The 56,755-nt window shown below is 42.6% G+C and carries 63 protein-coding genes (1 of these 63 running past the window's edge); 37 read left to right on the top strand and 26 right to left on the bottom strand.

The features are described 5' to 3' along the window. Positions 1-196: 196 nt before the first annotated feature. The 13 genes from flhD to AC4IFT_RS12910 all read left to right on the top strand — a co-directional run bounded on the left by flhD (position 197) and on the right by AC4IFT_RS12910 (position 12,731). Complete coding sequence (flhD, locus tag AC4IFT_RS12970; protein WP_353242459.1) at positions 197-547, top strand: flagellar transcriptional regulator FlhD; 351 nt, start codon at positions 197-199, stop codon at positions 545-547. Continuing rightward, complete coding sequence (gene flhC / locus AC4IFT_RS12965; RefSeq protein WP_490734913.1) at positions 544-1,134, top strand: flagellar transcriptional regulator FlhC; 591 nt, start codon at positions 544-546, stop codon at positions 1,132-1,134. The genes flhD and flhC overlap by 4 nt, the downstream gene beginning before the upstream one ends. Positions 1,135-1,231: 97 nt before the next feature. Next, entirely contained in the window at positions 1,232-2,119 is an 888-nt protein-coding gene (gene motA, locus AC4IFT_RS12960) for a flagellar motor stator protein MotA (RefSeq protein ID WP_490734915.1), read from the top strand. 7 nt (positions 2,120-2,126) lie between these two features. Then, positions 2,127-3,050: a flagellar motor protein MotB gene (gene motB, locus AC4IFT_RS12955; protein WP_490751518.1), complete on the top strand. Its 924-nt coding sequence runs from the start codon at positions 2,127-2,129 to the stop codon at positions 3,048-3,050. 98 nt (positions 3,051-3,148) lie between these two features. Continuing rightward, entirely contained in the window at positions 3,149-5,203 is a 2,055-nt protein-coding gene (gene cheA / locus AC4IFT_RS12950) for a chemotaxis protein CheA (protein WP_490751517.1), read from the top strand. A 16-nt stretch (positions 5,204-5,219) separates the two neighbouring features. Beyond that, complete coding sequence (cheW, locus tag AC4IFT_RS12945; RefSeq protein ID WP_004909833.1) at positions 5,220-5,717, top strand: chemotaxis protein CheW; 498 nt, start codon at positions 5,220-5,222, stop codon at positions 5,715-5,717. A gap of 103 nt (positions 5,718-5,820) precedes the next feature. Beyond that, on the top strand, positions 5,821-7,506 hold the full coding sequence (locus AC4IFT_RS12940) for a methyl-accepting chemotaxis protein (RefSeq protein WP_490734921.1): 1,686 nt from the start codon (positions 5,821-5,823) through the stop codon (positions 7,504-7,506). Positions 7,507-7,622: 116 nt separating this feature from the next. Continuing rightward, complete coding sequence (locus tag AC4IFT_RS12935) at positions 7,623-9,191, top strand: methyl-accepting chemotaxis protein (RefSeq protein WP_490734923.1); 1,569 nt, start codon at positions 7,623-7,625, stop codon at positions 9,189-9,191. A 128-nt stretch (positions 9,192-9,319) separates the two neighbouring features. After that, positions 9,320-10,156: a CheR family methyltransferase gene (locus AC4IFT_RS12930; protein ID WP_490734925.1), complete on the top strand. Its 837-nt coding sequence runs from the start codon at positions 9,320-9,322 to the stop codon at positions 10,154-10,156. After that, entirely contained in the window at positions 10,156-11,223 is a 1,068-nt protein-coding gene (locus AC4IFT_RS12925) for a protein-glutamate methylesterase/protein-glutamine glutaminase (RefSeq protein WP_353242452.1), read from the top strand. Before AC4IFT_RS12930 ends, AC4IFT_RS12925 begins: the two co-directional genes overlap by 1 nt. 39 nt (positions 11,224-11,262) lie before the next feature. Further along, complete coding sequence (gene cheY / locus AC4IFT_RS12920) at positions 11,263-11,655, top strand: chemotaxis response regulator CheY (protein WP_490734927.1); 393 nt, start codon at positions 11,263-11,265, stop codon at positions 11,653-11,655. A 24-nt stretch (positions 11,656-11,679) separates the two neighbouring features. Next, entirely contained in the window at positions 11,680-12,318 is a 639-nt protein-coding gene (locus tag AC4IFT_RS12915) for a protein phosphatase CheZ (protein ID WP_490734929.1), read from the top strand. A 113-nt stretch (positions 12,319-12,431) separates the two neighbouring features. Next, complete coding sequence (locus AC4IFT_RS12910) at positions 12,432-12,731, top strand: helix-turn-helix transcriptional regulator (RefSeq protein WP_490734931.1); 300 nt, start codon at positions 12,432-12,434, stop codon at positions 12,729-12,731. A 7-nt stretch (positions 12,732-12,738) separates the two neighbouring features. Here the strand turns inward: AC4IFT_RS12910 and AC4IFT_RS12905 are convergent, their stop codons facing one another. From AC4IFT_RS12905 to AC4IFT_RS12890, 4 genes are all read right to left on the bottom strand, one after another. Continuing rightward, positions 12,739-12,963 carry a hypothetical protein gene (locus tag AC4IFT_RS12905; RefSeq protein WP_490751516.1) on the bottom strand — a complete coding sequence of 75 codons (225 nt, stop codon included), beginning with the start codon at positions 12,961-12,963 and terminating at the stop codon, positions 12,739-12,741. A 126-nt stretch (positions 12,964-13,089) separates the two neighbouring features. Continuing rightward, complete coding sequence (locus AC4IFT_RS12900; protein WP_490751515.1) at positions 13,090-13,296, bottom strand: hypothetical protein; 207 nt, start codon at positions 13,294-13,296, stop codon at positions 13,090-13,092. 14 nt (positions 13,297-13,310) lie between these two features. Next, a complete protein-coding gene (locus AC4IFT_RS12895; RefSeq protein WP_490751514.1) occupies positions 13,311-13,619 on the bottom strand; it encodes a CcdB family protein in 309 nt (102 codons plus the stop codon). Further along, positions 13,619-13,861: a type II toxin-antitoxin system CcdA family antitoxin gene (locus tag AC4IFT_RS12890; RefSeq protein WP_490734937.1), complete on the bottom strand. Its 243-nt coding sequence runs from the start codon at positions 13,859-13,861 to the stop codon at positions 13,619-13,621. Before AC4IFT_RS12890 ends, AC4IFT_RS12895 begins: the two co-directional genes overlap by 1 nt. 263 nt (positions 13,862-14,124) lie before the next feature. Here AC4IFT_RS12890 and flhB point away from each other — a divergent pair, with 263 nt between their 5' ends. The 4 genes from flhB to AC4IFT_RS12870 all read left to right on the top strand — a co-directional run bounded on the left by flhB (position 14,125) and on the right by AC4IFT_RS12870 (position 18,246). Beyond that, entirely contained in the window at positions 14,125-15,276 is a 1,152-nt protein-coding gene (gene flhB, locus AC4IFT_RS12885; protein WP_219249093.1) for a flagellar biosynthesis protein FlhB, read from the top strand. Beyond that, entirely contained in the window at positions 15,269-17,368 is a 2,100-nt protein-coding gene (gene flhA / locus AC4IFT_RS12880; RefSeq protein WP_490734940.1) for a flagellar biosynthesis protein FlhA, read from the top strand. Before flhB ends, flhA begins: the two co-directional genes overlap by 8 nt. A 178-nt stretch (positions 17,369-17,546) precedes the next feature. Then, complete coding sequence (locus AC4IFT_RS12875) at positions 17,547-17,933, top strand: type II toxin-antitoxin system RelE/ParE family toxin (RefSeq protein ID WP_490734942.1); 387 nt, start codon at positions 17,547-17,549, stop codon at positions 17,931-17,933. Further along, entirely contained in the window at positions 17,926-18,246 is a 321-nt protein-coding gene (locus tag AC4IFT_RS12870; protein WP_219249089.1) for a helix-turn-helix domain-containing protein, read from the top strand. Before AC4IFT_RS12875 ends, AC4IFT_RS12870 begins: the two co-directional genes overlap by 8 nt. A 31-nt stretch (positions 18,247-18,277) precedes the next feature. Here AC4IFT_RS12870 and AC4IFT_RS12865 read toward each other — a convergent pair whose 3' ends face one another. The 3 genes from AC4IFT_RS12865 to flgA form a co-directional block, all read right to left on the bottom strand. Continuing rightward, positions 18,278-18,718 (bottom strand): flagella synthesis protein FlgN, encoded by a 441-nt coding sequence (locus tag AC4IFT_RS12865; protein WP_490734944.1) that lies wholly within the window; start codon positions 18,716-18,718, stop codon positions 18,278-18,280. A 9-nt stretch (positions 18,719-18,727) separates the two neighbouring features. Beyond that, positions 18,728-19,030 carry a flagellar biosynthesis anti-sigma factor FlgM gene (flgM, locus tag AC4IFT_RS12860; protein ID WP_490751513.1) on the bottom strand — a complete coding sequence of 101 codons (303 nt, stop codon included), beginning with the start codon at positions 19,028-19,030 and terminating at the stop codon, positions 18,728-18,730. Positions 19,031-19,310: 280 nt separating this feature from the next. Further along, a complete protein-coding gene (flgA, locus tag AC4IFT_RS12855; protein ID WP_490735089.1) occupies positions 19,311-19,949 on the bottom strand; it encodes a flagellar basal body P-ring formation chaperone FlgA in 639 nt (212 codons plus the stop codon). Positions 19,950-20,225: 276 nt separating this feature from the next. Here flgA and flgB point away from each other — a divergent pair, with 276 nt between their 5' ends. From flgB to flgL, 11 genes are all read left to right on the top strand, one after another. Further along, complete coding sequence (flgB, locus tag AC4IFT_RS12850) at positions 20,226-20,639, top strand: flagellar basal body rod protein FlgB (protein WP_206083846.1); 414 nt, start codon at positions 20,226-20,228, stop codon at positions 20,637-20,639. Positions 20,640-20,644: 5 nt separating this feature from the next. Beyond that, the gene (flgC, locus tag AC4IFT_RS12845) at positions 20,645-21,049 is read left to right on the top strand and encodes a flagellar basal body rod protein FlgC (protein ID WP_047755990.1); all 405 of its coding nucleotides are present in this window, start codon (positions 20,645-20,647) and stop codon (positions 21,047-21,049) included. Positions 21,050-21,061: 12 nt separating this feature from the next. Then, complete coding sequence (locus AC4IFT_RS12840; protein WP_490751512.1) at positions 21,062-21,913, top strand: flagellar hook assembly protein FlgD; 852 nt, start codon at positions 21,062-21,064, stop codon at positions 21,911-21,913. 29 nt (positions 21,914-21,942) lie between these two features. Next, positions 21,943-23,202, top strand: a complete 1,260-nt coding sequence (gene flgE, locus AC4IFT_RS12835) for a flagellar hook protein FlgE (RefSeq protein WP_490751511.1) — start codon at positions 21,943-21,945, stop codon at positions 23,200-23,202. 15 nt (positions 23,203-23,217) lie between these two features. Further along, the gene (locus AC4IFT_RS12830) at positions 23,218-23,973 is read left to right on the top strand and encodes a flagellar basal body rod protein FlgF (protein ID WP_490734951.1); all 756 of its coding nucleotides are present in this window, start codon (positions 23,218-23,220) and stop codon (positions 23,971-23,973) included. Between the two features lie 18 nt (positions 23,974-23,991). Further along, complete coding sequence (gene flgG / locus AC4IFT_RS12825) at positions 23,992-24,774, top strand: flagellar basal-body rod protein FlgG (protein ID WP_206083850.1); 783 nt, start codon at positions 23,992-23,994, stop codon at positions 24,772-24,774. 147 nt (positions 24,775-24,921) lie between these two features. Then, positions 24,922-25,620, top strand: coding sequence for a flagellar basal body L-ring protein FlgH (locus AC4IFT_RS12820; protein WP_374445395.1), 699 nt, complete (start codon positions 24,922-24,924; stop codon positions 25,618-25,620). Between the two features lie 34 nt (positions 25,621-25,654). After that, positions 25,655-26,758, top strand: a complete 1,104-nt coding sequence (locus AC4IFT_RS12815; protein ID WP_219249072.1) for a flagellar basal body P-ring protein FlgI — start codon at positions 25,655-25,657, stop codon at positions 26,756-26,758. After that, a complete protein-coding gene (gene flgJ, locus AC4IFT_RS12810; protein WP_490751510.1) occupies positions 26,758-27,738 on the top strand; it encodes a flagellar assembly peptidoglycan hydrolase FlgJ in 981 nt (326 codons plus the stop codon). The genes AC4IFT_RS12815 and flgJ overlap by 1 nt, the downstream gene beginning before the upstream one ends. Positions 27,739-27,878: 140 nt before the next feature. Then, entirely contained in the window at positions 27,879-29,522 is a 1,644-nt protein-coding gene (gene flgK, locus AC4IFT_RS12805) for a flagellar hook-associated protein FlgK (RefSeq protein ID WP_219249068.1), read from the top strand. Positions 29,523-29,550: 28 nt separating this feature from the next. Next, positions 29,551-30,486 (top strand): flagellar hook-associated protein FlgL, encoded by a 936-nt coding sequence (flgL, locus tag AC4IFT_RS12800; RefSeq protein ID WP_490734958.1) that lies wholly within the window; start codon positions 29,551-29,553, stop codon positions 30,484-30,486. Between the two features lie 79 nt (positions 30,487-30,565). Here flgL and AC4IFT_RS12795 read toward each other — a convergent pair whose 3' ends face one another. From AC4IFT_RS12795 to fliF, 14 genes are all read right to left on the bottom strand, one after another. Further along, positions 30,566-31,228 (bottom strand): DUF6304 family protein, encoded by a 663-nt coding sequence (locus AC4IFT_RS12795; protein WP_490751509.1) that lies wholly within the window; start codon positions 31,226-31,228, stop codon positions 30,566-30,568. A gap of 84 nt (positions 31,229-31,312) precedes the next feature. Continuing rightward, positions 31,313-32,092 carry a flagellar biosynthetic protein FliR gene (gene fliR / locus AC4IFT_RS12790; RefSeq protein ID WP_219249054.1) on the bottom strand — a complete coding sequence of 260 codons (780 nt, stop codon included), beginning with the start codon at positions 32,090-32,092 and terminating at the stop codon, positions 31,313-31,315. A gap of 2 nt (positions 32,093-32,094) precedes the next feature. Next, positions 32,095-32,364 (bottom strand): flagellar biosynthesis protein FliQ, encoded by a 270-nt coding sequence (gene fliQ, locus AC4IFT_RS12785; RefSeq protein ID WP_219249052.1) that lies wholly within the window; start codon positions 32,362-32,364, stop codon positions 32,095-32,097. Between the two features lie 8 nt (positions 32,365-32,372). Continuing rightward, the gene (fliP, locus tag AC4IFT_RS12780) at positions 32,373-33,116 is read right to left on the bottom strand and encodes a flagellar type III secretion system pore protein FliP (protein WP_219249050.1); all 744 of its coding nucleotides are present in this window, start codon (positions 33,114-33,116) and stop codon (positions 32,373-32,375) included. 12 nt (positions 33,117-33,128) lie between these two features. Continuing rightward, on the bottom strand, positions 33,129-33,593 hold the full coding sequence (gene fliO / locus AC4IFT_RS12775; RefSeq protein ID WP_275076071.1) for a flagellar biosynthetic protein FliO: 465 nt from the start codon (positions 33,591-33,593) through the stop codon (positions 33,129-33,131). Positions 33,594-33,612: 19 nt separating this feature from the next. After that, a complete protein-coding gene (gene fliN / locus AC4IFT_RS12770) occupies positions 33,613-34,029 on the bottom strand; it encodes a flagellar motor switch protein FliN (protein ID WP_004255621.1) in 417 nt (138 codons plus the stop codon). Next, on the bottom strand, positions 34,022-35,029 hold the full coding sequence (fliM, locus tag AC4IFT_RS12765) for a flagellar motor switch protein FliM (protein WP_206083866.1): 1,008 nt from the start codon (positions 35,027-35,029) through the stop codon (positions 34,022-34,024). The genes fliN and fliM overlap by 8 nt, the downstream gene beginning before the upstream one ends. Before the next feature lie 5 nt (positions 35,030-35,034). After that, on the bottom strand, positions 35,035-35,511 hold the full coding sequence (fliL, locus tag AC4IFT_RS12760; protein WP_219249045.1) for a flagellar basal body-associated protein FliL: 477 nt from the start codon (positions 35,509-35,511) through the stop codon (positions 35,035-35,037). A gap of 164 nt (positions 35,512-35,675) precedes the next feature. Then, the gene (locus tag AC4IFT_RS12755) at positions 35,676-37,043 is read right to left on the bottom strand and encodes a flagellar hook-length control protein FliK (protein ID WP_490751508.1); all 1,368 of its coding nucleotides are present in this window, start codon (positions 37,041-37,043) and stop codon (positions 35,676-35,678) included. Then, positions 37,044-37,487, bottom strand: a complete 444-nt coding sequence (fliJ, locus tag AC4IFT_RS12750) for a flagellar export protein FliJ (RefSeq protein ID WP_490734966.1) — start codon at positions 37,485-37,487, stop codon at positions 37,044-37,046. It abuts the gene before it with no gap. A gap of 11 nt (positions 37,488-37,498) precedes the next feature. Further along, complete coding sequence (gene fliI / locus AC4IFT_RS12745) at positions 37,499-38,863, bottom strand: flagellar protein export ATPase FliI (protein WP_490751507.1); 1,365 nt, start codon at positions 38,861-38,863, stop codon at positions 37,499-37,501. Beyond that, a complete protein-coding gene (gene fliH, locus AC4IFT_RS12740) occupies positions 38,860-39,591 on the bottom strand; it encodes a flagellar assembly protein FliH (RefSeq protein ID WP_490734968.1) in 732 nt (243 codons plus the stop codon). The genes fliI and fliH overlap by 4 nt, the downstream gene beginning before the upstream one ends. Next, positions 39,584-40,576 carry a flagellar motor switch protein FliG gene (fliG, locus tag AC4IFT_RS12735; protein WP_219249482.1) on the bottom strand — a complete coding sequence of 331 codons (993 nt, stop codon included), beginning with the start codon at positions 40,574-40,576 and terminating at the stop codon, positions 39,584-39,586. The genes fliH and fliG overlap by 8 nt, the downstream gene beginning before the upstream one ends. Further along, positions 40,576-42,258 (bottom strand): flagellar basal-body MS-ring/collar protein FliF, encoded by a 1,683-nt coding sequence (fliF, locus tag AC4IFT_RS12730; protein ID WP_219249035.1) that lies wholly within the window; start codon positions 42,256-42,258, stop codon positions 40,576-40,578. Before fliF ends, fliG begins: the two co-directional genes overlap by 1 nt. A 243-nt stretch (positions 42,259-42,501) precedes the next feature. On the opposite strand from fliF, the gene fliE reads away from it, so the two are divergent. Both fliE and AC4IFT_RS12720 read left to right on the top strand, forming a co-directional pair. Continuing rightward, complete coding sequence (fliE, locus tag AC4IFT_RS12725) at positions 42,502-42,813, top strand: flagellar hook-basal body complex protein FliE (protein WP_004909916.1); 312 nt, start codon at positions 42,502-42,504, stop codon at positions 42,811-42,813. Positions 42,814-43,424: 611 nt separating this feature from the next. Continuing rightward, positions 43,425-43,910, top strand: coding sequence for a tyrosine-type recombinase/integrase (locus AC4IFT_RS12720; protein ID WP_490751526.1), 486 nt, complete (start codon positions 43,425-43,427; stop codon positions 43,908-43,910). A 123-nt stretch (positions 43,911-44,033) separates the two neighbouring features. Here the strand turns inward: AC4IFT_RS12720 and AC4IFT_RS12715 are convergent, their stop codons facing one another. Then, on the bottom strand, positions 44,034-46,061 hold the full coding sequence (locus AC4IFT_RS12715; protein WP_490751506.1) for a hypothetical protein: 2,028 nt from the start codon (positions 46,059-46,061) through the stop codon (positions 44,034-44,036). A 458-nt stretch (positions 46,062-46,519) separates the two neighbouring features. Between AC4IFT_RS12715 and AC4IFT_RS12710 the strand changes: the two genes are divergently transcribed. Beyond that, on the top strand, positions 46,520-47,446 hold the full coding sequence (locus tag AC4IFT_RS12710) for a hypothetical protein (protein WP_490751505.1): 927 nt from the start codon (positions 46,520-46,522) through the stop codon (positions 47,444-47,446). 177 nt (positions 47,447-47,623) lie between these two features. On the opposite strand, the gene AC4IFT_RS12705 is transcribed toward AC4IFT_RS12710, so the two are convergent. After that, complete coding sequence (locus AC4IFT_RS12705; protein ID WP_490751504.1) at positions 47,624-48,013, bottom strand: hypothetical protein; 390 nt, start codon at positions 48,011-48,013, stop codon at positions 47,624-47,626. Positions 48,014-48,159: 146 nt separating this feature from the next. Here AC4IFT_RS12705 and AC4IFT_RS12700 point away from each other — a divergent pair, with 146 nt between their 5' ends. The 3 genes from AC4IFT_RS12700 to cspE all read left to right on the top strand — a co-directional run bounded on the left by AC4IFT_RS12700 (position 48,160) and on the right by cspE (position 49,910). Then, entirely contained in the window at positions 48,160-48,507 is a 348-nt protein-coding gene (locus AC4IFT_RS12700; protein ID WP_490734987.1) for a hypothetical protein, read from the top strand. Positions 48,508-48,901: 394 nt separating this feature from the next. Next, a complete protein-coding gene (locus AC4IFT_RS12695) occupies positions 48,902-49,360 on the top strand; it encodes an Hsp20 family protein (protein ID WP_490734989.1) in 459 nt (152 codons plus the stop codon). A gap of 337 nt (positions 49,361-49,697) precedes the next feature. Then, positions 49,698-49,910 carry a transcription antiterminator/RNA stability regulator CspE gene (gene cspE / locus AC4IFT_RS12690; RefSeq protein ID WP_490734990.1) on the top strand — a complete coding sequence of 71 codons (213 nt, stop codon included), beginning with the start codon at positions 49,698-49,700 and terminating at the stop codon, positions 49,908-49,910. A 464-nt stretch (positions 49,911-50,374) separates the two neighbouring features. On the opposite strand, the gene AC4IFT_RS12685 is transcribed toward cspE, so the two are convergent. The 3 genes from AC4IFT_RS12685 to AC4IFT_RS12675 are packed head-to-tail and all read right to left on the bottom strand — an operon-like array spanning position 50,375 to position 53,538. Further along, positions 50,375-51,034 carry a MarC family NAAT transporter gene (locus AC4IFT_RS12685; protein ID WP_490751503.1) on the bottom strand — a complete coding sequence of 220 codons (660 nt, stop codon included), beginning with the start codon at positions 51,032-51,034 and terminating at the stop codon, positions 50,375-50,377. A gap of 17 nt (positions 51,035-51,051) precedes the next feature. Further along, the gene (locus AC4IFT_RS12680) at positions 51,052-52,686 is read right to left on the bottom strand and encodes an FUSC family protein (RefSeq protein WP_490751502.1); all 1,635 of its coding nucleotides are present in this window, start codon (positions 52,684-52,686) and stop codon (positions 51,052-51,054) included. A gap of 3 nt (positions 52,687-52,689) precedes the next feature. Then, positions 52,690-53,538 carry an efflux RND transporter periplasmic adaptor subunit gene (locus AC4IFT_RS12675; RefSeq protein ID WP_490751501.1) on the bottom strand — a complete coding sequence of 283 codons (849 nt, stop codon included), beginning with the start codon at positions 53,536-53,538 and terminating at the stop codon, positions 52,690-52,692. A gap of 1,087 nt (positions 53,539-54,625) precedes the next feature. Here AC4IFT_RS12675 and AC4IFT_RS12670 point away from each other — a divergent pair. The 3 genes from AC4IFT_RS12670 to AC4IFT_RS12660 form a co-directional block, all read left to right on the top strand. Then, positions 54,626-56,200, top strand: coding sequence for a phytoene desaturase family protein (locus AC4IFT_RS12670; RefSeq protein ID WP_490751500.1), 1,575 nt, complete (start codon positions 54,626-54,628; stop codon positions 56,198-56,200). A 96-nt stretch (positions 56,201-56,296) separates the two neighbouring features. After that, a complete protein-coding gene (locus AC4IFT_RS12665) occupies positions 56,297-56,653 on the top strand; it encodes an MmcQ/YjbR family DNA-binding protein (protein ID WP_490751499.1) in 357 nt (118 codons plus the stop codon). Positions 56,654-56,705: 52 nt separating this feature from the next. Beyond that, positions 56,706-56,755, top strand: partial view of a hypothetical protein gene (locus AC4IFT_RS12660; protein WP_490751498.1) — the start only. Its footprint extends 253 nt past the window's final position; only the first 50 of its 303 coding nucleotides appear in the window; it begins with the start codon at positions 56,706-56,708; the stop codon falls past the right edge of the window.

Genomic DNA, 56,755 nt, shown 5'->3' with positions numbered 1-56,755 from the left:
TTTAATTTAAGTTTGAAAATTTGTGTTTTTATACTCCAAACTGGGTATTCACCAACGGAAACATGGGAAGTAATGGAATACATTTATCCAGTTAAATTAAATTTACTAATAAAACTTTTTAACCACACAAAACTTTCAAATTCATATTTGTTCTTTTTGCACACAGATGTTGATAAATATTCGGAAAGGAAAAAAAATGAGCTCGACGACAGATTTTCTGAAGCATATATACGATATTAACCTCTCATATTTGCTATTAGCCCAAAAACTCATCTCCCAAGAGAAAGCTTCTGCGATGTTTCGTCTTGGGATCTCTGATGCAATGGCGACTACTTTAGCAGACCTTACGCTCCCTCAATTGGTCAAATTGGCAGAAACAAACCAGCTAATCTGTCAGTTTAGATTTGAGAATAGCGATACGATTGAAAAGCTGACACGTGATTCGAGGGTTGATGAATTGCAACAAATTCATACGGGTATCCTTTTATCGACTCGATTATTGCAAACGCATAATCAAGGTGACACTGATATAGCGAGAAAAAGATGAGTACCGCAGCTGAAAAAAGTATTGTCCAAGAAGCGAATGACATTCGCTTAGCCATGGAATTAATCTCTTTAGGCGCTCGCCTTCAAATGTTAGAAAGTGAAACCCAAATTAGCCGCGGACGTTTAGTTCGGTTGTACAAGGAACTTCGAGGCTGCCCCCCACCAAAAGGTATGTTACCGTTCTCAACTGATTGGTTTATGACATGGGAGCAAAATATTCATTCATCCATGTTTTATAACGCCTATCAATTTTTACTACAAAGTGGCCATTGCCAAGGTGTTGATGCCATTTTAAAAGCTTACCGTTTGTATCTAGAGCAATGTATTCCAGAGCCTGGAACTGAGCCATTGTTAGCTCTGACTCGTGCTTGGACGCTTGTTCGCTTTGTTGAAAGTGGCATGCTGCAAAGTTCAAAATGCAGTTGCTGCCAAGGTTCATTTATCACTTATGCGCACATTCCAGAAAATAGTTTTACGTGTAGTTTGTGCCAGCCGCCATCACGTGCAATAAAAAAACGTAAACTTTCCGAGCATCTCGCCGATATTACGCTATATCGACAGGATGGCATTACTAAAGCGGTAATGTAAAATTGGATTGATTTGGTCAACAGGCAGTTTTCTGCTTGTTACTCCTAATATTCCCTTTGACTGCCATCTGTTAACCAACGGAGTGAAAGGGAATATTGTGTTAATACTCATCGGGTATATCATTGTTACAGTAGCGGTTATTGGCGGTTATATCATGGTCGGTGGCCATTTAGGCGCGCTATATCAACCCGCTGAATTTGTTATTATATTAGGTGCTGGTTTAGGGGCATTTGTCGTTGGTAACAGCGGCAAATCCATCATCGCCTTATGTAAAGTATTACCAAAACTCTTCCGTCGCTCCTCCTACAATAAAACGATGTCAATGGACTTAATGGCATTGTTATTTCAGTTACTCAATAAATCTCGCCAACAAGGGTTACTTGCATTAGAAAAAGACATTGAAAACCCCCAAGAAAGCGAAATTTTTTCTCAATATCCTCGTATTCTCAAAGACCCTTCTACCATGATGTTTATCGTGGACTACTTGCGTTTGATGGTGAGTAGTAACTTACAAAGTCATGAAATTGAAGCATTAATGGATGAAGAACTTGAAACTTTCCGCCAAGAAAATGAAGTGCCAGCTTCGGGATTAAACATGGTAGGCGATTCAATGCCTGCTTTTGGTATTGTCGCGGCGGTGTTAGGTGTGGTGAATGCATTAGGTTCCGCGGACAGACCAGCTGGCGAACTTGGTGCATTAATTGCCCATGCGATGGTCGGGACGTTCTTAGGTATTTTAGTCGCTTATGGTTTTATTCTGCCTTTAGCTGCGTTGATAAGGTTGCGCAGCAGCGAGCAATTAAAAATGATGGAATGCATCAAAGTGACATTTTTGTCTGCATTACAGGGATACGCGCCGCAAATTGCGGTGGAGTTTGGTCGCAAAGTGTTATTCAGTGCTGATAGGCCATCATTCGTCGAATTGGAAGATAGAGTTCGCGAAGTGAAAGTGGGTGCTCGCTCACAAGAAACCACTGAGGAGTAACATTAGGATGGCAGCCAATACCCCTCATGTAATTCGAGTCAAAAAACGTAATTCTCATCATCAAGGTAGTCACGGTGGTTCGTGGAAAATTGCTTATGCCGATTTTATGACGGCGATGATGGCGTTCTTTTTGGTGATGTGGCTGATATCAATTTCAAGTCCTCAAGAACTCACCCAAATTGCAGAGTATTTTAGGACTCCACTTAGCACTGCAATAAACCCAGGCACAAAAAGTGGCGATGCCACTAACCCTATTCCGGGGGGTGGTAAAGATCCCATTTTCCGTGAAGGGGACGTGATGCCTGAACCGAATAATATCATTGATGGTAACGCTAGTTATCGTTTTGAAAAACTTAAAGAAGCTCTTGAACAAGCTATTTTAAAAGACCCACGCTTAAATGAGTTAAAACCGCATTTATTGATCGACATGATTAATGACGGTCTGCGCATTCAAATTGTAGATAGTGAAAATCGCCCGATGTTTAAAGTTGGCTCTGCAATAGTCGAACCTTACATGCGCGACATTCTACGCGCCATAGCGCCTTTACTAAATGATGCCCCCAATCGAATCAGCATATCAGGCCATACCGATGATTTAGCGTATGCCAACGGGGCGAATTACAGCAACTGGGAGCTTTCATCAGATAGAGCAAATGCTTCGCGACGTGAGTTAATCCGTGGGGGTATGGATGAGAGCAAGGTATTACGGGTGGTTGGTATGGCATCAGCCATTCATTTAGATAAAGACAATGGACTTGCGCCGATTAACCGGCGGATCAGCATCATTGTTCTCAATGATGAGGAAACAAAACAAATATTACGTGAATACGACGGAGCAAAACCGATTTCTGACGTGTTGGGTAAGCCGGCACCGAAGTTGACTACTGAGAATGTGGTGACGGCGAAAACACAGAAAAAAGCCGATGAATAGACTGTGTTTGTGAAGCAGTACATTGTGATTTTTTATTGCCTGCCGGATTTTCCGGCAGTCAGCGTTAAGTGAAACCTAAGCGAAACTGGATAAAAACCATGGATATTACCGAGTTTTATCAAACTTTTTTCGATGAAGCCGACGAGTTGCTCAGGGATATGGAACAACATTTACTTGAGCTTGATCCTTTTGACCCGGATAGCGAGCAGCTAAATGCCATTTTCCGCAGTGCGCACTCAATAAAAGGAGGTGCTGCAACCTTTGGTTTCACACAGTTGCAAAACACCACGCACACACTGGAAAACTTGCTCGATAAGGCACGTCATGATGAGTTAACACTCACGCCTGACATCATCGATGTATTTTTGGATACCAAAGATGTGATGGCATCTCAGCTCGATGCATACAAAAATGATTCGTTACCCGATGATGAGTCATTTAAACGGATTTGTGAAGTGCTTGGGCGTGTTGAAAATCATGTCGAAGAGGTGATTGACGCGGTACCGACTGTTGAAAATGTTGAACCTATAGAAGAGGTCACCGACGAAGAGAAACGTATTGAATCTCAAGGGGAATTTTCACATTACTTTAAAATCACATTAAGTGGGCTTAAAGAAACTGAAGTGGATTTACTCGCCGATGAGCTCGAGCTGTTTGGTCATTTATATCATACCGAAAAAGCGGTAAATAGCCTGCAAGCATGGTTAGGCACAAATACCGACATCGAGGATATTTGCGGGGTACTGTGTTTTGTGGTGGATGAATCACAAATTGCACAGGAAGCCGCTTCGTTTTCCGATTGCCAATCGTTCGCACCACAAGCAGAACAAGAAAGTGAAGATGAACCCAGTCAGGAAACGGAAATTGTGGTGCCAAAAGAAGTGGTTAAGTCTGCAGTAGCAGCAAGCCCTTCGAAAAAGCCTGCGGTAACAAAACCGAAAGGCGATTCCAGTAGTATCCGTGTTGCAGTGGAAAAAGTTGACCAACTTATCAACCTTGTGGGTGAGTTAGTGATTATCCAGTCCATGCTGACACAACACAGCCAGCACGTTGATCAAAACGAATACAGTGACTTACTCAGTTCTATTGTGCAATTGGAGCGTAATTCGCGTGCCCTGCAAGAGTCAGTCATGTCTATCCGCATGATGCCAATGGATTATGTTTTCAGTCGTTTCCCGCGCATGGTGCGTGATATTGCCTCGAAATTAGGTAAGAAAATTGAGTTAAAAGTTGAGGGTAGCTCAACAGAACTTGATAAGAGCCTGATTGAGCGCATTGTCGACCCGCTAAATCACCTTGTCCGTAATAGCTTAGATCATGGTATCGAAAAGCCTGATGTCCGTGTGGCAAATGGGAAGCCAGAAGCAGGGACGTTGACACTCGCTGCCGCGCATCAAAGTGGCAATATTTGCATTGAAGTGCGGGATGACGGGGCAGGGCTTAACCGCGAGCGTATTTTAGCGAAAGCGCGTTCCCAAGGGATGAATGTGCATGATGCCATGAGTAATGATGAAGTGGCGATGCTGATCATGGCTCCTGGTTTCTCCACCGCAGAAGTGGTGACCGATGTCTCGGGCCGTGGTGTGGGTATGGATGTGGTGAAACGAAATATTCAGGATATGGGCGGCCGTATTCAAATCGGTTTCACTGAAGGTAAAGGTACCATTATTCGTATTTTGCTTCCTTTAACCCTCGCAATCCTTGATGGGATGTCGGTTAAAGTGGCGGAAGACGTATTTATTGTGCCTTTGAGCGCGATTATTAGCACTTTGCAACCACGACAAGAAGATATCTATCGCCTAGCGGGTGAGGAAAAAATGTTGTTGGTTCGTGGAGAATACCTGCCGTTGGTCGAACTACACCACGTTTTTTCTATTGAGGAAGCAGAACGCAATTTGGATAACAGCATTGTGCTAATTATTCAAAATGCGGGGCATCGATTTGCCTTGCTGGTGGACAAACTTGTTGGGCAGCAACAAGTGGTGGTGAAAAACATCGAAAGCAACTACCGCAAAATCCCGGGTATTTCTGCTGCAACCATTATGGGCGATGGCTCAGTGGCATTGATTTTAGATGTCGCAGAGCTGCAAAAAATGAATAACAGCATTTTGATCAAAAAGAAACAGCAGGTTTCCCAACCTGTCGTGCACTAAATAGAGGCCATACACCATGTCAATGTTAGATGATGATTTAAATAAGCACGAAGAAGAAAAAAACGGCGAAGGTTACCTCATTTTTACCTTGGGTGAAGAAGAGTACGGCATTGAAATTTTAAAAGTGCAGGAAATTCGGGGTTACGAGCAAGTCACGCGTATCGCAAATACACCTGATTTTATTAAAGGTGTGACGAATTTGCGTGGTGTCATTATCCCAATTATCGATTTACGGGTGAAATTCTCCCATGAAAATGTGGTGTACAACGACAACACCGTCGTGATTGTGGTGAATTTAAAAGACCGCGTGGTCGGTATTGTGGTTGACGGCGTTTCAGATGTGTTGGTGCTGAACGAAGAACAAATTGCGCCACCACCTGATTTTGCAGTGACATTATCGACCCAATATCTTACTGGTTTAGGGACACTTAACGACCGAATGCTCATTTTAGTGGACATTGAAAAGCTACTGACCAGTGATGAGATGGCGCTTATTGACAGCATGGCTGAGTGATCCTCAGCCTAAATAATTGCTCAAATAATAATAAGTCATTAACTAAAGTTTTTGGTTGGATGACCGATATCCAAAATACAACAAATAATGTTAGTAAAACGTCATGTACAGTCGAATTAAAATCGTATCAGGACTTTTGTCCGTCATTTTTATCTTTATTTTACTGCAACTGGTATCCAGTGGGTTGATGTTCACCAAACTCGGCGATAACAGTGACAGTATTAGTTATTTAAATTCACTACAACGCCAAAGACAAGTATTAACAGAAAGCTGGGTTAACCTTTTACAGGCCCGAGCCAACTTAAATCGGTCAATCAACGCCTATCTTTTAGACGGTCGCAAAATTCAAGATGATGCGACAACGGAAGACTTGATTAAAGCGGCAAAACGAAACTTTAAAGCTGCGGATGATGCATATGATCGTTATAACAAGCTGATGCAAAGCTCGGAGTATGATAAAGCCAAGTTTGAAAAGCTTTTTAGCACTTATGAAACCTACCGCGATGCATTAATTAAACTCAGTGATTTCGCTGAAAAAGGCGACCTAGAAGGGTTCTATGCCCACAGGACGTCGGGTCATCAGATGAAGTTTGAAGAGCAATTTAATGCATATTTCGCCGATATTTCAGCGGATTTCCAAGAAGAAGTCGTTAATGCAGATAACAATTATCGCCAATCATTATACATGTTAGTGACGTTATCGATTCTGCTCGCCTTTATTGGTTTCTTCAGTTATCGCTATGTGCGTAAAGGGATTATTGAGCCGTTAGGTGCATTAAACGAGCGCATTAAAGTCTTCGCATCGGGTGACTTAACGCCTTCTATTACCACAACCTCGAATAACGAAATTGGCGAACTAGCCAATGGTGTTCAGCACATGCAGCAAGAGCTGATTAACACGGTTCGTGGCGTATTAGATGGCAGTGAAACTATTTATCAAGGCACCACTGAAATTGCCGCTGGCAATAACGACCTTTCTTCACGTACTGAGCAGCAAGTGGCGTGTTTGGAAGAGACTTCCGCCAGTATGAGCGAGCTAACCGCAACGGTTAAGCAAAATACAGACTATGCCCATCAAGCTAGTGAATATGCAAACCAAGCTTCTGTTATTGCAAAAGAAGGTGGAAAAGTGGTTTCCAACGTGGTGAGTACCATGTTGAACATCGCTGATAGCTCACAAAAAATCTCTGATATCACCGCAGTGATTGACAGTATTGCTTTCCAAACCAACATCTTAGCACTTAATGCAGCCGTTGAGGCAGCACGTGCTGGTGAACATGGTCGTGGCTTTGCTGTTGTGGCAGATGAAGTACGTAACCTCGCACAGCGCAGTGCAGATGCCGCCAAAGAAATCAAAACGTTGATTGAAGACTCAGTTTCAAGAACGGGAACAGGTGCGCGCCAAGCAGAAGATGCGGGTGAGACGATGACGAAAATTGTGGAGTCAGTCACGCGAGTTACTGACATCATGACGCACATCGCTACCGCTTCTGATGAGCAAAGCAAAGGTATTTCGCAGGTCAGCATTGCCGTCGCTGAAATGGACAAAGTGACCCAACAAAACGCCTCGTTAGTTGAACAGTCAGCAGTGGCAGCGAATGTATTAGAAGAGCAAGTGGCTAAGCTGTCACAGCTTATCTCAATTTTCCGTCTACCACCGTTAAAACAAAGTGAAATACGCAATACAAAACCGGCGGCAAGAACGGTATCCAATATCGTGAAAACCCCGGATTTGAAAAAATTATCATCGAAGGAACATAAAGATGATGACAACTGGGAAACTTTCTAAGCATTAAGCATGGTTTCACGCTGCAAGGCTCAGGCTTTGCAGCGTTTCTGTGCATTAGAAAACAAGCAATGTTTTAAGCAAACAGCTCTCTTAGCTGGCACAAATGGGGATTATCTATGTTTGGTAAAAATATCCGAATTTCGGTGAGTTTATATCTGCTTTTATTTTTATTTTGTGGAATGCAGATTGTGTCGAGCGGGGTTTCTGTTGGGATTGTTGTTAGTGAATTAAATGCATTAGAACGTATTGATTTGGGTTCTGATAAGCGAGCCATGCTTGAGGAAACCAATAAGCATTTAATGCAAGCGCGTAATAGCCTAACGCAAATTGCATTATTAAATAAAGTGGGTGGGCATGATCAACTCATCGAAGAAACACAAGTGACTTTCGATAAATTATTAGAAGAAGCACAGAAAGATTACACCACCTTTAAGAACCAACCGATTTTGAGTGAGAAAGAAAATCTCGCCGCCCTTGATGCGAAATATCAAGCCTTTGTTGTGACGCTAAAAGCATTAAAAACACACTTAGATAACAAAGATGTTGCAGCTTATATTGAGCTTCCTGCCCAAGAAAACCAAGATCAGCTCGCTCAAGTGATTGATGAATATCTTGCATTGCTGAATGTTGAAAACGACGAATCTCTTTCTGCTGCACGCATGTACAACACCTTTGCGTGGAGCTCATTCTGTTCAGTGATCGTGATTATTATTTTAGTGATCGCTTTTGCTCATTATTGGATGAAACGTAAAGTGATTAACCCACTGAAAAGTATGGGAGATCACTTTGCTTTAGTCGCAGATGGCAAGTTGAATGAACATATCGAAGTGACTACACGTGATGAAATTGGCGAGGTGTTTGGCAAGCTCAAACAAATGCAAGAATCGTTAGTCACTTCTGTCACGGCATTGCGTACGAATACCGACCAAATGTATACCGGTATTCGTGAAATTGCGTTAGGTAATAACAACTTATCTTCTCGTACAGAGCAGCAAGCGGCATCTCTTGAAGAAACAGCGGCCAGTATGGAAGAGCTCACTGCGACCGTTAAACAGAATGCGGATAACGCACGTCAAGCCAGTGAACTTGCGGTTAGTGCTTCAAAAACGGCAACGAAGGGCGGTGAAATCACTGAAGATGTTATCGATACCATGACATCGATTTCTAATAGTTCGCAAAAAATTAGCGCGATCATTAGTGTGATTGATGGCATCGCATTCCAAACCAATATCTTAGCCCTAAATGCTGCGGTTGAAGCGGCACGTGCGGGTGAACAAGGCCGTGGATTCTCTGTGGTAGCAGGGGAAGTTAGGGCATTAGCACAACGCAGTGCTGAAGCCGCAAAAGAAATTAAAACATTAATTGATGAGTCTGTGGGGCGCGTAAGCCAAGGTTCTCAGTTGGTGAATGAAGCGGGTGCAACCATGAATGAATTGGTTGCTGCGGTAAACCAAGTAACTGAATTAATGGGGAACATTGCCTCTGCCTCGAATGAGCAAAGTCGCGGAATTGAGCAAGTTGCTACCGCAGTGAGCCAAATGGATTTAGTGACACAGCAAAACGCCGCCTTGGTTGAGCAATCCACCAGCGCGACAGCAGCACTTGAAGACCAAGCCAATAACTTAGTTGATACCGTGGCATTCTTTGAACTCCCTGAAAGTGCAGCAAATCGCAGTCGATATTAAGTGTTGAGAAAACTCACAATGAGTTTTCGGCAGGGGGAAATGAACCGTTTTGAGCATTTCCCTTGCCATTAAAGGCAGCGCATTAGGTGGCTGCTTCTGGATTTTTATTGAATAGGACGACAAGTACGATGCTTTTTGTACCACAGATAGAACCACTGACTGATGATGAGTTTGGTCGGGTTTGTCGATTTATTCATAAAAAATCAGGCATAGTCCTAACCATGAATAAAAAAAATATGGTCTATAACCGGCTGTTAAAGCGGTTACGTGACTGTAATCTCGACAATTTTTCTGATTACTTACGGATGCTTGAGCGCGAGCCACATAATGCGGAATGGCAAGCTTTCGTTAATGCGTTAACCACAAACTTAACGGCATTCTTTCGTGAGCCACACCATTTTGTCACGCTAACGGATTTTATTCGTGCACGTAAAAATAGTCCAATCACGATTTGGTGTGCCGCTTCTTCAACAGGTGAAGAGCCTTATTCCATCGCGATGACACTAAGTGATGTGCTGGGGCCAAATGCCGTTAATGCCAAAGTGATAGCGAGTGATATCGATACCGAAGTGCTTGAAAAAGCAAAGCAAGGTGTCTACCGCATTGAAGAACTGAAGTCACTGAGTGCGCTTCAACGCCAACGTTACTTTATGAAAGGGGTTGGTGAATTTGAAGGTTATGCACGAGTCAAACCTGCGTTAAGGCAGATGATTGAATTTCGTTATTTAAATCTGAGTGATCATGACTGGCAACTTCAACATCGCTTTGATGCAATTTTTTGCCGTAACGTAATGATTTACTTTGATAAAGATATGCAAATAAAAATGCTTGAGCGTTTTGCGCCACTGCTTAAGCCAGATGGCTTGTTATTTATTGGGCATTCAGAAAACCTATCACAATTAACGCAAAGCTTTGTGATCAAAGGACAAACCGTCTACAGCGTACAAGCTGGAAGGAGGGGGTAATGAAAAAAATAAAAGTGCTATGTGTGGATGACTCGGCACTGATGCGTCAATTAATGCGTGAAATCATTAATAGCCATGACGATATGGAGGTGGTGGATACTGCCCCCGATCCTTACGTTGCGCGTGATTTAATTAAGCAGCTCGAACCTGATGTGATCACGTTAGATGTTGAAATGCCGCGTATGGATGGTATTGATTTTTTGGAAAAATTAATGCGTTTGCACCCAATGCCTGTGGTGATGGTGTCGACGCTGACCTCAAAAGGTTCTGAAGTGACGCTCAAAGCGTTGGAGCTTGGCGCTGTGGATTTTGTCACTAAACCGCAAATTGGTATCCGCGAAACCATGATGAGCTATCGCGATATTATCGGTGAAAAAATCCGTGCGGCGGCGATGTCAAAAATTACCCAGCGTAGCCGCTTTGCGAAGCCAGAGAAAAAAGTGACTGAGCCCGTTTCACAAGCTAAAGCGTTGTCGCCGTATGTGTGTAACAGCAGGGTGATTGCCGTCGGTGCATCCACTGGCGGAACAGAAGCGATTCGCCAATTTTTAGAAATGTTACCGCGTGAATGCCCGCCAGTGGTGATTACGCAGCATATGCCTGCGGGGTTTACACGCTCATTTGCTGACAGGCTCAATAAACTGTGTGTGTTAACGGTAAAAGAAGCTGAAAACAATGAATTACTGCAAAAAGGCCATGCCTATATTGCCCCCGGTGATTCACACATGTTGATTGCCGATAAAGGCAAAGGTTTCCAAGTGATTTTGCAGCAGAGCGAACCCGTCAATCGCCATCGTCCATCGGTGGATGTGTTATTTGATTCGGTTGCCCAATGTGTCGGGCGCAAATGCATCGGTGTGTTACTGACTGGTATGGGGATGGATGGCGCCAAAGGGTTATTGAATTTACGTAAACAAGGAGCAATCACCTACGCACAAAACGAAAGCAGTTGTGTGGTGTTTGGTATGCCACGAGCCGCGATTGAAATGGATGCAGTGGACGAAGTGCAAGATATTCGAAAAATTGCCCCAAGTGTTTTAGCAAGACTTTCTTCTGTCACTGTGTAACAGCGGCGGAAATTCACAATTGTATTTGAAGGAGTGGTTATGGCCGCTAAAGATCTTAGTTTTCTGGTTGTTGATGATTTTTCTACCATGCGTCGTATCGTCCGTAACTTATTAAAAGAGCTCGGGTTTAGCAAAATAGATGAAGCAGAAGATGGTGTTGATGCATTAGAAAAAATTCGTGCTGGCAGCATCGATTTTGTAGTTGCAGACTGGAATATGCCAAATATGGATGGTTTAGAGCTGCTTAAAACCATTCGTGGTGATGATGCACTCAAGCACATTCCTGTTTTGATGGTGACCGCGGAAGCGAAAAAAGAAAACATTATTGCTGCCGCACAGGCAGGGGCAAGTGGTTACGTGGTTAAACCGTTCACCGCTGCCATCTTAGAAGAAAAACTGAATAAAGTATTTGAAAAAATGGGTCTGCAATAACAGTGCGTACCAAAGGAGATTTTCATGACTGAGCAAGTAGGTATGGAAGGTATTCGCAGCGGAAATGATGATTTAAAACAAGTCATTACACGCATTGGTACGCTGATGAGAACCTTGCGCGAAAGCATGCGCGAGTTAGGCTTAGAAAAAAGCGTTCAACAGGCTGTTGCTAGCATTCCAGATGGGAAAGATAGGTTGCGTTATATCGCGCAAATGACGGCTCAAGCGGCAGAAAAAACCTTAAACGGCATTGATGTCATCAAACCACTGCAAGTGGATATGAATAAAAATGCGCAGGCTCTGCAACAACAGTGGCAAGAAGCAGCGAGTGATGCGGTTCCAGCTCAATTACGTGAGTCAACAGAAGCCTTTTTAGGGCAAGTGATCCAAGACAGTGAAACCACCAAAGCGGAACTGTTAGAAATCATGATGGCGCAGGATTTCCAGGATTTAACTGGGCAAGTCATCAAAAAAATGATGGAAGTGGTTGAAGAAGCCGAGAAACAACTGCTTGCATTATTAATGGAAAATACGCCACCTGAAATGCGCGCAAAAACACAAAACGAGAGTTTACTCAATGGTCCGCAAATCAACAAAGAAGGCGTCAATGTGATGGCATCTCAATCACAAGTAGATGACTTACTTGATGAGCTTGGTTTTTAAACTATTGTGATAATTTGATGGTTTTTCATGGAGCTACGCGAGTTGATGATGATTAACGTAGCTTCAGGTTATCTCTTTCAATTAATTAGCTTACTGTGATTGGGTGTATTCACATGATAAATAATGATTTGATTTCTACTTTGATAAGTGATGAAAAAGGGGAAAAGCGAGAAGAGCTTGACCAAGAAACAACTTGCCTTGAATTAGAAATGCGTAAAGCATTAATTAGCCAATTGCGTATGGCGCGCCTTGCGAATAACTATACACAAGTCGATATTGCCGAAAAAATGCAAACGCAAAAGCAAAATATTTCCCGTTTAGAAAAAGGGCAATTTGACCCAAAACTTGGTACGTTGCTCAAATATGCCCAAGCTGTAGGTATGCAAATTACGTTAAACCCAGCAGCGAAATAATTGTTTGCTAATCATGTTGGTAGACGGCAATAATTTTACTCCCTAATGCGTGTTCAAATTTGGCAATAAAATCATCGTGGATATCCCAATTATGAAAGCTAAAACCTAAGTTACCAAAGGCCCACTGAGGGTTAAATTGCCAACCAGAAAGCAGTGAGTCAAAATCACATTGGAAGCAGGCTAAGCTTTCGGTTTTTCCTTCATACCAATCGGAAACGGCGTCACTCCACACATTGCTGTGTTCCGTTTGTTCTTCGCCACATTGTGGGCAGTAAATGCCAATTCCATTGCCGCCCGCATGAAAAACAGTGCGCTCAGTGACAATGGACAGACTGTTTTTGAGTTGATTTTCAGGTAGTTAGGTGGGAACAATTACGCCATCAATAACGTACAAAACCGGTTCTTTATAAGCAGGCATTGGGCGATAAATCACTTGATCATACTCAATCGCTTGAAAGCTAGGGTCGATGATGCCTTGTGTTTGTAACCAATTGAGCATACGAGCGGCTTCTTTTGGTGCATCTTCAGGTGTGATATCGGGGGCGACAAGGTGGCAAGTATCCATAAGAACCTTATTAATTAGAACCCATCAATGAGTAGGTCAATGGCTTTTTTGATACGTTCTCTTTCATCACTTAAATTTTTGATTTCTTTACCCAATAGAGATTTCGGCACAGCAGACATTAAGTGAGTCATTAAAATATAGTCATGACCAAGAATCGAAAGGCATGGGGTGAGTCTATCAGGTACTGGCTGATGTAATAACTCGCTATCATATAAAGGGATGACCAATCGAGTATTCAGAATATCAATAATATCACTTTGAATATCAACTAAGTAGGGAGCACGAATGGCATCGCCTCTATTTTGATAGAGATGGTATTGCATTAAAATTCCTTGTATTTGTCTGAGAGCAGCCCGTGCTCTTCGCTGATCCTATTAAGCTCATTGAAACCCGCAATGTTTTTTTCTTTCCACTTGATGGCTTCCACTTTTTTTAATTCTTCAGCTAATGCTTTACATAAGATGGCCGATAAATTTAATTTCGCTTGTTTGGCTTGCTCATATAGCTCGGGTGTTACGGTTACACTCACTGTTTTTTTAATCCTATGTGTTGCAAGGTTGCTCATGATAAATTCCTTATACACGTGTATTCACCCGTGTAAGCTATCACAGTTTCGTGTGAATATGGATATATTATCGCCATTTTTTCTCTGTGCGAGAAAAATAGGATTACCCGTTTTTTATTTGCCAAGCGCTTCGCAAAGTTGCTGTCTTCTTGTGCAATAGGCAAATAACCCCCTCGAACTGCGTCTATTTTCCACCATTGATTTTTTTACACTCTGTCATGCTATAGCGATAACTCGTATTTTCGCTAAATTTTGGAACCACGGTGTCCGACGAGAGTGATGTAGAAAAAACAGAAGAGCCCACCCCCCATAAAAAGCAAAAAGCCAAAGATGATGGGCAAATCGTTCGTTCAAAGGAACTTAGCTCGCTAATGATGATGTTGGCGGGTATTAGCTTGCTCTGGTTAAGTGGCGGGCACCTTGCGACACAACTTCGCCAAATTGCTCGCCAAGGTTTTATTTTTGATGGCCATTATTTGCAAAATACAGGCTTAATGATCAGCTACTTAGGACGTGTGGTTAGCGAAGCGCTATTTGCATTACTGCCTGTTATTGGCGGTTTGGCACTGGTGGGGATTTCCGCTTCATCGTTAGTGGGCGGGTTAGTGTTTAACAGTAAATTGATTAAGTTCGATTTAAAAAAGCTCAACCCAATAAAGGGGCTAAAACGTATTTTTTCAATGAATGCGCTATCGGAATTGTTTAAAGCAATTTTGAAGTCACTGTTTGTTGGGTTAGGCGCATATATTTTTTTATGGCAAAGCTGGCCTTCCTTACTGCATTTAGTGATGGAGTCGCCTGTTACCGCGCTCAGTAATGCCCTGCAAAAAGTGATTTTTGCGGGGTATTTGATTGTATTTTTACTCATCCCAATGGTGGCGTTTGATGTGTTTTACCAATTTCGTTCTCATTTGAAGAAATTGCGCATGAGCCGCCAAGAAATAAAAGATGAGTTTAAGCAGCAAGAGGGTGACCCGCACATTAAAGCTAAAATTCGCCAGCAACAGCGGGCGATAGCGCGAAATCGCATGATGTCAGATGTGCCACTTGCGGATGTGATAGTCACCAACCCGACGCACTATGCCGTGGCACTGAAATATGATGACAAGCGCATGGGCGCCCCAAAAGTGTTGGCAAAAGGCGCGGGTGTCATTGCGCAGCGCATTAAGGAAATTGGTGAGGAACACCGAATATTACAGTTAGAAGCACCGCCGCTTGCAAGGGCGTTATACCGCCACGCAGAGATAGGGCAAAGCATCCCTGTCGCGCTATATGCGGCGGTTGCGGAAGTTTTAGCATGGGTTTACCAACTGCGCCGTTGGCGTCGTGAAGGTGGGCTCAGACCAAAAAAACCGAAAAATTTACCAGTGCCACCGACGCTGGACTTTGCTGGAGATAACAATCGCGATGGCTAATTTGGCTGCACTTTTAAAATTGCCGAAAAACTTACAAGGAACGCAGTGGCAAATACTCGCGGGTCCGGTTCTTATCTTATTGATTTTGTCGATGATGGTATTGCCATTACCGGCATTTTTATTGGATTTACTGTTTACCTTTAATATTGCCCTTTCCATCATGGTGTTATTGGTGGCGATGTTCACCAAGCGGACACTCGATTTTGCTGCGTTTCCAACGATTTTGCTATTCGCCACACTATTGCGCTTATCACTGAATATCGCATCGACACGAATTATTTTGTTAGATGGGCACACAGGGCCTGATGCCGCAGGGCGTGTGGTTGAAGCATTTGGTCACTTTTTGGTGGGCGGTAACTTCGCTATTGGTATCGTGGTCTTTATCATCCTAGTTTTGATTAACTTTATGGTTATCACCAAAGGGGCGGGGCGTATCGCCGAAGTGGGCGCTCGCTTTGTGTTGGATGGTATGCCGGGCAAGCAAATGGCTATCGATGCTGACCTTAATGCGGGGATTATCAGTGATGATGAAGCCAAAAAACGCCGTGCAGAAGTAACTCAAGAAGCGGATTTTTATGGTTCGATGGATGGTGCGAGTAAATTCGTGCGCGGGGATGCTATCGCGGGGATCATGATTATGGTGATCAACGTGGTGGGCGGGTTAATCGTCGGTGTGGGTCAACACAATATGTCGCTGGGGGATGCGACCAGCGCCTATACCTTGCTGACCATTGGTGACGGCCTTGTCGCACAAATTCCAGCGCTAATTATTTCTACCGCAGCAGGGGTTATCGTGACTCGCGTTGCGACAGATGAAGACGTTGGCGAACAGATGGTGAACCAGCTGTTCAATAACCCGCGAGTGATGTGGTTAAGTGCGGGGGTTTTGGGTCTGATTGGTCTTATTCCAGGCATGCCAAACTTTGTCTTCTTACTATTCACTGCGGCACTGGCGGGGCTGGGATGGTATTTAGTGCGTAAATCCCAACAGCCGGAAAGTGCGAAAGGAGATAACAGCCAAGCTCTGCATTTCCAAGAAGCCAATAAAGTAGTGGAAGCCACGTGGGACGATGTTCAATTAGAAGACTTATTGGCAATGGAGGTGGGTTACCGATTGATCCCACTGGTAGATAACGACCAACAGGGCGAATTACTCGGTCGCTTGCGCGGTTTACGCAAAAAATTTGCCCAAGAGATAGGGTACTTACCGCCAGTTGTCCATATTTGTGACAACTTAGCCCTTTCTCCCTGTGAATATCGCATTTTAATTAAAGGTGCAGAAGTTGGGCGTGGTGAAGCACAACCTGGACGCAGTTTAGCCATTGATCCGGGTAATGCAGCGGGGACGTTGCAAGGTGATGCCACTAGAGAGCCCGCCTTTGGTTTACCGGCGGTTTGGATTGATGATGATTTACGTGAAGAAGCGCAAATCCAAGGGTATACCGTGGTTTCGGCAAGTACGGCGGTGGCGACACACTTTAACCAAATCTTACTGCAAAACTCGAGCACACTGTTTGGTCGCCAAGAAGCGCAAATGCTGTATGACCGTGTGAAAAAAGAGATGCCAAAATTGGCGGATGACCTTATCCCAGATACGATTTCATTAACGATTTTGCACCGCGTTTTACAAAATTTATTAATGGAAGATGTGGTGATCCGCGATATGCGCACCATTATTGAAACATTAGCGGAAATGGCAGGGGAAAATGGGGAGCAAAAAGATACTGATTACCTCACGTCGCAAGTGCGCATAGCACTCGGTCGTGCAATTACTCAGCAGTGGTTTGGTAATGCAGAGGAAATTCAAGTGATTGGGCTAGATGCAGGGCTGGAGCAAATTCTTCTGCAAGCTGCGAAAAATGGCGGTGGATTAGAGCCAAACCTTGCGCAGTTTATCCAAACGCAAGCGGAGCAAGCGGTTTCTCACCAAGAGGCGATGGGGGCTCCGAATGTCTTGCTCGTGAACCATGCGCTGAGATTAATTCTGTCGCGCTTCTTGCGCCGCAGCCTGCCACAACTGGTGGTGATGTCGAATTTAGAAATGACAGACCACCGTAAAATTAGGATGACCTCAATGATTAGTGGTAGTTGATAAGAGGCTTTATTCGCCAAGGCTAATTACGAAGATGTTGAGATAAAAGGAGCGGGTCGATTCTTATCAAGCCGCTCTTTTTTTGTATACCTCATACGGAGAGTTTAACCTGAATTCGGATTTACTTTTATTCAAACTATGGTAATTTTTACTATAGTAAAAATTATGGGAGCTATGGATGGCTATCTATAAAACGAAGATGTTCAATAACAGCATCAAAAAGATAAATATTAGTGATTTTGAATTAATTAATGCGGCAATGGATGTGTTTGCAGGCCAATATGAAGCCCATCTTGGTGGTGGCGTTATCAAAAAGCGTTTGCCACTACAAGGAAAAGGTAAAAGCGGAGGCGTTAGAACGCTTATTTTTTATAAGCAGGGGCGGCACTTATTTTTTGCTGATGCTTGGCTGAAATCGCGTTTAAATGCAAAAGGAACCAAAGAAATTGAGGACGATACCCTCGAATCTTATAAAGATATCGCGAAGGTACTTTTGCAATTAGATGATGATAAAATAGTGAAAATGCTAAACGCTAACCTGTTAGTGGAGGTTAATTATGAATAATAAAATGAATGAATTACTGCAATTTGCAGAAGACATGGAAGCGGTTGGTGTTACCGATGATAGTGCTGCACGGCGTATTGAAGCACGAATAAAAGCCAAAGAACTCAAAGCTAAGTTTGCCCACCCTAAACCAATGACAGGGGAAGATATTAAGCGTATCCGTGAGCAAAATAATATCTCACAATCTTCCCTTGCGCTGATCTTAAATATGACAAAAGAGAGTGTATCTAAGTGGGAAAGAGGAGAGATTAAGCCTAATGGCGCGGCATTGAGGCTTCTCACAATGATAGATGAGAGAATGTTTATTATTTAATTAATATTTTTTAAATAAACTATTCTGCAGATTAAATCGAAATTTTCTTACCTAAAACAGGGCGTTTTGATTCTAAGCCATCGGCGCCATAGGTTGATTGATTATTGTGTTTTTTGACAAAATTAAGGCGCTGAGTATTGAGCTCAATGTGTAATTGCAGCATTTGATGATTACGATAATTCAGCTCTTTTAGGTCAATGGTTAACACTTTGATTGCTTCCCATAGCCCAGCCAAGGCAGCATTGCCTTCGTAGGGAGCGGTTATTTCGGCCTGTGACTCAAGCTGCAAGCGATGGGTTTCACCATGGCCGATAGCGGCAACTAGAAAGCGTTTTTGCTCTGTCGCTTCTTGAAAAGGGGACGGCGGCACACGGTGATAACCTAACAAAATTTCTTCATTTTTCATCACAATTTGCAGTGATTGCAAATGAGAAAGCTGCTGTTCGAGTAAGATCAGTAATTCATCAATCATAGCGGTTATTTATTTCATTGATAACATGCATTCATGGGCATCACGCAAAATGCCATCAGCAATTTTCCCCGTGTCCATGGTTAGGGTGCCATCTTTGATAGCTTGCTTAATTTTTTCGACTTTTGTGGTATCGATATCAGAGGCTTGGGGCTGCAATAATTTTTTCTGTAGCTCACTTGGCGCAAAAGCACTTTCTTTAATGGTGACATCGGCAGCAACTTTTTTATCGCGCATCGGGGCAGCCGCATCTTGAGGATCACGGGTTGTTACCTGAGTCAGCGAAGAAATTGCAGGGGTTTGCTCAATAGCCATAATGTGTTTTCCTATTCCCGATTTTTATCATATGAGAGTTATCGGCGTATTTTGTGGGATCTTTAGTGTTTATAGTGTTACAAAATATTGCCTTTATTCGTCATATTTCAAGCCGCCTCTGCGTTAACTTACGCTCATTCGCACTAGTCACTTACTTATGTAAGCTCCTAGCGACTCATTCACTTGTCGCCTTGATACGACTTGAACTATTTAGAATAAAGGTTCATTTTGAGTGAGTTAACATCAAAAACAGACTCGTCGTATTCGGTCTTGGTAGCATTTATTTTAATGCGATATTAACACTGCCATTCTCTTGTGCTAACCCATTGACCACTTGACCATTGAGTAATCTTACACGAATATTTTGCCCAATGGTGGCATTATTAATGGCGCGTCCCTCATACTTCACCGAGAAATTATCGCCATTAGCAAAAACAAATACGGTTTGACCCGCTTTGATGGCCCAAGGTTGTCTCACCATTGATTTTGTGAATGTTTGTCCTGCTGTAATTGTGCGCAATGCGATTGCACCCCGTAGCGCCATTTTGTCTGTACTGGCACCCGCAGGTAATTTATGGAGCAGGCCTTTTTTTGTGCCAATATCAACAAACTCAATGGTTTCTCCACGGTTTAAATTACGGGTTGCGACATAATATTGCCCGGTGACATTGACCGTGAGTTGCAGAAATTGTTTTTTCTTTCCACATTGCACGGGCACGGACACATTTCCCATATTGCGTCCACCTATGGGTGGGCTAATCTGCGGCTTATCACAGTTTGGCCATTTTTCAATTGGCGTTTTTATCTCAATAGAAACGTGGTTATTTTTGCCATGTACTTGGCGAAAATAGTTGTTGATATCTTGTGGTAGAGACGCGTGGGATAACGCGGATGTAAAGCTTAATCCACTGATTATCATGCAATAGGTCAATTTTTTAAGATTAGCCATCAGGTTGCTGCCTCCTTTATCAACATACTTTTTCACGCTTGCAGTTTACCCACCTCTTTCATAATGAATGAGCCAAATAGGTCAATTATTTTGCCTTTATCCCGCCATTAGATTTTTTAGTAGACCGCTAAGATATGCACGTCGAATTTTAACTTTCGTCCTCTCTTGATGGGTTTTACTAATTGAGGGGGGGGAATATAACGAGCGTTCGTAGTCAACATCGCTATACATCCATTAAGGATCATCATGATTGATAAATTAAATGCCACGTTTGCCTTCCAGCAGCAGGCGTTGTCAATACGTGAAGCTAGGCAAACTGTTCTGGCTTCCAATATTGCTAATGCGGACACACCGGGTTATCAGGCGCGGGATATTGATTTTAATCGTCAACTCCAACAAGCAATGGATAAAGGCGCGGTGAATGGCAAGGGTGTGGCGCTGGCGGTAACTGCCAAAGGCCATATCGAAGGTCGCGGCATCAAAGCCCCAAATATGGATTTGAAATACCGTGTGCCTTACCAAACCTCAATGGATGGTAACACCGTCGATATGGATATTGAACGCAGTCAATTCGCCGATAACACCCTGAAATATCAGGCTGATCTTACATTTATTAATAGCCGCGTTAAAAGCATGTTGGCTGTTCTACAGCAAGGGTAATCATTATGGCCTTACTGAGTATTTTTGACATTTCAGCGTCTGCATTAACCGCTCAGTCTCAGCGTTTAAACGTCAGCGCAAGCAACATGGCTAATGCTGAAAGTATCGCGGGACCTGATGGCCAGCCGTATCGTGCCAAACAAGTGGTTTTCCAAATGGCACCGCAAGGCCGCCATGAAGTCGGTGGCGTAAAAGTCAGTGAACTGATTGAAGACCCCGCACCACCGCGTATGGAATACAAGCCTGGTCATCCTTTAGCGGATGAAAAAGGCTATGTGCAAATGCCTAACGTGGACATGGTGGGCGAAATGATTAACACCATTTCGGCTTCTCGTAGCTACCAAGCCAACTTAGAAGTGATGAATACAGCAAAAACTTTGCTGCAAAAAACACTGACTATCGGCCAGTAACGGAGGTACTAAATGGGGATTGCAGCCACGATGTACGATTCATTGGACAATACCACAGCAGGGCCAGAGCCTGCGGCGAGTAATGTGCCAAAGAAAAGTCAAAGTGACGACATGCGTGACACTTTCTTAAAAATGATTGTGACGCAAATGCAAAACCAAGACCCAACTAAGCCGATGGAAAATACCGACTTAACCAGTCAATTGGCCCAAATTGCCACGCTGGAAAGTATGAACAAACTCAGTGATAACGTGAGTGGTATTTCCCAACAAATTGGCTCAGGGCAATCACTACAAGCGACAGCGCTGGTGGGCAAAGGCGTACTTATCCCTCGCAATGAAATCATTTTAGCCCCGCTCAAAAAAGAGAGTTCGGGTGAAAATAGCAATGTAACGAAACCATCAAACCCGTTACCGGATGAAGGGATTAGCCCTAACAGCCCATCAACTGCGGCGTTGAGTAATCAAAACACCTCAGAAGAGGGCGGCGAAGAGCCGAAATCTGAATTTATTTCATCGCCATTTGGTTTCTTTTTACCAAAATTGGCCGATAGCGTTGAAATTACCATTCGCGACAAAAACAAAATGGTTGTGCGAACCATCACCTATGACTCTGAAGTCAAACCCGACATTTATGACATGGCGTGGGATGGTTTGGACAACAACGGCAACTTAGTCACCGATACGAAAGGGAAATATTACTTTGATGTGAGAGCTATCAGAAACGGGGCTGAAGTTGAAGTCACGAAACTGGGCTATACCCGCGTCAACGGTGTGACACCGGGTTCTGACGCGCCATTATTAGATGTTGGCATTGGGCAAAGTGTGCCCCTTAGCAGCATCTTCAAAGTTTACCCTTCTTCTTAATTTTTACCCCCAATACTCATGGAGAAAATATGTCTTTTTCACAAGCAGTCAGTGGCTTAAATGCAGCATCCGCGGGGCTCGATTCAATTGGTAATAACATTGCCAACTCCGCAACCAACGGCTTTAAAGGCGCAACCACCTCATTTGCAGATATGTTCGCAGGTTCAGGTGTTGGCCTTGGTGTTAACGTTGCTGCTGTCACACAAAACTTTAAAGACGGCCCAATTACACGTACAGATAGACCAACAGACGTGGCGATTTCAGGCAGCGGATTTTTTCGCGTTCAAGACAAAAATGGCGATACCTATTACAGCCGTGATGGTCAGTTTCAACGGGACAAAAGCGGCAACTTGGTCAATAACCAAGGCATGGTGGTAACAGGCTACCCTGCGAGTGTCGATGAAAAAGGCAATATCACCATTCAAAGCGGTGGTGTACCTGAAGGGCTAAACATCCCAACAGATATGATGGATGCGAAAAAATCGGAATTAGCGAAGTTAACCATTAACTTGAACTCAGAAGACAAAATCAAAGATAAAGCCTTTGATGTAAATAACCCCGACGATTCATCAACCTATAACTTCAGCACCACGATGACGGCATACGATAGCCAAGGTAATACTCACGAGATTTCTGTGTATTTCGTGAAAACGGCTGACAATGAATGGCAAGTGTATGCAAAGGATGCGAACGATAAAGTCGCGACTCAGTTAGTTAACACTGAAGATGTTGATGACATGGTTGTTGTTCACAATAAATTAAAATTTGATGGTAATGGCCGTTTAGCAGCGCCAACGAATGCCACATTTGACTTTAATTATAAAGGATTAAATGGTGCGAATGATGGTGTACTTCAAATCGATTTAAACAAAACTCGCCAACAAAAAGTGAGCGAGTCTTCCGTCAGTGCTATTGATGTTGATGGTTTCCCTGCAGGTGAATACACCAGTTTTAAAATTGAAGATAACGGCTTAATCGTTGCTAACTACTCAAACCAACAAAAACGCGTGGTTGGGCAAGTGGCGCTTTCTGCGTTTGCTAACCCAAATGGTTTAGTTTCCCAAGGGGGCAACGTTTGGGCTTCTTCAAATGCATCGGGTAACCCGATGGATGGCGTTCCGGGTGTGGGGCAATTCGGTAAATTAACCAGTGGCGCGTTGGAATCTTCAAACGTGGATATGAGCCAAGAGCTGATCAGCATGATTGTGATGCAGCGTAATTACCAATCGAACGCGCAGACCATCAAAACCCAAGACCAAATGTTACAAACGCTGGTTAACTTACGATAAGCCTAGAGGGTGGCCATGGATCACGTCATTTATACCGCAATGGGGGGAGCACGCCATGCGCTTGAGAACCAAGCGGTGGTTTCCAACAATATTGCCAATGTGTCTACCGCAGGGTTTAAAGCGCAGCTCTCAGCCATGCGCGCTGTGCCCGTGAATGGGGATAGCGCACAAACCAGAACCTTGGTGGTGTCTTCAACGCCCGGCGCCGATATGAGCCAAGGGCCGCTGAACTACACAGGTAAGCCAACGGATGTTGCGTTAAACGATAAGCACTTTTTAGCCGTTGAATTAGCCGACGGGACAGAAGCCTATACCCGTAATGGGAATATCCAAATTTCGGGCGACGGTGAGCTAGTGATTGGCGAGCGCCGCCTTCAAGGGGATGGCGGGCCGATTAACGTTCCTCAGAACGCAGAAATCACCATCGGTATGGACGGCACCATTACCGCATTGCTGGCGACAGATCCGCCGACGATGTTAGGGCAGATTGGTCGCCTAAAAGTGGTGGAAGCACAGCCGCAAGACTTGATCCGCGGGGAAGATGGATTATTCCATTTATCTCCTCAAGGGCAGGCGACCAATGGCAACGTGTTGCCGCTGAGTGACCGTGCCATTGTGACGTCAGGGGTGATTGAGGGAAGTAACGTCAATGCCGCAGAAGCGATGGTGTCAATGATAGCCAATGCAAGGCATTTTGAAATGCAAATGAAAGTGGTTCGCAGCGCGGATGAAAATGCCCAGCGTGCTAACCAATTGCTTGCCGTCAGCTAAATTCAGTAAGGAATAATTATGATCCGTTCATTATGGATTGCAAAAACGGGGCTTGATGCTCAACAAACTAACTTAGACGTTATTTCCAATAACTTGGCAAACGTTAGCACCAATGGTTTTAAACGCCAACGTGCGGTTTTTGAAGATTTAATGTACCAAAACATTCGCCAGCCGGGTGCGATGAGCTCAGAGCAAACATCATTGCCATCAGGGCTACAGCTGGGGACAGGGGCACGCCCCGTCGCGACGATGCGAATTCATGGTCAAGGCGCATTGAATAAAACGGGTACCACCACGGATATCGCGATTAAAGGCCAAGGTTTTTTACATGTGCAAATGCCTGACGGTACTGACGCTTATACCCGTGATGGCGCCTTACAGCCTAACCAAGATGGCCAGTTAGTCACCTCCAGCGGCTATCAAATCGTCCCTGCGATCACCATCCCAGATAATGCCAACAGTTTAACGATTGGGCGTGATGGTACGGTATCTGTCACCGTTTATGGCGATAGCCAACCACAGCAAATCGGCCAAATTACACTGACCACCTTCATCAACGATGCAGGCTTGGAAAGTATGGGGGAAAACCTCTATATGGAAACTGCGAGCTCAGGTGCGCCGAATGAAAGTGCCCCGGGAACCAACGGTGCCGGTCTGCTTTATCAAAATATGCTAGAAACCTCGAACGTGAACGTCGCCGAAGAGCTGGTCAATATGATCCAAACTCAGCGCGCTTACGAAATCAACAGTAAGGCTGTTTCGGCATCTGACCAAATGCTTCAGCGTTTAACGCAACTGTAATTGGTTTTGTATCGGCGCTCATCGGGTTTGTTGTGAGCGCCCTATGAAAGACATCTCTTTGGGATGAAACAACGTACACAGCAGCAAAAGAGTAGCATAATGATTGAAAGCGGCCTTATTTCCCAACAGCAAAAAACAGCGTTGCAGATGCGTTTTACTGCACCTAAACAGGTATGGTTACTTGCCGTTTTGGTTTTAGCCACCAGCGGTTGTGCTCACATTCCATCTCGTCCGTTAGTGGATACACAAACGACAGCTATTCCTTCTGCCCCGACAGCACCGTCACCGAACGGCTCTATCTTCCAAAGTGCGCAGCCCGCTTATTACGGCTATCAACCCCTTTTTGAAGATAGGCGACCGCGCAATATTGGTGATATTTTGACCATTAATTTGCAAGAAAACGTCAGTGCCAGCAAAAATTCCTCTGCCAATGCAAATCGTAGCGGCAAAACCGGTTTCCTCGCCGCGATATTGCCCGGCTTTATGCAAGGGTGGATTGGTGGCAATAACACTGAATTGGATATCAAAGGAAACAGTGACTTTAGTGGTAAAGGTGGTGCAAACGCCAATAACACCTTTAAGGGAACGATTACGGTGACCGTCGACCAATTACTGGCGAACGGCAATTTGCATGTGGTGGGTGAAAAACGCATCGCCATTAACCAAGGCACAGAATCTATTCGTTTTTCGGGGGTCGTCAACCCACGAACTATCGGCTCAGACAACCATGTGAGCTCCACGCAAGTGGCAGATGCTCGCATTGAATATGTTGGCGATGGGTATATTAACGAATCGCAAAATATGGGCTGGCTACAACGCTTTTTCTTAAATGTTTCGCCTTATTAATTAAACATTAGCGAGTAACGGCCGAGAGAATTCAATGAAAAACAACGTATTAATTTTGCTATCACTGTTTTGCCTTTTTACCTTTTCGGCGCACAGTGAGCGTATTAAAGACTTAACCACCGTTCAAGGTGTGCGCGATAACGCCCTGATTGGTTACGGTTTAGTGGTGGGCTTAGATGGCACGGGTGACCAAACCATGCAAACGCCGTTTACCACGCAAAGTTTGAACAACATGCTGTCCCAGATGGGGATCACTGTTCCACCGGGCACCAATATGCAGCTCAAAAACGTGGCCGCGGTGATGGTTACGGCAAAACTGCCGCCTTTTGCACGTACAGGGCAATCGGTGGATATCGTGGTCTCCTCCATGGGGAACGCCAAAAGCTTACGTGGCGGCACGCTCTTAATGACGCCATTAAAAGGCGTCGATGGGCAAATCTATGCCATGGCACAGGGCAACATCTTAGTGGGTGGCGCAGGTGCGAGTGGTGGTGGCAGTAGCATCAAAGTCAACCAACTGAATGGTGGGCGCATTACTGGCGGGGCAACCATTGAACGGGAACTGCCAAGTAGTTTTGGCCAAAGTGGCGCCATTAACCTGCAATTAAACGAAGATAGCTTCACATTGGCGCAAGATATCGCGGATGCAGTCAATCGAATGGGCGGAATGGGAACGGCTAGCGCGTTGGATTCCCGTACAGTGCAATTATTAGTGCCAGCCAATAACCGCGACCAAGTCCGTTTCCTCGCGCGAGTCCAAGAATTGAATGTTCGCACCCCAATGGCTGAAGCGAAAGTGATATTAAATTCACGGACAGGCTCGGTGGTGATCAACCGTAGTGTGACACTGGAAAGCTGCGCGGTGGCGCATGGCAGTTTGGCTGTCACAGTGGAAAGACAAACCCAAGTTAGCCAGCCAGATACGCCATTTGCGGGCGGGCAAACCGTGGTAACCCGTAACACCAGTGTTGGCGTACAAGACCGTGGCGGCGCATTGCAAAAAGTGAATGCCAGCGTACAACTCAATCAAGTGATCCAAGCCTTGAATACATTAGGGGCAACACCAAACGACTTGATGTCGATTCTGCAAGCGATGGAAAGCGCGGGGTGCTTACGTGCGAAATTGGAGATTATCTAATGGGTGATATGCAGCTATTGCAAGGTGCGGCGTTCGATTTACAGTCACTGAGTCAGTTAAAGGGCGAGTTGAATAAAAACACAGAGCAAGGGCTGCGCCAAGTCACGCAGCAATTGGAAGCAACATTTGTCCAAATGATGCTAAAAAGCATGCGTGACGCACTCCCGCAGGATGGGTTGTTTTCCAATGACCAAACGCGCATGTTGACCAGTATGTATGACCAACAAATCGCCCAAGACCTCTCCCAAAAAGGGTTAGGTTTTGGGGAGATGATGTACCAACAACTGACCCGCGACCAACACACGTCAAGCGCCCCAAATTCCAACAGCTTATTGCCGTTTGATGAAAAAACGGTGCAATCCTTGCCGCCATTTAATATGGAACAGATGATGCGCCATTTTGCTCCGATGGGGGATGCGCTTTCTGCACCCCTGCAAAAAATCAAAGCGTTATCACTCAATAGCAGCAACTTTATCAGCCGTTTACTTGAACCAGCCAAAGCGGCGAGCAAAGACAGTGGCATTTCCCATTTTCTGGTCTTAGCGCAAGCGGCGCTAGAAAGCGGCTGGGGGCAACGTGAAATTTTAAAAATGGATGGGAAAACCAGCCATAACTTATTTGGGATTAAAGCGGGGAAAAGCTGGCAGGGGCCCGTCACCAATATTATGACGACGGAAGTGATCAACGGGCAAACGGTTAAAATGCGCGATGATTTTCGTGTGTATGGCTCCTATGAAGAGGCTATTGCGGATTACATCAGTTTATTGACGGATAACCCGCGTTATAAAGACGTCAAAAAAGCGCCAACCCCTGAGATTGCTGCTCGCCGTTTACACCAAGCAGGTTATGCCACCGACCCGGGGTATTCTGACAAATTAATTACGTTAATTAACCAGATACGAGGCCACCAACCTGCGGCGAATACCTCCGCATCACGGGCGGTGCAGGCCTATACCATCGACTTAAACGATATTTTCTAAAAACACGGAATTTATACGAGTTAGGGCTAAATAATTACGCCGATTTTCCGATAACTAAACATGCTCTAAATAATTTGAGTTGCTATCGCCGACATTGTGTCAGCCAATGAACGCGATACGCACCCAGAACAGGAAAGCTTATGCTGAACAATGTAATGAATAATGCGCTCAGTGGTGTGAACGCTGCACAAGGCGGGTTAAGTGTGATTTCTAACAACTTAGCCAACGCAGGTGTAGGGTATTATCACCGCCAAAGTGCTGTTTTCGGGGAGAATCCCGGTACGATGACACCGAGTGGCTATTTTGGTAACGGCACTTATTTCAGCCATGTTCGCCGTGAGTTTGATGAATTTATCAATGCGCAGTACAGCCAAGCTCGTGCTCGCAGTGGTGACTACGAAGCGTACGTTAAGAACTGTAATAAAGTCGATGATTTGTTAACTAATGATATCGAAGATATTTCCAGCAATATTGGCAGCTTCTTCACGTCATTGGATGCGGCGACGAGCGATGCCAGCGATAAAACATTAATTGATGTTTTCCTTGGCAACTCCAATGCACTGGTAAGTCAATTTAAAGAAGCGGACAGACGCCTGCAAGAAATGGAACGTGATGTTAATCGCCAAATCGAAAACAAGGTGAAAGACATCAATATCTACGCTGAAAAAATTGCCGGTTTAAACCAGCAGATTTCCCGCGTACGTTCTGTCAGTGGCTCTGAACCGAATGATTTACTCGATGTGCGCGACCGTTTAGTTAACGAGGTCAACTCGTTAATTGGCGTTAAAGTGATTGAGCAAAACGGCAACTATAACGTCACGTTTGCCAATGGCTTACCGTTAGTCACAGGCGAAAAAGCGAACCGTTTAGAAGCCGTTCCATCTTCGAAAGATGACAGCCGCTTTAGCGTTGGTTTCGTTGGTGCAAATGGCCAAGCCCGTGAAATTCCCGATGAATCTTTCCGTGGTGGCGAACTAAGCGGTATTTTGCGCTCACGCCAAGAGGTTATCGACCCTGCGTATCAAAAACTCAATAAGCTTGCACTGGTTTTTGCCACCAAATTCAATGAAGTCCACAGCAAAGGCTATGATGCCAGCGGTACAACGGGTGAGAACTTCTTTGAAATCGGTAAAGGCAATGTGGTGAGCAATACCCACAATACAGGCAAAGCCGATTTTGACTTGAAATACAGTGATGTTTCCAAAGTCACAGGCAGTAATTATGAAATTCGCTTTGGTGATGACGGCTGGAATGTGACGCGTTTACCCGAAGGCACGAAAGTGGCTTTAGACGACGACTCAACAGCAACCATGCTGAAATTTGATGGTATCGAAATCAACATCAGCAATAGCAGCGCACAAAAAGGCGATTCATTCCTCGCAAAACCTGTGAATGGCGTGATTAATGGCATGCAAACGCTGATTAATGATGCAAGCAAATTTGCTGGTGCAGGCAGCAAAGACAGTGGCCCGGGTGATAACGAAAACATCAAAGAACTCGTCAAATTACAAGACCAAAAACTGATTGATGGCGGCTCAACATTTTCTGACTTCTACGCGACACTCGTCAACGATGTGGGAAGCAAAACCAAACAAGCGCAGATTGACGCTGAAACGCAAAACAAAATGACCGAGAGCTTCTATGAGCAAGAGCAAGCTATCTCCGGTGTGAATATGAACGAAGAAAGTATTCAAATGCAGAAAATCACTCAGTTTTTCAACGCCAATGCACAAGTGTTGAAAACCGTGGACGATTTGTTTAATGCGCTGATGCGTGCGTTCTAAGTTTTAGCGACATAATAAGGATTTAGCGATGCGTTTAAGCACAAATATGATTTACCACCAACGCTTACAGGATATGAATAATTCCCAAGCGCGTTGGATGGAAGCAGGTAGCCAATTAGCGTCAGGTAAGCGCGTGGCCAAACCGTCGGATGACCCGCAAGCGTCATCCCAAGCGGTGCGAATTAACCAAGCAGAAACCCGCAACCAGCAATACGTTGCTACCCGTGGATTTGCGAAAACGGGTATGACATTGCAAATGAGTATTTTGACTCAAATGACGGATGTCACCACGCAAATTGATACCACGATTATTCAGGCCTCTAACCAAGGTGGTTTGAGTGATAAAGACCGCAATACTCTCGCTGAGCAATTAACCGGTTTAAAAGAGCAGCTAGTCGCGCTGGGTAACTCCACCGACGGTAATGGCCGCTATATTTTTGCGGGTTTTAAATCGGATAAACCGCCTTTTGAAATTAACGCAGATGGTGATGTGCTCTATCACGGTGGTGATAAAGCGGTGATGCAAAATGTCTCCAGCGACCGTGAAATGACGACCTATTTTACGGGTGCTCAGGTATTTGATACAGACAGCAGCAATGTAGTAAATGTTTTCAAAGCATTGAATGCCGGCATCGCTGCCCTGAAAATCCCACAGCAAGACGCGCCTCAAGCAGATTTAGACCGCGCTCAAGCAGGGATGGATGAAGCAAACCGTGGCATTAAAACAGCCCTCGACCAAATTTCCAATATTGAAGCGAAACAAGGTTTGCAACTGCAAGAAATTGATAAATTGGATTTCTTAGCGGACACGCGTTCGATTCAAAATGCTGCTCGTAAAAGTGAGTTACTTGAGACCAATTGGACAGGTACCACAACGGACTATTATAAAGAAAAAGCGATGTTTGAAGCTTCACAAAGTATTTTTAAAGATTTAAACAGCATGTCGTTATTCGGTAGTCGTTAATCATCTCAATATTGAGTTCTACTCAACCGCGCTTTGCCGTCATTGGAGCGCGGTTTTTTGTTTTTTGGGGCCGTTAATTCTAAAAGCGTTTATAACACCAATTTTTCTCAATCGTCTGATAACTTGAACACAAAAAAGTTTCTTGTACAACACGGTGCTTTCCCTCTTCAACACTTTGCTCAAAGAGTGCCATGACCGCCGATTTATCCTGAACTTTCTCAGCCTGTTTCCGTAGTAATTTAAAACAGGCTAGCCCGCCAAAGTCATTGTTACCAACGGGGTGGTAATGAGAGTAGCGGCAAGTCATGCAGCAATGTAATTGGGTAGATTGAGACAGTTTTTGCTGAATATCGAATAAGAGGTCTTCAACAAATGAGAAGCGTTGCTCAGAGGCCAAAGCTTGCCCTTGGTGACTAAAGATGTAGGTAATATCATTCCTATTATGGCAATAATCAAATGCAAGTTTGAGATTGGCAAAATCACGTTGTTGGCGGTGCATTACAGGTAACTTAAGTTCAACAGAAAAAAGCCCTTGTAGGGTTTCATATTCATCGATATCAAAATGTCGTTCAACATATTGTTTTTCTAATAAATTGAATGATAACAAGTTAAAAGCAGTTCCGATAAAACAGATACCCCGTAGAGTAAACTGCAATGAATAACCATCAGACATTACCGTCGTATGGTTAGAACCATAACTATCGGTATAAGTCAGCGGCCAATAAAATGATTTAAGAAACATAAGTGACTACTTTAATTTTGCGATTTAAGCTAATCATAACAACAGATAAAGATAAGGAAACTCAGATTTGGCTGCAATACGCTCTCAAACAAACAAATTAAACATTAGTGAAAGTTGCTCGAACGCTTGGTGAATAAGGCGTTCGGTATAACGGGGGAGGATGGAGATAATTAACCCTAACATGCTGATACCGATGGTTAAGGTGAGCGGGAAACCAACCACGAAAACAGACAGTTGTGGGGTCATACGGTTGAGAATACCCAGCGCGAGGTTAAGGATCAAAAACAGGGTGATAAAGGGCAGGGCTAACATTAACCCATTAATAAATATAGTGTTTGCAAATTGTGCAAATACCCAAAAACCGTCGCGGTTAAGGGGGTTGGTTTGAATGGGGATCAGCTCAAATGAGTTCACGACAATATAAATCAGCCATAAATGGCCATCAAAGGCGAGAAACAACAAAATCGTGATCACATTAAAAATACGCCCTAAAATTGGCATGTTTGGGCCACCGGTTGGGTCAAAAAATGTGGCGAACGATAACCCCATCTGTAAACCAATCACTTCCCCTGCATGACGAACGGCGGCAAATGCCATTTGCATCGTTAGGCCCATTGCGACGCCAATCACCATTTGTTGCACAATCACCCATAAGCCCATTGCTGAAAATAATGGAATATTCACGACGGGAAGTTGCGGGGAAACAATTAACACGACAAAAAAGGCGAGGGCAACGCGAACTTTGGTAATAGACTGTTTTTCATTGAAAAAAGGCGCTGTACCCAGCAGCGCTAAGAGGCGTATAAACGGGTAAAAACCTTGGCTGAGCCAAAGGGTCAGGGTTTCGCTGGTAATGGTTAACATCGTTAGCCAATCATAAAGGGTAAATTACTGAGCAATGTACGCATGTAATCAATCAAGAGATTGAGCATCCATGGGCCAGCAATAATGATCACCGAAATTACCGACAAAATTTTGGGAATAAAAGATAACGTCATCTCGTTAACTTGGGTCGCAGCTTGTAGCAAGCTGATAATCAAACCCGCTGCGAGGGCGGCAAGTAATAGCGGCGCCGCTAGCATCAACGCAATTTTCATCGCTTCTGTTCCCATCGCCATTACGGATTCAGGTGTCATAATTGCTCCTAATTAAAAAAGCTTTGCGATAATGAGCCAAGCAATAATTGCCAGCCATCGACGAGAACAAATAACATCAGCTTAAATGGTAATGAAACTGTTGCGGGGGGAACCATCATCATCCCCAGCGCCATCAAGACGCTGGCGACCACTAAGTCGATGATCAAAAACGGAATAAAAATCGTAAAGCCAATCTGAAAGGCAGTTTTTAGCTCACTGGTAATAAACGCTGGGACTAAAATGCGCAGCGGCACGTCTTTGGCTTCTTGGATATCGCCCACTTTGGCGATACGGGCGAATAAGGCAAGGTCAGATTCACGGGTTTGCCCTAACATAAAGGTACGCAGTGGCGCAGTGCCTTTTTCCAGCGCCGTTTCAAGGCTGATCTTGTCTTCACTAAAGGGTTGATAGGCTTCTCGATAGACTTGGTCTGCCACAGGGGACATCACGAAAAACGTTAAAAACAGCGCTAAGCCAAGTAACACTTGGTTAGGTGGGGCCGATGGTGTCCCTAATGCGTTTCGCAGTAACCCCAGCACGATAATGATGCGCGTAAAGCTGGTCATCATTAACAGTAAAGCGGGAATAAAGCCTAATAACGTTAAAAACAGTAAGGTTTGGACGGGTAACGACCAAGTTTGCCCGCCATCCGCCAAGCTATGGCTGATAACCGCGGGTAATGCCGCAAAAGCAGAATTGGGTAAAGCAAACAGAAGCGCAGCAACGAACAGCGAGTTTTTTACAGGTAACATGCGAGCTTCCGGCTACTTATACAAAGGAGTCACTGACGCCGCAAGGTTCGCAGCATCTTGTTTTTTCTTGAAAACAGATTGGAATGTCAGTGGCTCATTGGTTGAAACGGGCAAATGTTCAGTTTGTGCAGGGTATTGATGCAGCACATTGATACTTTGCGCTGTCACCCCGAGTACCAAACATTCGTTATTCACTTCGACCACCACAACCCGTTCTTTATTGCCTAATGAGCAACTGCTTTTGACTTTTACCAGTGAGTCTTTGCCAAATTTCTTCGGCGCGAACCCTAGCTTTTTCACCAACCAAGCACCTGCTAGGATCAGCAAAATAATACCGCCGAGCGAACCTGAAATTTGCACCAAGCTATCGTTTTGGTTAATGGCGGGTGCATTTGGTTCACTGTGCGCAATCGTATTGGATAAAAATGGCGCCGTTTGCGCTGGCGTCACTGGCTCGATTTGCGAAAACATCGTCATTGGCAATTGCCCTTGTATCTTAACGGCTTAAGCGGCGCATACGTTCTGATGGCGTAATGATGTCAGTAATTCGAATACCGTAATTATCTGAAACCACGACCACTTCACCCTGCGCAATTAAATAACCGTTGATTAAAATATCCAGTGGCTCGCCCGCTAAACCGTCTAAAGACACCACGGAACCTTGGGATAAACTCAGCAGCTTTTTAATGGTCATTTTTGTGCGACCCAGCTCAACCGATAGGCGAACGGGAATATCCATAATCATGTCGATATCGGATAACTGATTTAATGGATTTTGCCCATCAAAGTTATCAAAGGCCTGTGCACCAGCAGAGGCGGATTCCGCTTTTTTTTGCTGTTCTAACGCTTCAGCCCACAGGTCTTCACTGTCGTGATTGGTTGATGCATCAGGAGAGTTCTTCGCCTCACTCATTGGTACTTTCCTCATCTAGAGTGTTTAAAACAGGGTTAATCAAATGTTCTACACGCAACGCATATTGGCCATTTTGGGTGCCGTATTGACTGGTTAAGACCGGCACGCCATCGACATTCACCATCAGGCGGTCTGGCTTCTCAATAGGGATGACATCCCCTTTTTGCAGTTGCAGTAAGCGAGAAATTCGCATTGGAATGTCAACAAAGTTGGCAACCAACTCAAGTTCAGAACGTTTCACTTGGGTCACAAGGTTAGAGACCCATGCTTCATTTTCCTGATGCCCTTGCTCCACTGGTGGGTTGATTAAACGCTCACGCAACGGCTCAATCATGGCAATAGGGATACAAATACTGAATTCACCCACCGTGTTACCAATCTCAACTAAAAACGGGGTCGTGACGACAATGTCGTTTGGCGAGGTGGTGATATTGGTAAATTTAACTTGTACTTCGGAGCGCACATATTCCACTTCGATATCGGCAATGGGCTTCCATGCATCACGGTAAGCGCCCAATGCTAATTTCAACATGCGATTAATAATGCGCTGTTCGGTATTGGTAAACTCTTTGCCTTCTTGGCGTACAGGGAAACGGCCATCGCCACCAAATAAGTTATCAACGGCGATATAGACTAACGCAGGTTCGAAGGTAAATAGGGCCGTGCCTCGCAATGGCGGCATGTGGATCAGGTTTAAGTTTGTTGGCACGGGTAAGTTACGAGCAAATTCATGATAAGGCTCGATTTTAATGCCACCGACGGTGATGTCGGGGCTACGGCGCAACATGTTAAACAGCCCCATGCGGAACTGACGGGCGAAACGCTCATTAATGATTTCAAGGGACTGCATGCGCTCACGAATAACCCGACGTTGGGTATTCGGGTCGTAAGGGCGGACATGGTCTTTCCCTTGCATTTCAGGTGCAGGCGTGTTGCTTGATGGCGCATCATCATTAAGAAGCGCATCAATTTCAGCCTGAGATAAAATATTATCGCTCATGAATATTACCGCAGAATAAAAGTCGTAAATAACACATCGGAAATATCCTGATCGGTATCGCCGGGGATCAGGGTTGGGGTGAGTGTTTGCTTAATTTCTTTCATTAGCTGCAACTTACCATCATGATTTTCAATGTTTTTGGCTTTTTGCTCTGATAAAAGTAGCAGTAAGCGACTGCGAACTTCAGGAAGGTATTCATGAAGTTGCTTGCGAGATTTTTCGTTCGCAAGGCGCAATGTCACGTGGATATAGAGCACGCGGTCAGGGCCGTCAACGCCAGCCAAGTTCACCGTAAACGGCTCTAATTCCATAAAGATGGGTTGAGGCATATTTGGGCGCTTTTCTTCTTCACTCAGCGCTTGAGGGCCTTGCTGTGTCGTCCACCAGGTGTACCCACCAAAACCAGCACCCGCGAGGGCAACAAGGGCGAACAGAATGAGCAACCCTTTATTCGAACGTTTAGATTCTTTGCGTGACGACATGTTAGCTGAATTCCTGTTTCTTGGATGCTAAACCCAAATGGGTTTTTTTCTTTATGATCTCTAGCATTATGGCTTGCTTGTTGAGAGTTAAAGGAGTGAAAAACGAAACAAAAAGGCGGTAACTCGGCGCTTTAGTTGTGAAATCACCGCATTTTGTTTATTAATTATGCAAAGGTACTAATACCACCTTGGCGAACTTGGGTGGTTTTCGCAGAAACAGTGGCATTGGCCTCACTGATACCAACCACGCCGACCGACGGGTGTGTTGCCTGAATTTGCCCATCGTGTTGCTGTTGTGAGCCTTGTTGTGAACCATCAGAATGCTGGTTTAAGTTCTCCTGCCCCACAGAGCCTTGTGCCAAATGAATGCCACTTTCTTGCAGTGCACTGCGTAGCACTGGCATCATCGATTCCATCGCTGCGCGTACATGGCTGTGAGGCGACACAAAGTGCATTACTGCTTGGTTGTCTTCAATGCGTAAATGCACATTGAGCGAACCTAACTCTTCAGGGTGTAAACGAATTTGTGCTTGGGAAACCCCTTGGCGTGAGAAAAACAGCATGTGCTGGCTTAACTGCTGTTGCCAGGCTTCACTGCCTAATTGGCTGGTTAAATGCTGGGTGGGGACTGCGGTTGGCGCATTCATCGTTGCCGCTTGAACTGTTGAGGCCGTTGGCATCATACTGATTGGCTGCGCGGAGGTATGCTGCGAGGCACTGGTGGTAAATGCTCCAGTGTCCGTTTGCAAGGTAAACGCGCCTTTTGCCGTTTGGTTTAACGTTTCGTTCGCCAGCGTTTGCACGTTCGTCAGGGCGTCTTTGTCGCTGACTTTTTTGTTCAACGGCATAAAGTCCTGAGTCAGGTTTTTCCCACGGACATCACGTTGGTTATCAAGTGCAAAAAGCGGTTGGTCGCGGCGCTCTTCTTTTTCGTTCTTAATCACGGTGCCTAAAGCAGGGGCTTCGTCTTCACCGGCTAATTGCAATTGCGAGCCTTCGAGGTGCTTGCCATCATCAGGTAGCACTTCATGAGTACCTTGGTTAAGTTGCTGCATGCGTTGGGTAAATGCCCCAAGAGTGGGATGCGTTTCTGGCGCTGCCAACGGTTTACCCATTAATTGGGGTTGATTGCTTAATGATTGTTTTAAGTTATTGAGCCAAGATTGTTCATTGGCTTCTTTGCCCGTTAATAAATCGGCATTCAATGCGGTTTGTACGCTATCTGGGCGCAAATTACGGCTAAAATTCAACTGTTCGATGGTGTTTTCAGCACTTTTTTGCACGCCACTGGCGGGCTCAGCGGCTTTTTCATTCACCCCAGCCAGCTTGTTATCAACAATCTCTTTATTGACTGATTTTTCGTCAATAGGTGAGGTCGCCGTGCTTTCTTTAGGCGTAGGCTGCTGGTTATCCAGCACTGCTTGAAAAGGCAGGGCTGGGGCTTGGTCTTCATCAATACGTGATCCATGTTGCTGCGCGTTACTGTTTTTGGCAGGCGCAGGTGTTGGCACGCTGTTAGCGTTGATGTCCATCTATTGTGGTCTCCGTAAAGTCGCGCGTTGAGCAAATTCATCCATTTGCTTTTGCTCTAAGCGATTTTGACGTTGGTATTCAGTGTGTTCAGCGCGTTGAATTAAGGTATCGAATGCATTGACGCGTTGCTGTTTTTCTTGCCAATGGCGGTTGGCATCGTTAACTCGTTGTTCCCATACATTAAGTTGTTGCTGCTGTTGTTCGATGGTCAGTTCTAATGTGACCAAAAACTGTTGGTAATTCTGCCACTTATCCGATGCCATACCGCTGTGTAGCGTTTGGTTTAGTTTCTGTCGGTATTCAGATTGGTAGTTTTCCAACATGCTCAGTTGTTGCGCCATTTGCGTATGTGTTTGGCGCACTTGAGCTAACACTTTTGCGGCCTCTTCAGAGGCTTCCTCAGCTAAACTGAGCAAAGTTGCCAACGCATTGTTTTTGGCCATTTATCCCCTCATTACTCGTTGGGAACAACATGCATGAGTTGTTCGCAAGCAGTTTGATAGTCACAACGCTCATCAATATCTTGCTGCAAAAATTTCGACATCCGTGGGTAATACTGAATAGCAGTATCCAACATAGGGTCGCTCCCCATGGCATACGCCCCCACGTTGATTAAATCGCGGTTACGCTGGTAGCTTGATGTTAATTGTTTAAACCGCTGAATCTTCCGATAGTGTTCCTTCGGAATTAATTCGGTCATCGCACGGCTTATAGAGGCTTCGATATCAATAGCAGGGTAGTGCCCAGACTCGGCTAAAGAGCGTGAAAGCACAATGTGGCCATCAAGAATAGCGCGAGCAGAGTCTGCTATTGGGTCTTGCTGGTCATCCCCCTCGGTCAATACCGTGTAAAACGCAGTGATCGAACCGCCATTTTTACCGTTACCCGCACGTTCAACGAGCGCAGGTAATTTAGCGAAAACAGACGGTGGGTAGCCTTTTGTTGCAGGGGGCTCACCTACAGCAAGGGCAATCTCACGTTGTGCCATACTATAACGGGTGAGTGAGTCCATAATCAGCAATACGCTAAGGCCTTGGTCGCGAAAGTACTCGGCAATACGCGTAGCATAAGAGGCACCTTGCATACGCAAAAGCGGCGAAACATCCGCAGGTGCGGCAACCACAACTGCGCGTTTTAAGCCTTCTGCGCCTAAAATATTTTCGATAAAGTCTTTAACTTCACGTCCCCGTTCACCAATTAAGCCAACCACGATAATATCGGCTTGCGTAAACCGCGCCATCATACCTAGCAGCACACTTTTCCCCACACCAGAACCTGCAAACAGGCCCATACGCTGCCCGCGCCCAACGGTGAGTAAGGCATTAATTGCACGAACACCGACATCCAGCACGCTGCTAATTGGCGTACGCTCTAGCGGGTTGATCGGTGGCGTGATGAGCGGTGCTCGGGTTTTCACTTCTAAAGGGCCTTTACCATCAAGGGGCGTGCCTTGGGCATCCAATACGCGGCCCAGCAATTCATTACCAATCGGTAGTAAGCGGCTGGTTTGGCCATCGTCACCCGTTGATTGCGCATACACACGGGCACCGGGAGCAATCCCTTCGAGATCGGCGAGTGGCATCAGGAGCATGCGTGGGCCGTTAAACCCCACCACTTCGCAAACCACTTCATCCGTGCCGCCATTAATGGAACGCTCAATAAAACAGGTGGCACCGAGAGGCATTTTTATCCCCTCGGCTTCCATAACTAACCCCGTAATTTTGGTTAAACGGCCATAACGGCGCACCATCGGGATCCCTTTCATTCGCGATCCTAAATCGTCAAGCGAGGCAATCCAGCGTCCCAAACGTGCGGTCATGAAAGGCTCTCCGGTGCGTATAAACGGCACAATTCTTGCCAACGTGTCGCAACAGTCATATCGATTTCACCGTCTTCAGCGACCACACGGCAGCCACCTAAGTGCAGTTTCGGGTCAGCCACTAAGCGCCACCCATGCAGGCTTAGTAACGAGCCAAGATGTTGCTCAATTAACTCAACGTGATTCGGGTTGACGTGTAACTCAGGCTGCCCAGTGAAAATGGGCTTTTGCTGTAAGAGATTACTGATCTCTTCGAGTAGTGCGGTACCGTCACATACTGTAGACTGCCCAAGCACTTGCTTAGCCGCCGTTAAGGCAATCTGTAATAATTTGGTGGTTACCACGGTATCGAAGGTATCGAGGGAGTAATTAAACTCCGACAATAATTTCTGCCACGTTTCAATAACGGGTTGCTGTAAAGCGAGTGCTTGCTCACGCCCTTGCTCTTCGCCCGCCCGTAAGCCTTGCTCAAACCCGGCTTGATAACCGTCTTTTTGGCCTTTTTCATGACCTTGTTGATACCCAGTACGCTGGGCATCTTCTTTAATGTTATCGAGCAGGTTTATTTGCTCTAACACTTCTTTGGGCTCAAGGCACGGCACTTTGGGTGCATCGGGCTCTGGGACGTCACTTAATGATGGAATAGCGGATGAGTTCAGCTCCCATTGATTAAGTTCACGTAATTTCCAAGGCTGCCATTGGTCATGGGCCGGTTTTGTTTTAGACATACACGTCGTCTCCACCACCGATGGCGATTTCGCCTTTCTCGACTAAGCGGCGAACAACCAGCAGGATAGCTTTTTGTTCGTTTTCCACTTGAGACATACGCACTGGCGAGCGAGATTCCAAATCGTCGCGAACAATTTCCGCCGCACGTGCTGCCATATTGTTGAGGAAGTGGTCGCGCAGAGCTTGGTTGCTGCCTTTGAGGGCAATAACCAGCGAGTCGGTAGACACTTCTTGCAAAATACGTTGAATACTGCGGTTGTCCACCTCGATAAGGTTTTCGAACAGGAACATTTCATCAATGATGCGCTGCGCCAATTCACCGTCGTAATCACGCATCGCATCGATAACGCTTTCCTCTTGCTGGCTCTTCATCAGGTTGATAATTTCTGCCGCAGTTCTTATGCCACCCATTTTGCTGCGTTTGAGGTTTTGGCCATCCAGCAAATTGTTTAACACTTCGGTTAGTTCGGCGAGTGCCGCAGGCTGTACGCCACCGAATGTCGCGATACGCAGCATAATGTCATTGCGTTGACGCTCTTCGAACAGTTCCAACACATCGGCTGCAAGGTTGCGTTTTAAGTGAACCAAAATGGTGGCGATAATCTGTGGATGCTCATCACGGATAATATCGGCAACGGTTTGTGGCTCCATGTAGTTGAGGCTTTCGATACCAGAGGTAGTCTCTTGTTTTTCAAAGATATCCTCAAGCAGGCTTGCCGCACGCTCTTCACCCAGCGCTTTAATAAGAACAGAGCGCAGGTAGTCATTGGTATTAATGTTCAGCGCCGCAAATTGAATTGCCGACTCTTCAAACTCGGTGAGAACTTCCGCCAGTTCGTTATTGGAGATCTGGCGCATGTTAGACACCGCCATACTCAGTTGCTGAACTTCTTTTGGATTCAGGTGCTTAAACACTTCTGCCGCCTGATCTTCGCCGAGTGTCATTAACATCACGGCGCTTTTTTCTGTTCCACTTAAACTCATTACGCTTTTCCTAACCACTGACGGATAACCATTGCCACGATTTGTGGGTCTTTTTCAGCCATTTCGCGAATACGTTGACTTTGAATTTCAGCGCTAACACGTTGACGAGTCAGACGGCGGCGTGTTTGCTCATCCATGTCTTCGTTAATTTCTTCGTCCACCACAAGTGGTGTTTTCATCTGAGTTGCCACAAACATTTCGGCATCCGTTTGCGCTTGCTGCGTTTTACGGTATTTAACCCATTGTGGTTTGATACCAAAACGCCACATAAACCAAGCAATTAGGGCAATCAGCAGAATTTTGCCGTAATCCAGTAACTGGGCGATAAACTGCGGGCTCTCCAGTAACGACGGTTCAACTTCAATTGGCGTATCATTCGTAAATAACGAGTTAGTTATATTTAACGAGTCACCACGCGCGGTGGAGTAGCCCATGGCTTCACGGGTTAATGCTTCAATTTGTTGCATCATTTCCGGTGGCAACGGCTTCATTTCTGCGCCGTTTTCACCTTCTTGTGAATGGTAATTGACGATAACTGCGACCGAGAGCCTATCAACTACGCCAATTTGCCGTTGAGTGTGACTAATTTTGCGATCCACCTCGTAATTGGTGGTTTCATCGCTTTGCGAGTTAGTCGTGTTATTGCGGTTATTGGTGGTTTGCTGTGCGTCTTTATTATCTTTATTCGTTTCAATTGGCGCATTTGGTGCGCTAACAGGTTGGTTTGATAACGCACCCGGTACGCCACCTGTTCCGCCATTGTTATTTTGCATACTTTGGCTGTTTTGGCGGGAACGAATAGCGGCGCTATCTGCTGTTTGGTTCGGCTTATATTCTTCCGAGGTTTGTTCAACCTTGGAGAAATCCATTTGCGCGGTGACTTGTGCATGAATATTGGCACGGCCCACTAATGGGGAAAGAATATCTTCAATGCGCTGTTTAAGATGGGATTCCATCTCTTTGGTCATTTTAATTTGCGCACTGTTGGCGGATTGTTGGCTGTTATCGTTATTGGTGAGTAAGCGACCCGCTTGGTCAACAATAATGACATTCGTCGCCGTCAGGCCTGTGACACTGCTCGACACCATATGGACAATGGCACTAATTTGCCCTTCATCAAGCATTCTGCCCGGCAATAAGCCCACCGTGACTGATGCAGTCGGCAATTTTTGCTCACGCACAAACAAAGTCGGTTTAGGGATAGCTAAATGTACCCGAGCGCTTTGTACAGGGCTGAGTGACTCAATCGTGCGCGATAACTCACCTTCCAGTGCGCGCTGGTAGTTAATTTGCTCACTAAATTGGCTAATACCAAACTGTTCTTTATCTAACAGCTCGAAACCCGTGTTACCCCCTTTGGGTAAGCCTGACTGAGCCAGTTTTAAGCGCAACTCATGCACTTTATCGGCTGGAACTAAAATGGCGCTACCATTATCAGCGATTTGATAAGGGACGTTCATCTGCGTTAGCTGACCAACAATGTCCCCACCATCCTTAGCACTTAGGTTGCTAAGCAGGACACGGTAGTCGGGGCTACGTAACCAGAGAAGGAGGGCAACGATAATTGCGACGGCAGCAGCAGCTGCAATCATTAACGGTATTTTAGGATCGGCTTTAATGCGGTCAACCATTGAGGCAAACCCTTTTTTAGCCTCTCCTGTGTCTTTAGATGCGGCACTCATAAATATTCCCTGCTTGGCAGACTACTAGACGGATGAAAATACTTTTGGTGAAACAATGTTATTTCCCTCTTCGTAACGTCACTTTTTCACTTTGCTATTATTTCTTGTCTTGGGGCAATCTAATGACGGAATCAGCCTATAATTTTGGTGTTATTTATCGGCTTCAAGTTGAAAAGGGTGTGATAGGGTAAGCTCGACGAATGAATTAGCGGTACATATTCACTATATTGAAAAGAGATCATCATGACAGTTCAAGCCATTGAAGGGGTTATTTCACAATTAAATGTGGTGGCGACACAAGCGACTAACCCAATAAAACCTGCTATCGAGCCTGTAGGCTTTGCGGATCATCTTGTTGCATCCGTTAACCAAATCAATAAAACGCGTAATGACTCGGCGAAGCAAATTGAAAATTTCACCCTTGGGAAGCAGGATATCTCCCTAAATGATGTGATGGTGGATATGCAAAAAGCCAGTTTAAGCCTGCAAATGGGGATTCAAGTCCGTAATAAGTTAGTGGCGGCATATCAAGAAATTATGTCAATGCCAGTGTGATATGGTTATCTATTTGAATTAAAACGAGTATTGTTAATTTCAATTCCATTTGGGGACACATAGGGGACATTATTACTCAATCTTTGGTTTAATAAAGAAATTTGGACTTGGTCGTTCTCAGGCATCCAAGCGCCATAAACATCATGAACCCATAGATGCGAAGGACACATAAAATATTTTCATCTAATCACGAGAGCTCTATTTAAATAAATGCAGAATTAATTCGAGTTTTACATAAGTAAGCTAATTAATTGTAAATATCAACAAATAGGTGAGAGTTGAGAATAAAAATACCCCAGTTCAGGGGTAAAATAAAACGAAGCAATAGTTTGAATACACTATCAGCATGGATGATTAGCCAATTTTCACATGAATTAAGTGTAAGAAAAAACGGAAAAGAAAATACGAATATGAGGCATTGCTGGTCTAGAGCTCTATGCTAAAAATAGTCATACAGCAATTACTTTCACAAAGAATACTGAGGCGACAAAGAGTATAAGCACAAAAGATGCTGAGGTGATAAGTAGCCATTTTTTCTTGAAAAAACTCTCGACTAAACGCTCTGTTTCGCTAGGCGGCTCTGGTTTTATTTCTTCACGACTTTCTACTTTATTTTTAGTGGTGTCTTGTTGGATAGCAAGCTTCGGGGCTGTGATCTCGTTAAGTTGAGAGTGTCAGATGTTGCATATGGCGGTGCAGTCTCCAGCAGAGCAACTGTGTTGCAACAAAAGACGGGTAGTCCTGTCCAATTTGAGCTGACTAAGGGAACTCAAGATTCAGTTGCTGCATGGAAAAGAATGGCTCACTTACATAGTGCGGACTATATTTTCCAATCCCGAGTCGGTTCTGCTCAACATATTTCTACTAGACAATACAATCGTATTTTTCATGGTTGGATTGAAAAGTTAGGCCTTGATAATTCGTTGTACAGCACACATTCTATGCGCAGAACTAAGCCATACCTGATCTACCAGAAAACAAAGAATCTTCGTGTAATTCAGTTATTACTAGGACATAAAAAACTGGAAAGCACGGTTCGTTACCTCGGTATTGAAGTCGATGATGCATTGGAAATTTCTGAGTCAATTGAAGTATAAATCTATCAGGGCTGTTTATCAGCCCTATGCCAACAACAGGCGTTTCATCTTAGGGGAAAATAGTGATGATATGCGTTGTTAGTTACATCGCTAGTACAATATCATTCAGTATATCTAAAAAAATCAAATACTCACGTTAATAGACTTAACCTCTACCTCATAATCTGCTGATTTGATCACCGGGAAACTATGTTCCTGTTCAATGGGGGCTAGTAGACTACTTGGTTTAGATACAAGATATTTTTTTGAAATCTTATAAGAGTCATAATTAATATATGGTAAAATTATTTCGTTATACTCATAATTATTAGTATTAGCATGCAATTGTGGTGGGGATAAAATATATTTATTGAAATTATCTTTTAATTCATTGATGTCGTTATACAGTCTATACCAAGCGATAGTTTTTATCTTATCTTGTGAGCCCACGGTCAAAAGATTTATTTTATTTGAATCAAAATAAGCCTGAAGTATTTTTTCATCAGCTACAGGGATTGAATTAAATTCATGCCCAATAAATATACGACTACTGTTAATGATAAAGCCTGAAAATTTATAATTTTTATTCTCATCATAACTCCAATTCAATAGCTCAAAAATATCTTGTAAATTTTCTTTTAAAAACTTTGTTTTTCTTACGACCTGCTCTCCTGCATGTTGAAGTATTTCAGAAGTTCGATACTTGGATATTTCCGAATCAGTTGTAACTATAGATTTTGCTTCACCAATCAAAATCAAATCATCGATTCTTGCTAATAAATCAATTTCTTCTTCGCCTGCCTTTACCTTAATTCTTCTAGATATTGCATTGTCATAGTCAGTTATAAATTCATTTTTTCCGAGTGCATTATTTATTTCACTCAAAACCTTTATTTCGTATGTTGTTCCTTTTTTACTAAGATCAATATTAAAAAGATTAGCCCAACGCTCGAAGAGCCTAAATATCACTGGTGCGTTTAATGCACTAGTTAATAATGCATATTTATTTTTCTTTAATTTCACCAATGGCTGACACCAAATATCTCCAGTTGGAGAAGAATTGAATGTTAGAAAATCAAGAATCTTACTAACCTTAACCACGTTAATGTCAGTTGCTTCGCACAAGGCATGTTCTAATGAGCTTGCTTGAACGGTTGGACAAAATTCTCTTAATTTATTAACATTAAATACACTATCATCTTCTGGATATTTTTCAGTCTCAATATTAGCTATGAGCATCAATAATCTCATTACATTCAACACTTCTGATAAACAAAAACCTTTACCAAAATCGTTATTTAACCACTCTCTAGGAAAGTGGTCTTCAAGATCAAACTCAGCCATCCTCCATTGTGCGTTTATTATTTTTAATTCCCTGGTTGCTTTACTAATAGATGCAACTTTTGCCACTCTTTTTTTATTTCCCTGAGTAATAAAAATATATTTATCATTATTAAAAAATAGATATATATTAGCTTGAGAAGCTATAAGTGTCATTTGGGCTGAAAGGCGTTCTTTTCGTTGGCTGCTATTATTAAATGCAATTTCAAAAGGTGTATTTGGTTGTTCAATTCTGAATGTTTTATTTTTAGCATCAATCTCTACTACATTATAATCACTCCATAAAACACATTGCCAAAGATGGATGTAAGTATTATATAACTGAGATAACGAACTTTCGTTCTGGATAAAAATCATTTCATCTATTGGTTCAGCAGATTTTTTTATTTGATTATTATTCTCAATGCATTTTATGCATTCTCTTATCGCGAGCTGAAAACCATCAACAGCTCCATGAACGATCTCTCCTAAGCTATGTTTATTTCCTATCCTATCTGTTTTCAGCATTATGTCATTAGCATGTGTCGCTGGTGTTACTTTTGCAAGTTTAAGCGCAACGGCTGAAGTCCTATTGGAACTTGCAATATACGATATCATCAGCTTTTCATAATTTGTTTTTGGTGTGCGACCATATAAATCAACTAGTTTTTCTCTAATATTTCTCAGCACATCATCTATAATTATGCCCATCGTATAGATTTTTTTATCTCTCGCTGAAGCGTTTGCCTCAACCTTAGCCCACTCTCCATTCCATTTTTCAAGATTGAAATCAGCACGTATTGGTGGTTTGATTTTTCCCTTAATAATTTTACTAACAAACTTATCAGTCATAGCAGTTAATTTCCTTGATTAATTACACCCATACATGTGGATTATCGCCAGGCAGATGAGTGTTGGCTTTTGCTCGGTTAGTAGAAAAACTAGTCTTCATGGGAATACTATAATGTTTCAGATAAAGAGACTACCAACATTGGGGGTTCAACTAGGAGTAAGTCACAATTTCTAACTTCAGCTTTTCGCTCGCAGCAGATCTAATGGTCACCTATGTTGTCCGCTGCGTGCACAGGCTGAGTGAAAACTGTTTTGGTCGCTTAATCTGAAAGAAACCAAGCTGAAAACTGCGCTCATGTGTAAAATTTGGTTCATCAAACCAGTCGAGTAAGATAATGTTCTTTACCAAAACGGGTAAATTGGTATAGGTTACTCACTCGAAATAAAAACATTAATCGTGAAAAAATTAATACAACGTCCTTAGGTGTGGGGTGGTTTTAAAAAATACTGGAGTTATTATGGACAATAAACCTTTAGAACACTTGGCAGAAGATCATATAAAAACAATACTTAGCCATGCTAGTATCAAGTTTCTTAAACCAAATTATGACGAAAATGGTTCAGACCTTGTTTTATTGAATCCAATAAACAAACATCTTGCAAAGCAGATAATTATCCAATCTAAGGGCCGGAATGTAACTACCAGTAGCAGCAATGTCACTATTCCCTCCCAATATATAGTGTCAAACTTCATATGCTTCATCTATCTGAAAATCGATGATGACTTCAATAATTATTGCTATGTTTTTTTTCACGATGACATATTGAATTGGAACTTAAATGCAGAGAGTTATGCTTTGAGTGTGCCAAAAAAATTCAGAGAGTCAGATTATTTCAATAATCACCAATTCAATCCAAATGTGCACATACCGAAAATCAAAGAAATGCTTAGCCAAGCACCTATTCTGAGGCAGAGTTATGTGCATTTTGAGAAAATGGATTTAAAAGAAATATTATTCGAAATGTGGAAAAAATATGACTCATTTCCGGACTTAAATTTGGTGAAAGCCCTTTATGATGACTTAAGTAGTTTAACAAGTTCTATTCCCTTAGATATTTTTTTAATCTGCACAATCGCTAAACATCTAAATAAAATGGAATATAGAACTCTTGATTCATTTATGCAGGATTTGTATGACATTAGAAACATCAACAAGCCAATATCTCAATCGCTGATCATTCATGACATCGAAAACATTGAAAGGCTCGATGGGACTTGGGCTATTTCATATCCAATCGTGAAGTTTGGACAAGTAAATGTCACTTATGATGGGATAGATTACAAAGGACTATATTGTCATATTGGTGATAGAAAAGACCATGTAGAAGTAATGTTATTTGATAATGGAGATTATCTTTGCTTTGGTCAAAGATTGGATATTTAAGTGTACCATCGCATGAAGACTTGTATTTTGCGAGGTGGAAGGTCATGAACTTCCGCTCCTCGCTTAAGCCAGACTGTCAGGCATAGTTGTGTTCTATCCACAAAACCTGTCAGTTCAAGCCTGAGCGAGTACGCCTAATGAATAACCTGCTTTGGCAGGTTTTTTGTTTGCTTGTAGTTATTTACCCCACCACCTAGGGTAATCCTTAAATGCTTCTACAATGTTAGGGTAAAAATCATTAAGCTCTCTTCTGACTTTAAATGTTGAAAATATATTTTCTGAATATCGATGTTCTACGTGAGACCATTCGATATAATTTTCACTTGAGTTAATTATTAGATTAAAATCCTCACCTAAATCAGTTAGTTTTGACTCTTTCTTTTCACTCAAATTTTTGATGAACTCATCAATATCACAATATGATAACCATGTATTTAGGCTCATCGATTGGTAATAATCGAATCCACTCGTTATTATCGTTATTTTGAATTCAACCGAGCCATATTTATCCTCAAACCCAATGGTTTCAAATGAAATATCAAGTGGCTGTCCTATTTTTATATCCATAACTCATCCTAGTCTGGCACGCTATTACCTTTGTTTAAGTTACTTGCATGTGAATTTATAGGCAATACTTATGTAATAGCCAGCTTTGCTTCAATTTGCACTCTCGCTAAGCTAACATTACTGAAACTAATTGGTGGGGTGGTGAGATGAAAAGAGTACTAGCGGTTATGTTACTTGTGTATTTTCCACAGGTGGCAATGGCTACTACATACAGCTTAGATGAGCTACAAACAATGCTAGATAACAATAAAAAGCCTGAAGTAGTAAGGCCTTATAAGCAACTTGTAAAAGTGAAAGAGCTAGGCGACTTCAAGTCTTGCAAAAAGTGGCAAAAAGAACAATTAGCACCGTATGCTGGATATCCACAGGAAGTAGGCGCTTCAATGGAGAAGATATATTCCATTAGAGTGTTTTTGGAGGATAGAACCCTAACATTCAATTGTATTGACCTAGACAATGTGTCTGGCACGATAAATGAAGCAATGTATAAATAATCTAGCCCGTCCTTGGGCTGGGTGGTTATTCAATCAGATAAAGGTTTTGATATCCCAATAAACAGAAGAGTGCACATCCTAGGGGGTCACTTTAGCCATCATTGATGGTGTGACGAGCTGTGCCGAAAATGTGACACAAAAATGATGGAGATACATAAAGGCATTGGGATAACCTGCAAATAATATCCAATATGCCTATTTTATCTTCCAATTAATACTTAAAACCTACCAATAAAAAATTGAAAAAAAGTGCTATAGAGCACTTGAAATATTCGCTGTGAGCCTTATATAAATAACGCACCAAGGTAAAGAGTTACTCCACACTAGGTTTATGATGAATGGTGCATAGGTTATGTGCGTTTAGTTTGCGATATACAATATTGAAGGAGCGTTTATGTCTAACATTCGATCTTTTTCATTATTCCCTGCATTATCGGATAACTTGCTTTCAAACAGATTTGACCAAATAGATAGATTGTTTAGTCAATTAACAGGTAATCGCCCGTTAACTTCAGAGCATCCTTATAATTTAAAACAAATAGATGATACACACTATCAATTAACGGTGAGTGTGCCAGGTTATAAGGAAGATGATTTAACGGTATCCATGAAAGGTGGGAAATTGTGTATACAAGGTGAGCAATCCACTGAATTAAACAATGATTCAGAAAAATGGATCCACAAAGGGATCACGCAAAACAAGTTCTCCCTTGAATTCAATTTAGGTAAAAATGCAAAAATTGAATCTGCTGAATTATCGGGTGGGTTATTAGCATTAAATATTGAATATGAAATTCCAGAGGAAGAAAAAGAGCAAGTCATCGCGATTGAAAATAAAGATGTAAAATCATAATGTTAACAATATTAACCCGCCAGATTTGGCGGGTTTTTTTATGTCTCAAATTGGGGGCTAAATGGCGATTTACTCAGTGTGATTTTGAGAGAATTATGCATAATTTTGTGTCAGGGCGTAAAATAAAATTGCAATTATGTTTTATGTGTGGCTTAATACTCTCACTGGTTTGGAAGTACAGGCCTATTTATGCTAGTCAGTTTAAAGTTGTTCACCATTAAGCGTTATCTCAGATACCCCTTCATTGCGAATTCCTTCTAATTAATTCCATAAGTACCAATAAACAACCAAACAAAAATGTGCCTTATGGCAAATCTAAAAAATTAAAGGAAATTCTATGTCTAATACAATGACTGGTTCAGTAAAATGGTTTAACGATGATAAAGGTTTTGGTTTTATTACTCCTGCTGATGGCAGCAAAGATGTGTTTGTTCACTTTTCTGCAATCCAGAGCGATAGCTTCAAATCTTTAGCTGAAGGCCAACAAGTTTCATTTTCTATCGAAAATGGCGCTAAAGGCCCAGCTGCTGCAAACGTAATTGCACTGTAATAATTAATAAAATCTATTTAGGTTTAATTATTCACCCTTATATCAAAGGGCGATAAAACCTTAGGCTTATTAATAGCCAGTTAGAATATTATTCAAAACCTCGCTCTGCGAGGTTTTGTTGTATATAAGGCTAACTAAATGCATTTATTATAAGCATTATTGTCATCGAGCTAGGAATTATCTCATTCATAGGCTACAGTTAACTGAGTCAACACCTATGATGAGTTAATTCACATGAAAGTGATGTTTATTGGCATTATAGTTATTGTAAGTTTTTGCTTGTTAGTCATTAATGTCTTGGCATTAGGGATTTAAGTAAATCAAATGGTAGGCTCCCTAAAAAGTGAACTGAGGCCATAAAACTAGACAATAATTTAATCTGCCTTTAAGGACTGAATTCTGTATATGACAGGGCTCAGTCCTTTTAATTTTACCTTAGTTTAATGATGGTTATAGGAAAATAGTTAATAAAAGAAGCCCGATCGGGTTAATTCACCAATTCCTGTGATAATAAACTGCACTCCCATACAAACTAATAAAAATCCCATTATTCTTGATATTGCATCGATACCACTTGTCCCAAAAAATTTCATGATCATATTTGAGCTTTTCAAACAGGCCCAAAGAATAATGGAAAATAAGAAAAAAACTAATGGTGGGGCAACTAAAACAACCCAATGAGGGTATTCACTTTCATTCGTGATGACAGATGAGGCCATACTGATGATCATTGCAATTGTTCCTGGCCCCGCAGTACTTGGCATCGCTAAAGGAACGAAAGCAATGCTAGAGGTATTATCCAATATCTTTTCTTCATCACTGTTTTTATTGGCTTCAACAGCTGGGAATAGCATTCTAAAGCCAATGTAAGCGACAATAAAACCGCCTGCGATCCTTAGCCCTGGAATACTGACACCAAACGTATTCATAATGGCTTGGCCTGAATACCATGAAACAAGCATAATAAAAAAAACATAAATAGGCGTTGTATTTATGGTTTTCTTACGAGCATCAATCGTCATTCCACCCGATAAGCCGAGAAATAATGCAACAGTTGTTAATGGATTAGACAAGGGCAATAATACCGCGAGCCCAATCCCAATTGCAGTTAATAATTCAAACATGTCCACCTCGTTTATAATTAGAGCAAGAAATTAAGAATATTATGGCTATATTTTAAGCTAATGTCAGAGTTTGATTTATCGGCTAAATTTACTGAGGAAAGAATCACACTCTTATCTTTGCCTACAGAGACACTATGAATGAGATAAAAAATTTCATCTTTAGCGTCATGTGACTTAGCTAGTTGGTAGAGACTAATTAAGGACAATAAAACATAAAGTTTATTCATGTGCTTAGGGTTAGAAATAGCACTAATATTCAATAGTATCGTATTTTTTAATTTATCTGAATTAAGGTCTTTAGATGTCATGCTGCTAATTTTTTGCAACATAAAATTCATTTTACGTGACTCGATTTGCTGAGCACTACTCAGTGGAATGATATATAGCATCAATATCACAATGATAATGGAAAAAATAAGTGCAATTGAAGTGTTAGCAAAGTAAGAAAAATCAAAATCCATTGGATTGGTGAAATTAATGAGAAATATCATAGAAATGCATACGACATGAGAAAGCAAAAAGGCGAGTTTACCTACGGATTTTAAAACACCAAGAATTAAAAATATTGGTGCCATGATCATTACAGCTTGAGCATAACTAGATGCTTGAATTAAAAAGTAAAACTTCAATATATAGCTGACAATAATCACTAGAATGGCAACGACTAATATAATAAAGGCGAGTTTATTGGCATTGGGGATAGTCACCCCAAATGTAAATGAAATACTCACTAATACAGGGAGTATATAACCATATTCCCAGCCTGTGTTTAGCCAAAATAAGACGCTAATAACCAGGCTGATCACTAGCCTAAGTGTATTTAAAAAAGCATCTTTCCAATCAAAAAAATAATAAAAGCTGTTATCAGTTAAATCACGTTCTTGGTTTTTAAAGTCTAAAAATTGTTTGTAGCTAGTGTATTTTAAAAAGTGTTTATCAACCATGCCCATGATGGAAAAAACGATCAGCATAGGTAACTGTTTTGCTTTACGCTTTGCTGTTTTAAACGATAAAAAATGGCTTTCATATTGGCTTGTTTCATCAAAGCTAATGCTACTTTCCAGTACAGTTTTTAAGCTTGTATGAATTTTATCATTTTGGTGTTTAAACAAGTTTGATAATAACTGTTTTTTTTCTGTTTTTATTTTTTTATCGATTAATTTTGTTTGAGGTATATTCGATTGATTAGGTAGTAGGTAGGTTATAAAAGTGTACACGATAATCCCAATGGTCACTTCCATTAACCGTTCTTGAGATAAGTTAAAAATTGTCATTGGCAATGGGAATACTGATGTTCCGAAAGCAATGATTGCAGAGGTGTAACCCGATAACGAAAACATATATGGCATCATATAACGCGAAATTAATGTCATAAAAAGACATATCGATAGCCAAATAATGATTAATGCAGTAAAAATCCAATGATCGTTGATACTGATATTGGCAATGAGTGTAACAGCAATAACCCCAATAACGCTACCTGATAACCTTGCTGCCATTTTAGCTAAGCTTAGTGATGGATCTGGATAGCCAATAATAGCAACGGTCATCATCGACCAATATGGCTTATCAAAGCCAAAATAAGAGGATAAAAACCAAGCAAGTAAAATAGCTAATGTATACTTGATTGCAAATAACCAGTTTAATTTCATTGCTTACTCTTCAATAAATACAGTGCAAGTCGTTCCTGGGATCAAGGATATATTTTGGTTATTTTGCAGCGATATTTTGACTGGCACACGTTGCGCTAGCCTAACCCACGGGTAGTTGGGTTGCACATTCTCTAATAATTGGTTACCTGTTGATGAGTTATTATCATCGATTGCTCGGCCGATGCTTTGTACTTTTCCACTTAATTCATTGTTATTGCCATATAGCTGTATTTTTGCATTATCCCCTATAACCACATTTGTCATTTTAGTTTCTTCCAAATAGGCGATAACATAGTAGGAGTCTTTATCTACAATAGCGAACAACGGTGAACCTGCATTAATATAATTGCCTGTTCTAAGGTTTAAGTTCGTGATAAAGCCATTTACGGGAGAGAATATTTGCGTTCTTGAAAGATCAATCTTTGCTTTATTTATCTTTACTTTCGCCAACTCTATCTTTTGAGTCAGACTTGCTAACCGAGACTGAGCATCTTCAAGCTCTTCTTTTGAAATGGCGACTTGGTTTAGTTTTGTACGTCTAGCTAATTGGTTTTTTGCAAAGTTATGTTGAATAATCAGTTCGTTGAGTTCGAGTTCAGATTGGCGAACTTTAATCTCATAATCTGTCGGGTCTATAATTAATAACAAATCACCTTTTTTAACTTCTTGGTTATCAATGATTAAAAGATTATCAATTTTACCTGAAACCTCAGCGGTTACTTGGTTGATCTCAGCTCTTATCCGGCCATCACGGGTCCATGGGCTTAATGCATAATGGTTCCAGAGTAAATAAATAGAGGAAATAATGATGAACAAAGAGAGAACGATGATTAAATATTTTCTGATATTCATTTTTACCAACTACGAATTAATAACGAAGTGTATGCATAAAATACATAAAAACAACATAGAGATATCAAACAGATTACCTGCATATTCATATTTGCTCATTAAATTTATATAAGTAGTCCTAAAGATTAACCATGAAAAGAACCCTAAAAAAAATATGAGTATGATCCCAGGTATAAAAACGGTTCCCCCCAAAATAAGATCTGTCATCGGTTATTCCACCATGTATGTATATAAAATTTCATTGTAGTGATATTTAGCAACTTGGCATGTTTGATTTTTTTTAGTCAGCTACCAACTAAATTAATACGGTGTGTTATAACACTATATTATTCCAATGTGTAGTTCTATCGCATTAATCGTTAATTGATTGATACAATATATCATTAATTTATCTGGTGTGAGTACTGTTGAATTAATGGTGAGTAATTAAATTTTTACATATCATTGATGATGTTTAATGTTTTGTTTTTATTGGTTTTTATATTTTTTGTTAAGTTTTTATCTACCCAAAGGTTAGCTTAAACGACTTTTAACAAGTGGATGATTCAAAAAAATCGTTGAGTAAATAATATGGTTTTTATTATTTTAAGAGTGTTTTTAATTATTTTCGACATACTGATTTTTTATTTTGTATGATGATTAAAACGGTATTATCAATAAATAAACACGTGTAAGTTGTTTTTTGTATGATTTATTTAATTTTATCGTTTTATTATTTGAACGCAGTAAGAGTATATTGGTGAAAGTAATATTACTGCGATTAAAATGTATTTCTTAAATTTTATACTATCTACATCGAATATGATTATTCGTTAGAAATACTTATCAATAGCAAGGAAAGCAGCAATGAGTTTCTTAAAAGAAAATTAGGGCATGTTTAACGTGGTATGTTAAATGATTATTATATTATATCCCATTGAAATATAAAGATATAAATCAAAAAACAGATTGCATAAGATAAATTGTAAAAATAAAGAGTAGAAAATAATCTAAGTTATCAAATTCATTATCTAAACTTAAATGGTTTACATGTAAACTAACACTTGGGTCTGGCCTCAAGCTAACAATAAAAATTAAGGGGAACATAATGGATGAACAATATGACGTCGTTATTATCGGCAGTGGTCACAATGGCCTTGTGGCAGGGGCAAAACTTGCGCACAAAGGACTTAAAGTTGTTGTATTAGAAAGTGAAGGTACGATAGGCGGCGCGGCTCGCACAGCTGAAATTACCCAGCCCGGTTTTCACCATGACTTGTACGCAACCAATATTGGGTTATTTTTAGGCTCACCATTTTACCAAGAATACCAAAGCCAGCTACATCAAAATGGTTTTGACATCGTCACCAGTGACCGCCCATATTCAAATGTATTTCCAGATGGCGATGGGATAGGTGTTTACCAAGACCGCGAGAAAACCGATGCGATGTTCCGCAAATACTCCTCGCAAGATGCAGACAGCTTCTGGGAATTACTTGGTTACTTTCAAAAAACCGTTGGGCATTTTGCACCCTTAATGCAAATGGAATTACCTTCATTTAAAGCAGCTAAGCAGTTGTTTTCTATGGTTAGAAACTTAGGTATGGGGGAGTCGCTTAATTTAGCGCAATTAATTCTTAAATCCACTCGTCAATTTTCAGAAGACTATTTTACGCATCCAAAAACCCGAGCACTGTTTATTCCTTGGGCTTTTCACCTTGATTATGGCCCTGATGTGACGGGTGGGGCGACATTTTCATTTTTAGAAAGCTTAAGCGATCACCTTAATGGGCTTTCCATTAGCCGCGGTGGTGTGGGGAATTTAATGCACAGTATTGCCAAAATTATTGAAAACCATGGCGGGAAAGTGCTGACCCAACGAGACGTCACTGAAATCATCATCGAAAATGGCAAAGCGATTGGCGTAAAAACGGCTTCAGGGAAAACCTTCGGTGCAAAAAAAGCGGTGATTGGCAATATTACGCCAACACAAATCGTTAACTCACTGATTAAAGAACAACACTTACCGAGCAGTTATATCCAAAAAGCGAAACGCTACCGTTATGGTGCGGGTACGATGATGCTGCACTTTGCATTGGATAAACCCCTTGAATGGAATGCTGGGGAAGATTTCTCTAACTTTGGTTATGTACATATTGGCCCTTATACAGACGATATTTCTGCAACCTTTGACCAAGCTCAACGAGGGATTTTACCGGATAGCCCAATGCTGGTGGTCGGGCAGCAAAGTCGAAGTGACCGAACACGCGCACCAGAAGGGAAAGAAACGCTGTGGGTACAAGTCAGGACATTACCATTTTCGCCAACGGCAGACTCCCGCAATGAAATTGCTATTGGGGACTGGGGTTCTATGAAGCAGTCTTATGCCGAGCGTGTCATTGATAAAATTGCGGATTACGCGCCAAATATCAAACAGAATATCCTTGATTATGCGGTTTTATCTCCCGCAGATTTAATGCGGCATAACCGAAATTTGGTGAATGGTGACAGTGTATCGGGGAGTCATCAAATCAGCCAAAACTATATTTTTAGGCCTTTCCCAGGGCACTCTCGGTATAAAACACCGATTAAAAACCTGTGGATGATCGGTGCTGCGACGTGGCCGGGAGCGGGGCTTAATGCTATTTCGGGCTATTTGGTGGCGGATCATATTTTAAAATAGCGCATTGAACTTCACTAAAATTATCGTGAGCCTGATTAGGTTCACGATAAAATTCCCTTTATAATCATGCACACTAAGACGCGCAGGGGACCCACGATGAACCGAAATGAATTGATTGAGTATATCCAAAATAATTATGGTGTTGACCCAGAATACCCATGGGCAAGAGCGCCGACGTTTGCGACCTTCAAACATGGCAATAATGCAAAATGGTTTGCAGTGATCATGGATATTGCCGCTAAAAAGGTGATAGAAAACGGCGGAGAGGAAAAAATTGATATTGTGAATGTTAAAGTGCCGCCTGAATTAGTTGGTTCATTACGGTTACAAAAAGGCATTTACCCCGCTTATCATATGAATAAAGAGCATTGGGTGACGGTTAAATTGAGTAGTGAAGTGAGTGCAGCTGAGTTGACTGCCTTGGTTGATGAAAGCTACCGCCTAACCACTTAACTTGCGATAAATAGTCAGCTCCCCAAACTTCCCTTTATAGACAGAAACAACCATGCTTTATCATTATATATCTCAAGCCTTAGCAGCCCAGAATTGTACTTT

The sequence above is a fragment of the Providencia sp. UF-183 genome (assembly GCF_058246155.1).
The sequence above is the reverse complement of the archived record's forward strand: the minus strand, read 5'-3'. Positions and strand labels throughout refer to the sequence as shown.

What these genes read in the sequence shown, in the direction of transcription:
- fliG (WP_219249482.1), bottom strand. Translation starts at nt 40,576, where the DNA reads ATGAGTTTAAGTGGAACAGAAAAAAGCGCCGTGATGTTAATGACACTC.
- fliL (WP_219249045.1), bottom strand. Translation starts at nt 35,511, where the DNA reads ATGTCGTCACGCAAAGAATCTAAACGTTCGAATAAAGGGTTGCTCATT.
- fliE (WP_004909916.1), top strand. Translation starts at nt 42,502, where the DNA reads ATGACAGTTCAAGCCATTGAAGGGGTTATTTCACAATTAAATGTGGTG.
- flgM (WP_490751513.1), bottom strand. Translation starts at nt 19,030, where the DNA reads ATGGCTATTGAGCAAACCCCTGCAATTTCTTCGCTGACTCAGGTAACA.
- fliR (WP_219249054.1), bottom strand. Translation starts at nt 32,092, where the DNA reads ATGTTAACCATTACCAGCGAAACCCTGACCCTTTGGCTCAGCCAAGGT.
- AC4IFT_RS12875 (WP_490734942.1), top strand. Translation starts at nt 17,547, where the DNA reads ATGGCTATCTATAAAACGAAGATGTTCAATAACAGCATCAAAAAGATA.
- AC4IFT_RS12865 (WP_490734944.1), bottom strand. Translation starts at nt 18,718, where the DNA reads ATGATTGATGAATTACTGATCTTACTCGAACAGCAGCTTTCTCATTTG.
- AC4IFT_RS12830 (WP_490734951.1), top strand. Translation starts at nt 23,218, where the DNA reads ATGGATCACGTCATTTATACCGCAATGGGGGGAGCACGCCATGCGCTT.
- AC4IFT_RS12895 (WP_490751514.1), bottom strand. Translation starts at nt 13,619, where the DNA reads ATGCAATACCATCTCTATCAAAATAGAGGCGATGCCATTCGTGCTCCC.
- AC4IFT_RS12670 (WP_490751500.1), top strand. Translation starts at nt 54,626, where the DNA reads ATGGATGAACAATATGACGTCGTTATTATCGGCAGTGGTCACAATGGC.
- flgG (WP_206083850.1), top strand. Translation starts at nt 23,992, where the DNA reads ATGATCCGTTCATTATGGATTGCAAAAACGGGGCTTGATGCTCAACAA.
- AC4IFT_RS12915 (WP_490734929.1), top strand. Translation starts at nt 11,680, where the DNA reads ATGACTGAGCAAGTAGGTATGGAAGGTATTCGCAGCGGAAATGATGAT.
- flhC (WP_490734913.1), top strand. Translation starts at nt 544, where the DNA reads ATGAGTACCGCAGCTGAAAAAAGTATTGTCCAAGAAGCGAATGACATT.
- AC4IFT_RS12695 (WP_490734989.1), top strand. Translation starts at nt 48,902, where the DNA reads ATGTCTAACATTCGATCTTTTTCATTATTCCCTGCATTATCGGATAAC.
- flgC (WP_047755990.1), top strand. Translation starts at nt 20,645, where the DNA reads ATGGCCTTACTGAGTATTTTTGACATTTCAGCGTCTGCATTAACCGCT.
- cheY (WP_490734927.1), top strand. Translation starts at nt 11,263, where the DNA reads ATGGCCGCTAAAGATCTTAGTTTTCTGGTTGTTGATGATTTTTCTACC.
- fliO (WP_275076071.1), bottom strand. Translation starts at nt 33,593, where the DNA reads ATGACGATGTTTTCGCAAATCGAGCCAGTGACGCCAGCGCAAACGGCG.
- AC4IFT_RS12815 (WP_219249072.1), top strand. Translation starts at nt 25,655, where the DNA reads ATGAAAAACAACGTATTAATTTTGCTATCACTGTTTTGCCTTTTTACC.
- AC4IFT_RS12820 (WP_374445395.1), top strand. Translation starts at nt 24,922, where the DNA reads ATGCGTTTTACTGCACCTAAACAGGTATGGTTACTTGCCGTTTTGGTT.
- AC4IFT_RS12665 (WP_490751499.1), top strand. Translation starts at nt 56,297, where the DNA reads ATGAACCGAAATGAATTGATTGAGTATATCCAAAATAATTATGGTGTT.
- flhD (WP_353242459.1), top strand. Translation starts at nt 197, where the DNA reads ATGAGCTCGACGACAGATTTTCTGAAGCATATATACGATATTAACCTC.
- AC4IFT_RS12935 (WP_490734923.1), top strand. Translation starts at nt 7,623, where the DNA reads ATGTTTGGTAAAAATATCCGAATTTCGGTGAGTTTATATCTGCTTTTA.
- AC4IFT_RS12680 (WP_490751502.1), bottom strand. Translation starts at nt 52,686, where the DNA reads ATGAAATTAAACTGGTTATTTGCAATCAAGTATACATTAGCTATTTTA.
- fliQ (WP_219249052.1), bottom strand. Translation starts at nt 32,364, where the DNA reads ATGACACCTGAATCCGTAATGGCGATGGGAACAGAAGCGATGAAAATT.
- AC4IFT_RS12755 (WP_490751508.1), bottom strand. Translation starts at nt 37,043, where the DNA reads ATGGACATCAACGCTAACAGCGTGCCAACACCTGCGCCTGCCAAAAAC.
- AC4IFT_RS12675 (WP_490751501.1), bottom strand. Translation starts at nt 53,538, where the DNA reads ATGAATATCAGAAAATATTTAATCATCGTTCTCTCTTTGTTCATCATT.
- flgJ (WP_490751510.1), top strand. Translation starts at nt 26,758, where the DNA reads ATGGGTGATATGCAGCTATTGCAAGGTGCGGCGTTCGATTTACAGTCA.
- flhA (WP_490734940.1), top strand. Translation starts at nt 15,269, where the DNA reads ATGGCTAATTTGGCTGCACTTTTAAAATTGCCGAAAAACTTACAAGGA.
- fliH (WP_490734968.1), bottom strand. Translation starts at nt 39,591, where the DNA reads ATGTCTAAAACAAAACCGGCCCATGACCAATGGCAGCCTTGGAAATTA.
- AC4IFT_RS12890 (WP_490734937.1), bottom strand. Translation starts at nt 13,861, where the DNA reads ATGAGCAACCTTGCAACACATAGGATTAAAAAAACAGTGAGTGTAACC.
- motB (WP_490751518.1), top strand. Translation starts at nt 2,127, where the DNA reads ATGGCAGCCAATACCCCTCATGTAATTCGAGTCAAAAAACGTAATTCT.
- cspE (WP_490734990.1), top strand. Translation starts at nt 49,698, where the DNA reads ATGTCTAATACAATGACTGGTTCAGTAAAATGGTTTAACGATGATAAA.
- flgB (WP_206083846.1), top strand. Translation starts at nt 20,226, where the DNA reads ATGATTGATAAATTAAATGCCACGTTTGCCTTCCAGCAGCAGGCGTTG.
- fliJ (WP_490734966.1), bottom strand. Translation starts at nt 37,487, where the DNA reads ATGGCCAAAAACAATGCGTTGGCAACTTTGCTCAGTTTAGCTGAGGAA.
- cheW (WP_004909833.1), top strand. Translation starts at nt 5,220, where the DNA reads ATGTCAATGTTAGATGATGATTTAAATAAGCACGAAGAAGAAAAAAAC.
- fliN (WP_004255621.1), bottom strand. Translation starts at nt 34,029, where the DNA reads ATGAGTGAGGCGAAGAACTCTCCTGATGCATCAACCAATCACGACAGT.
- flgE (WP_490751511.1), top strand. Translation starts at nt 21,943, where the DNA reads ATGTCTTTTTCACAAGCAGTCAGTGGCTTAAATGCAGCATCCGCGGGG.
- flgA (WP_490735089.1), bottom strand. Translation starts at nt 19,949, where the DNA reads ATGATAATCAGTGGATTAAGCTTTACATCCGCGTTATCCCACGCGTCT.
- AC4IFT_RS12940 (WP_490734921.1), top strand. Translation starts at nt 5,821, where the DNA reads ATGTACAGTCGAATTAAAATCGTATCAGGACTTTTGTCCGTCATTTTT.
- AC4IFT_RS12840 (WP_490751512.1), top strand. Translation starts at nt 21,062, where the DNA reads ATGGGGATTGCAGCCACGATGTACGATTCATTGGACAATACCACAGCA.
- AC4IFT_RS12715 (WP_490751506.1), bottom strand. Translation starts at nt 46,061, where the DNA reads ATGACTGATAAGTTTGTTAGTAAAATTATTAAGGGAAAAATCAAACCA.
- fliF (WP_219249035.1), bottom strand. Translation starts at nt 42,258, where the DNA reads ATGAGTGCCGCATCTAAAGACACAGGAGAGGCTAAAAAAGGGTTTGCC.
- flgL (WP_490734958.1), top strand. Translation starts at nt 29,551, where the DNA reads ATGCGTTTAAGCACAAATATGATTTACCACCAACGCTTACAGGATATG.
- AC4IFT_RS12685 (WP_490751503.1), bottom strand. Translation starts at nt 51,034, where the DNA reads ATGTTTGAATTATTAACTGCAATTGGGATTGGGCTCGCGGTATTATTG.
- AC4IFT_RS12910 (WP_490734931.1), top strand. Translation starts at nt 12,432, where the DNA reads ATGATAAATAATGATTTGATTTCTACTTTGATAAGTGATGAAAAAGGG.
- flgK (WP_219249068.1), top strand. Translation starts at nt 27,879, where the DNA reads ATGCTGAACAATGTAATGAATAATGCGCTCAGTGGTGTGAACGCTGCA.
- AC4IFT_RS12930 (WP_490734925.1), top strand. Translation starts at nt 9,320, where the DNA reads ATGCTTTTTGTACCACAGATAGAACCACTGACTGATGATGAGTTTGGT.
- fliM (WP_206083866.1), bottom strand. Translation starts at nt 35,029, where the DNA reads ATGAGCGATAATATTTTATCTCAGGCTGAAATTGATGCGCTTCTTAAT.
- AC4IFT_RS12870 (WP_219249089.1), top strand. Translation starts at nt 17,926, where the DNA reads ATGAATAATAAAATGAATGAATTACTGCAATTTGCAGAAGACATGGAA.
- AC4IFT_RS12710 (WP_490751505.1), top strand. Translation starts at nt 46,520, where the DNA reads ATGGACAATAAACCTTTAGAACACTTGGCAGAAGATCATATAAAAACA.
- AC4IFT_RS12700 (WP_490734987.1), top strand. Translation starts at nt 48,160, where the DNA reads ATGAAAAGAGTACTAGCGGTTATGTTACTTGTGTATTTTCCACAGGTG.
- AC4IFT_RS12925 (WP_353242452.1), top strand. Translation starts at nt 10,156, where the DNA reads ATGAAAAAAATAAAAGTGCTATGTGTGGATGACTCGGCACTGATGCGT.
- AC4IFT_RS12900 (WP_490751515.1), bottom strand. Translation starts at nt 13,296, where the DNA reads ATGGATACTTGCCACCTTGTCGCCCCCGATATCACACCTGAAGATGCA.
- AC4IFT_RS12795 (WP_490751509.1), bottom strand. Translation starts at nt 31,228, where the DNA reads ATGTTTCTTAAATCATTTTATTGGCCGCTGACTTATACCGATAGTTAT.
- fliI (WP_490751507.1), bottom strand. Translation starts at nt 38,863, where the DNA reads ATGACCGCACGTTTGGGACGCTGGATTGCCTCGCTTGACGATTTAGGA.
- cheA (WP_490751517.1), top strand. Translation starts at nt 3,149, where the DNA reads ATGGATATTACCGAGTTTTATCAAACTTTTTTCGATGAAGCCGACGAG.
- fliP (WP_219249050.1), bottom strand. Translation starts at nt 33,116, where the DNA reads ATGTTACCTGTAAAAAACTCGCTGTTCGTTGCTGCGCTTCTGTTTGCT.
- AC4IFT_RS12705 (WP_490751504.1), bottom strand. Translation starts at nt 48,013, where the DNA reads ATGGATATAAAAATAGGACAGCCACTTGATATTTCATTTGAAACCATT.